Genomic DNA, 57,671 nt, shown 5'->3' with positions numbered 1-57,671 from the left:
CGGGCGAAATCTCGATATAGCCCTGCGGATACAGCCACAGCGTCTGGTCGTATTCGCGGCGTGGCACGATGGTTTTGCGCATCAGATTGTTCTGATGCCAGTAGTGCTGCGCCTTGCCGATCATCAGTGCGAACGGAAATTGCGGGCTGGTGGGTGCTTCCCAGTATTCGATATTGATGGCGTTAAATTGCCGTTGCCGGCTGCTGGCAAAGCCTTTCGGATTCCAGTGCTGGCCAAAGCCTTTGCCTAATAACTCATGGCTCAGATCGGCGTAACCAGGGGTATGCTTGGCAACATCTTTAAAAACATGGGCTGCATCTTGATACCCCCAGTGGTGGCCCACGGCCGCCGCCAGACGTTGCCATAAGTTCCAGCCCGGCAAGATGCCCCGTTTGTTGTCCACATTCTGGCGCGTGATCTGCACGCGTTTATCCGCGGCGGTGTAGGTGCCGTCGGTTTCGTTGTAGGCCGGTAGCGGAAACACCACGTCGGCCAGTTCCATAAAGGCATTTTTATAAGCGCAGGCATACACCACGAAATCCAGTGCAGCGATGCGGGCTTTATCGCGGATAATGCCGTCGTCGTGGTCAATCACCAGCAAGGCTTTGATCGCCGAATCGGGGGTGGCCAATGCTTTGAACACGCTATTGCCCAGCTCGCCCGACATACCCATATCAAAGCTGCCTTGCAGATTGCTAATCCCGGCCACCGGTATCACCGCTGAATGCGGGTGATCCATCCTGTCGGTGAGAAGCGCCAGATTGGTAATGGCATCGATGGTGGGGCGATCCAGCCCGGAAATGCCGCTGGAAAATAAAATCACCACCGATTTGGCGTGCTCAAGGTATTTGGCTTCTTCCTCGATTTCTTCGTAGCGGATACCGCTGGCGCGCTCGAGCGCCACCGAGGAAATACTGCGCAGCGACGCCGCGTATTCGCTATAGCCCGGCAGTTTGTCGATATTGGCGCGCCGATCATGGTTGACGGTGCGGATCGCCATCAGCGATTTGCCCAGCGCATTGACCAGCAGCCCCAGCGTGCCCGGTTTTTCCTGAAAGTGTTTGGTCGAGAGCTTGGCGATCTGCGTGCGTGAGCTCGAGAGCGTGACCACCCGCGCGCCGCGCCGCTGGGCGGCATGGATATTGCCGCCGATGATCGGGTTTTGCCGGGTGATGTCGGTGCCAACGACCAGAATATAGTCGGCGTGATCAATCGCGGTGAGGCTGCCATGCGCGCCGGGGTAGCCAAAGGCGTGGCGCAGTGAATCCATACTCTTGCGGTGGCCGGCTTCGGCGCCAATGCCGCGCAGCTGGGTTTTCAGCACTTCGCGGCTCAAGCGCGCCAGCGTGTAGCCATCTTCGTTGGATGAGCGCGCCGACGCTAGCACGCCAATCTCGCCCGCTTCACCCTTGAATGTTTGCAGCGTGCTCATCACCTTGGCGATGGCTTCGTCGTAGCTGGCCGGGCGCAGCTCGCCGTGTTCGCGGATGAGCGGGGTGGTGATGCGCTCGTGGGTGTTGAGTAATTCATTGGCGTGCCAGCCGCGGATGCACAATTTGCCCTTGCTCACCGGGTGGGTGATCAGCGGCGCCACGCCGTATACCCGCTGCCCATCGGTGTTCAGAAACTGGCCACAGCCGGTACCGCACAGATTGCACACACACGGCTTGTAATGAGCGAGATTCATGGATTTACCAGCCTTTCAATTCACGCAACGACTTGCCGACAATAAAAAAGGCGCCGGTAATACCGGGCGCCTGCTTTTAGCACTAAATAGCTGCTGCATTTCTGCACTTACTCCCATCTGGCACGCTGTAATGCCTTGGGTGAGCGCATTGGGGTGGAAATGGCGAGCAATAAATTGGGTGGAAATAAAAGTGTTGCCAAATAAAGTCAATTTAATTGACGTATTAATCCGTGCGCGGCCCATTGCGAAAGTGAAACAGTGCGCACGGCAATCGTGGCGCCGTGCTGGGCGCGCGATAGTAGGCATGGCTCGACTCTACATCCCTTTATTTATCAAGTAGCTACTGCGCTTTAGCGTACCCGGCGATCCAAATGCATCACCCGTGGGGGTGAGGGTTTGGCTTAATTGAAATTAAATCTCAATTACAAATTACCGACTTTTTACTGCTGCTAAATCGCGCGGTGCTACTTCTGGCAATTACTTGGTTTTTTTATCCCGCTATGCGGGTGGTGAATTGCGTTTTCAATGCAGTTTAATCTTTCGTTTCTGCCGAACGTTGCGCCAAATCAAATGCCTTGTTCGAGCGAGCGAGAAGAATAAGCGCATCCCGATTCGCAATAGCGGAGATTAATTTCATGCATATTCCTAATGAAATGGTGCAGGGCGCGCTGTGCCCAGTAACGGCGCTGCTGGCGGTGGGCGGTGTCACGCTGGCTGCGCGGGCGGCCTATCGGGCGCGGCAACAACCGGGGCTGGGGCGCTTTGCCGCGGTGGCTGCGCTGATCTTTGCCGCGCAGATGTTGAATTTTCCGGTGCAGCTGGGCACCTCTGGGCATTTGCTCGGTGGCGTGCTGGCGGCGAGTTTATTGGGCACCCCTTGGGCAGTCTTGGCGCTGACGCTGGTGGTGAGTATTCAGGCGCTGGTGTTTGCCGATGGCGGGCTGCTGGTGCTGGGCGCCAATGTGCTGAATATGGCGCTGCTGGGCGCTGGGGTGGGTGGCTATTTGCTGCAGCGCTTGCGCGGGCGGGGCTGGCCACTGTGGCTGGCTGTGCCGCTGGCGGCGTGGCTTTCGCTGCAGCTCGCTGCCGTGGCTTGCGCGCTAGAGCTAGCCCTCAGCGGCACGTTGCCACTGGCACAGGTGCTACCGGCGATGTTGGGTGTGCATATGCTGATCGGCGTGGGCGAAGCCTTGCTCAGCGTGCTGCTGGTCGCGCTGTGTAGTGCAGAACTCCGCGCACGGCCGCGCGCGCCGGTGGCTTTGCCGGCCTTGGCTGCCGTGCTGATTGCCACTTTGCTCAGCCCCTATGCCAGTAGCTATCCGGATGGCTTGGAGTGGGTGCTGAGCCGGTATGGCGCTTTGCACGAAAGTGCGCCGCTGCTGGTGACGCCCTTCGCTGATTACAGTGTGGCGGGGCTGGCAGAAGGCGCATTGGCGACCGGGCTGGCGGGCTTGGCGGGGGTGTTGCTGGTGGCTGGGGTCGCGTTGGTGCTGGGGCGCCTTGCCCAATACTGGCGCCGCACGGCTACGGTTTTTTAATCGGGGTATAGCCCGCTAGGCAAGACTACGAAAGGTTTGCAGCAGGATAGGTGCCAGGGTATATCCCTGGCACTCTGCGTTGGGCTGTATCTAAGGTAAACGCTAAAACGGCAAAGCCAGCTGCGGGGTGGGTGGTTTGGGCAAGGGCCGCGCCTGCATGGCATCCGCGGGATACAGCTGCAACCATTGCCGCGCGCGCTGTGGCACTTGGCAATCGAGCCACGCGTCGTAGTGCGTGGCCGGGATAATCACCAAGCTGCGTTTTTCTTCGCCGGGCTGGTGCATGCGGCGCATCAGCGGGTGTTGGTCGGCGTTGATGGTGATTTGGGTGAAGGCGTATTCGGTGCTGCCGGCTGGCGTGCGCCAGCTGCGCCACAGGCCCGCCACCGCAAAAGGCGCGTCATCCAGTAGGCCGATTTGATAACGCTCGGCGCGGCCGGATTCATAGCAGGGCTCGTAAAACCCGCGCATCGGCACCAAGCACAGCTGGCATTGCTGCCAGGCTTGGCGATAGCTGATTAGCCGATCAATGGTTTCGGCGCGGGCATTGAGCGTGCTGTAGCGGGCGCCGGGCGCTTGCTGTTGGCGCGGCAAAAAGCCGTAATTGGCTAACACCGCCTGCCGGGCCTGATCGCCGGGCAAAATAATCGGCGCCAGATCGTCCTGCCAGACTTCGGCCGCCCACTGATCGGGCGGTGGCTCTGCCTGAAAATGCCCGGCCAGCTCGGCCCGCGGCAAGGGCACAAAACTTACGCACATGCTGTGGCAGTGCCGAGCGCAAACGGCAGCAGTTGCGCGCATTCTGCGGGCGACAGCGCCACGCCAAATTCGCGCCGCAATAATGTATCGAGCTCGCTGGCGCTGCTAAACGCGGTATTGCGCTGGCCAGCCGGGCTGCGGTGGCTGAGTTGCCCTTTATGCAATACCAGCCGGCCATCGGCGCACAGGCGGGTGAGCATCAGCTCGCGCACAAAGCGCGATTGCGGGTGCGTGGCAACAAAATGGTTGCTCACTTCGGTATCGGCTGGGTAGCTGGGGGTGAGATCAAACCAGTACATTTGCCGCCACTGGCCATCCAGCTCGCGCTGCAGATACCAGCCGCTGGCCTCTTCATCGGCCTGTAGGCGATAGCGGTCTTGCCCCTGATCGAAGGTTTCATCCACCCGCAGCGGAATCGGCTCGCACAGCCCGCCACCGCCAAAGCCCACATCCAGCAACCAGCGCTCGCCATTGAGCAGCAGGGTGATGATCAGATGCGAGCGCGGTTTTTCCTGTCGCGGGGTTTGTTCCAGCAGAACGCGCGCGAGGTGAGTGGTGGGCTGCAAGCCTTGCCGCTGTAGATAATCTGCCAACAGGGTGTTTAATTCATAGCAATAGGCTGGGCGGCGCTCTTGCAATACTTTGCGCTCCAACGCAGTGGGGCTTAGCTCGGGCCGCCGGCCCAAGAGTAGATCAAGATTACCAAAGGGCAGGGCCGTAACATGGGCGCGATGCAGGTGGGCTAGGCTGGCCTGATCCAGTGGGCCGGCCGGGGTATAGCCCAACGCGGCGTGATAACGAGCGATCCAATCCATACTGGCCTCTTGCGCAATGGTGAGGCTTGATTTTACTGTGAAGCGGCCCGCTTGTACCGCCGGATGAACCGCAGGCCGTGGCGCAGGTCAGAACAGAAACAGGAGAAAACGATGCGGCAATGGCGAATCTGGCTTGTGGCCAGCCTGATCATGCTGGGGCTGAGCTTAAGCGGCTGCGGCGGGCCCAAGCTGCCAGCTGTGCCGGCCGGCGCGGTGGTGCTGGCATTTGGCGATAGCCTCACTTACGGCACGGGCGCGACGGCCGACACCAGCTATCCGGCGCGGCTGGCCGCACAAACCGGCTGGCAGATCGTGAATGCCGGGGTGCCCGGGGAAACTGCCGCACAGGGCGCTGCCCGGCTGGCGGCAACGCTGGATGAGGTGCAGCCCAAATTAGTGCTGGTGTGTTTGGGCGGCAATGATTTTCTGCAGCGCCTGCCTGTGGCGCAAACCCAGTCGGCCTTGCGTGAGATGTTGGCGCTGCTGCAGGCGCGGCAGATTCCGGTTTTGCTGATTGGCGTGCCCAAGCTGGGTTTGGGTCTAGATACCCACCCCTTGTATGCTGAGCTAGCCAAGGAATATCAAGTGCCGCTGAACGATACCCTGCTGGAAGATCTGCTGGCGCAAGCCAGCCTCAAGAGCGATACCGTGCACCCGAATGCCGCCGGCTATCAGCGCATGGCCGATGAGTTGGCGCGCCAGCTACAGCAACTGGGCGCGCGCTAAGTCTCGCGGGCCGACTTAATGCTGGGCCGTACGCGGCCACAGTAGCATCGGCGCCGCTACGCCAAAGGCCAGTGCGATCACGATCATGGCCGCCGTTACGCCGCTCACCCCAGCGCTGACCAGCAATTGCGTGCCATCGGCGCCATGCGGCAGGGTGGCGATGCCGAGCAAACCCTGCACCGCTTTATACATATAGGTGCCCGGCACCATCGGAATCGCCGCGCTAACCGCAAAAATCGCCCCGGGCTGATCCTGGCGGCTACCCCACCATTCGGCCACGATACCGATCAGCAAGCCGGCGCACAGCGTACCCAAGACAATATCGCCGCCCAGCACCATCACCAGCTTGCGACAGGCATGGCCGGCAATCGCCAGGCTGCCGCACACCCACAGTGTGCGCGGCGGCACATTAAACAGCATCGCAAAACCCAGCGCAGCCGGGGCCGCCCATAATTCGAGTAACCAGCTGGCCATGTTTTTACCCCAAAATCCGCAGCGCGATACTCACGCCCACTGCAATGCCGAAAATAATCACCGCACTCATGGCAAAACGCACCATGCCATTGAGGTAATTGCCGTTCAGTAAATCCGATGCGCCATTAATCAGCGGCACCCCCGGAATCAAAAACAGCACCGAAGCGGCCCGCGCCGCATCGGGGGTTTGGCTAAACCAATGCGCCAGTACGCCGGTACACAGCAGGCCAACAAAGCTGGCCGCCGTAGCAAAAATTGATGGTTTGAAATGCCGCAATACCAGCGCAAAGCGCACCGCCATGCCACAGGCGGCCCCAATCGTGGTGGCCAATATGGCGGGTATGTCGCCACCAAACAATGCTGCAAAGGCTCCGCAAGAGATACCCACCATGGCGGTAATCGCCCAGCGCGGATAATGCGTGGGCCGGCGGGCGATCTCGGCCAATTGCAATTTGGCGCTCTGACTATCGAGCTCGCCCTGCTCAAGTTGATGCAACCAGCGGCGCACCGCCGACAGCGCGGCAAAATTCGCGCCCATATGCGGTGCTTTGCGAAAGGCGGTGAGGGTTTCGTGGCTGGCGGTTTCGGCCCGTTCGACGGAGACGCCGATATTGGTCGATGAAATCATCACCTCCACTCGCGCCGCCCCCAGCGCTTTGGCAATCCGCTGCATCGCCGCCGAAGTACGGTGCGTGCCCGCACCCGATTGATGCATCAGTAAGCCCGCTTCCAGCGTGAGATTCAGGATGTCATCCAGCGGTAAAACCGGAGCAGTTGCAATGGTTTGCATGGGTAGCCTACCGGGGGAGAAGATGCGCCAGATTGTAGGTGAAAACCGCCGCCGCGATCTTGCCAAGCATCAAAACGGCCCGCCGGCAGCAACAGAGCTGCTGTGAAAATCACCAATATCGGCTGGAAACAGCAAATAAATTTGACAGCCCGCGGCTTGAGCTATATAGTTCACCCCTCTGTCGCGGGATGGAGCAGTTGGAAGCTCGTCGGGCTCATAACCCGAAGGTCGCAGGTTCGAGTCCTGCTCCCGCAACCAAATTCTACGATTTGGTTGTTACAACCAGATTGTCCAGTAAACATCCTGACGCGGGATGGAGCAGTTGGAAGCTCGTCGGGCTCATAACCCGAAGGTCACAGGTTCGAGTCCTGTTCCCGCAACCAATCGAAAGCCCTTGATTCTATTGAATAAATAGATCGAGGGCTTTTTCGTTTTCGACCCGGATTTTGTCACAATAGAGCTTATGTGCCACTGGTGTGCCACAAACTGTGACGGAATGGTTGCGTCAATCTAAGTCTTTTGACCTTCGGGCATCATTAAGAACAGCACCTTTTAGTGGGCTTTCTTCCAACTCAGCTTACATACAAATCAGGTCATGATTTGACCTTAAAGTAGCTAAATCGACGCGGCTTTCCCTTGTGACAGTTGCCAACTGTCACAAGGGAAATGTGATTAGTTATTGTTTTGGAATCTCTTTTTCTGATTTTCCTATTTCTTCCAAGTCGGGAATGTAAGTGATCAAGTCAGATATTTGGCAATCGAAATACTTACAAAGTCTATCTAAGTTGTCGGTCACTGTGCTGTAGCCTCGCTGCCCTGCAATCTTGGACAGTGTCATGCGATTTATGCCGCATGCTTCAGCTACCTCCGCCAAAGTAATCCGCCTGTTTTCCCTGAATTCCTTCTCTGCCATCAGCTCCTTTACGCGGAATCTGATCATAAATGCCACCAAATGATTAAAAAAATTATCAAAAGATGATTGATATCATCTGACGAGTGTGCTAGATTGCTTCTGGGTGCTTAAAAAAATAAGCATTAGATCAATTTTAACATCAAAGGATCGAATCATGTCGCATACCTATCTTACTACTGAACAACTCTCCGAGCGACTACATTACGATGCAAGAACAATTCGAAACCAGCTTGTCGACTCGTGTCTGTTGGAAGGGAGGCACTATCTTCGACCATTCGGAAGAAGGAAGATGTTATTCATTTGGGAAAATATTGAAGCTGACATGCTTCAAGCCGTAAGTGACTCTGTCGCAATGCCTCACTTTGATGCGGGGGTGTGACATGGGGCAGATCCGAGTAAGGAAAGAGACGGGGACTTTGTATTTTGACTTCCATTTCCAAGGAGTTCGTTGCCGGGAGCAAACTGCTCTGAGTCCGACGACGACCAATAAGCGGAAATTGGAAAAGCTCCTCGCTAATATCGAGCTTGATATCAAACTGGGTCGTTTTGAATATGCAAAATATTTCCCTGAAAGTCGCTTCGTCGACAGGTTTAATATTGCATCACCGGGTGCGGAAGCAAAACCTAAGCCCGGAAAAAAGATAGGCCTACAGAATACTTCAGATCAACATGGTAATACGCCACTATTCGCAGACTTCATCCACGACTGGCTAGCCGAAAATAAGATTGCCTGGCGGCGATCTTATATCGTGACCATTCAGGGCTGTATAGATAAGTACTATCTGCCTGAGTTTGGAGCAGTAAGGGTCGGGGCTATCACTCGTGCAGATTTGCTCAAATTTCGGTCATCACTCGCCAAAGTATCCGGCCGAAATGGGAACGCATCTTTATCTGCCAACCGTATTAACAAGATTATGGACCCCTTGAGGAGAATCCTTGAGGAAGCCGCCGACCGTTATGACTTTACCACGCCCTATGTGCGAATCAAACCGCTGAAGGTGCCTAAGTCTGATGTGCAGCCGTTTAGCCTCCAAGAGGTCAAGCGGATCATCGATACGGTGCGACCAGATTTCCGGAACTATTACATCGTTCGTTTCTTTACAGGGATGCGGACCGGTGAGATCGATGGTTTGAAATGGTCCTATGTCGATTTCGAGCGTCGCCAGATTCTGATCCGGGAAACGATCGTATATGGCGAAGAGGACTACACCAAAACCGATTCATCACAGCGCGACATTGCGATGAGTGAGCCAGTTTATCTGGCGCTTCAGCAGCAATACAAAGCGACTGCCCATTTATCGCCCTACGTGTTTTGCAACCTGCAGGGGGCGCCCATTGATCACAACAATGTGACGAAGCGCGTTTGGTATCCCTTATTAGCCAGACTTGGGTTAGCCCGCCGCAGGCCTTACCAAACCCGCCACACCGCTGCGACTTTATGGCTTGCGGCAGGGGAGGCGCCCGAGTGGATAGCCCGGCAAATGGGGCATGCCACGACCGAAATGCTGTTCAAGGTTTACTCCCGTTATGTACCCAATCTCACACGACGAGATGGTTCTGCCTTTGAGCAGTTATTACTGGCCAATCAGGTGATCGATAAACAGGAAGGTGGCGTATGAGCTCATTTACTTATTTTGCAGCCCAAGGGCCTTTTGTTGAAAAGCCCGACTTCCTTGAACGCGCCAAAACTGCGTCTAACCATCTGCGAGAGCTCGTCGTGATGAATCCACCTCGTCCCCCACATCTCAAACGCTTGTTGTGGCTGGCCCACGGTCCTGAAGCCGAATTGATTGAAGAACAAATCTTGCGTGAACTGGATTTCCCGCCACCTGATGACTTATATGCGGACGAGCTCATGGATACCATGGATGCGCTGTTTCCAGGTCATGCATTTCTGCAAAAGCCACCCGGCTGGTTTATATCCTTGCAGGATATTTTTGGGGAAGGGTGGCCCACTCACCCACCTCGAGCCCGCCTGTTTCATTTGCCGGTGGAACCCGAATCGGAACAACTCTGTGCTTGCCGATTACTGGCTTCTCAATACGGGTATGACTTTATGGTCATCGATCGCTTGGAAGAGCTGAGCTTTTGGGAGTCGATTGATATCTCTACTGGTGGCCAAGTGACCCATCATCGCGCTTTAGTTTATGTACGTCACTTGGACCTGACATCGATCTCAGTACAGCAGCTGCTGCGTGATTCCAATATGGATTTAATCGTTCCACGCGAGATCCTTCCCGAGGGCTGGTCCGCACATGTTTTGACGCTTGGATACCGATTGCCACCGGTCTTGCACGAAGAAGGTATTCATCTTGTGGATCCAATTCGGCTGCAGCGACAAATCGATACACTCAAAGATCAACAGGCATCAATGCTGGCGCCCCTTATTCTGCCCAAGCCTCTGCAAGCGGCCACGCTAGACGTTTGCCAAAACATGCAGGATTGGTGCGAGCAACTGGGTGAGGAGAGTCATCTGCGCGCTGTGCTGGAGACCATTTGTGCTCAAACCAAAGTGCGCACTCTTGGCGGCAAACCGCTGGGCTTTCGGCCGATCCTGCTAACCGGTGAGCCTGGTAATTCTAAAAGCTGGGTTTGCGGACAAATCGCCGAAGTACTTGGCTTACCTCGCTTCAAAATCGATATGGCCGGCAATGGCGATCAAATGCTGCTGGTGGGCTCTTCCCCGAATTGGCAAAACGCTTGCCCTGGTCGCATTGCCCAATTCCTCGCTGAATCGGAAGTGGCGAATCCAATCATCGTGATCGAAGAAGTCGATAAGGTGCTCAAAGATCGGGATAACGGTTTGCAGGATGTGCTTTTGATGCTGCTTGAACCAGAGAACAGCCAAGCCTTTCAGGATAACTTCATTGTTCCGCCGCTGAATTTGTCTCACGTGAGCTTTATCCTCACCAGTAATACCACGGATGGCTTGGGGGCGCCTCTACTTAGCCGAGTCGAGCCAATTGAGATTAGACGGCCCAACCCTGAGCAGTTAGTGGCCATGGCTCGGCAGCTCTATCGCCGGATCGTGAAAGAGATGGGGGTTCAGGCGTATTTCACCGCGGAGCTACCCGACAGCTTGGCCCTTCAGTTGGCTACCCGCTCTCGGAGTATCCGTACGCTGCAACTGAATATTCAAAGCGCGGTTGAAGCTGCTGTGCAGGGATATAGTTTGCCTGAACTGTTAGCACATCAACATAATCTGCAGCCTTGCTTGCCACCTCAGATGAGCATTCAGCCCGCCAAGCAGGCAATCGGTTTTCTGCCATAAACCGATATTGAAGTACTCAGTAAACAAAACCCAGCGGATGCTGGGTTTTGTTTTGAATTGGCAGTGGGCTGATCACGACCACGCTTGGGTCCAGCCTAAACACTTGTCCTGCCATTCTTTGGAAAGCCGGTTGTACTCATCGCGATACCACTGATTTGAATCGACACGCTGCATGGAACGAAGGTTTTCCCGGCGCTGCTCAAGGCTTTGGCAATATTGAGCACGCTGGGCCTCGTTCTGTTTCTTCACTCGCTTATTGTGCTCCTGCACCGCATCAAATTCCGCTTTAGACACAACTCGACCATCAACCTTATAAACAGTATTGGCTTCTTTGCGCGCCTCGGCGTCTTTATAGCTATAGGTCTGAGCGTTAGAGACGGCACCAATTCCCATATCGGTTTTACGAAGGCCTGTCGCAGAGCAGGGTTGGGCTTGATAAACCACGCGATTGGACGCATCCAGGCATTTGACCGCCTGCCCGGTTGGGACCTCATTACTGCCTGAGTGATATTGATCGGATTCCTCTGGCGCGCTTTGCTGAGGATTTTCGGGTTGCGTTTGGCTTTGTATCTGCTGCTCAGCCATGCGTTGATTGTGCTGAAGAGCCGCGTTGTATTCCTCTTCGGAAACTTCGACCCCATTGACCTTATAGATCTGCCGATTTGCGTCTTCGATTTTCTTTTGTTCTGCCAGATACGCAGGATCATCCCGAACAAAAGTCACTGTATTGCCCTCGACGACCAGGGTGTAGTGGGGGAGTAAACCTTGGGTGTAAGCCAGATACAGGACGATAAGCGATATCAAGCTAAAGATAATAATAAGCTTGGCTTGCGAGAAGTCACTTTTGCGTTCGTAAGGCTCAAAATGGTAATCGTGCTGCATTGGCTAGACCTATTGTCGCAGTTTTGCCCCTATGACCCGCTTGAGGTCTGGTTTTGACGGTGCGAGTTGCCTGTTGCTTACCGGGGCGATGAAGCTATTTTTCACGATCTGACAGCAGGTGTCACCAACTCGGGTCGTTCAAGTGCAAAAGCATGGGTAAGATAGGCATCGGAAGGAATGTCTGGCCAAATGGGTTACTCCTAGGGGCTGGTATTCGGCCAAAGCGGCCTGTCGAGAACAGTAGAGTAATAGACTGTTACCGGCAACAAAGCTGACATTCAAGAACAAGGGCGTGCTCTGGTGAGTGGCAAATAATGAACTCAAAGGGTATCCAAGGGGCTGCTCACGCCACGGCCACCTTTATTCAGCACATGCGTGTAGATCATCGTGGTACTGACATCCGCATGCCCCAGTAACTCCTGCACAGTGCGAATGTCGTAACCGGATTCAAGCAGATGGGTGGCAAAGCTATGGCGCAGTGTATGTGGCGTGGCCGGCTTGGCAATCCCGGCGGCAGCCACGGCCCGCTTCATCGCGCGCTGCAGCAGTTTCTCATCTTGATGATGTCGCCGTTGAGCACCAGAACGTGGGTCACGCACGTAGCCAGTAGTGACAAACACATATTGCCAGCCCCATTCTTGCCCTGCATTGGGGTATTTCCGTGCCAACGCATCAGGCAAGTACACATCAGCCATGCCAGCCTGCAAGTCTGCCTGGTGGATGGTGTGCCGCCGCTGCAAATGAGCCTGTAGTGGTGCGGCCAGACTCTGCGGCAACATGGTCACTCTGTCTTTGGCACCCTTGCCATCGCGCACCAGAATTTCACCGCGCCCGAAGTCGACATCTTTCACCCGCAGGCGCATGCATTCCATCAGTCGCATGCCGGTGCCGTACAGCAAACGCAGTTGCAGCGCGTACAGCCCATCGGCTTGCGCCAGCAATGCGGCGACCTCCTGTCGTGTAAGAACGACGGGTAGATGCTTGGACGGTTTGGCTCGAACCACTTCATCCAGCCAGGGCAAGCTTAGCTGTAGCACTTCACGATAAAGGAACAGTAGTGCAGACAAGGCCTGATTTTGCGTCGATGCAGACACCTGCCCATCTACGGCTAGATGGGTAAGAAAACCGCTCACCTCTGCTGCGCCCATTTCGCGGGGATGTCGATGATGGTGAAAGCGCAAAAAGCGCCGTACCCAATTCACATATTGCTGTTCGGTACGCAAGCTGTAGTCCCGCACCCGCAACGTCTCGCGCAGCACATCCAGCAAGCGTGGTGCGGTAGTCCCATCTGGCTGTGTACTCTCAGGCATCTGAAACCCCACATGCTTGAAAAACAATGAAAAATGCGTGTAGCATGCTGAGTTATACACACAGATAAACCAAATATACACCTGCACAGGTGTATATTTCACGTTATGTTTAGGACCAGCAAATGGCCAAGGTACTAATTGATAACGCCACAATATCCAGTGTTCAAAGAGCGTTGGGAAAGGCTCCGCTCAAAGAACCTGCATTGTTAGATATTGAGCACGTTGCTTTAGCTCGATTTTGCGAGGCTGTCCTTCTCAATGACAGCATAGTTGTTCCAGACAACTACAAAGCCGACCTAACGGCAAAGCGCAAAGAGTTGATTTCTGGTGACGCTTTTAGCTTTCAGGCATTAGCAGAGGGTGAGGACGACTCAATTCGTGAAGTCAGTTCTTCTCTTGCACCGGCGTGGAAAGAGGCGTTTCGTGCTGGCTCAGATCGTTCGCTTTTCTCTGAGTATTTTTCTCAGATAGACGCTTATAGCAACTTTATATGGGAGCACGCCAGTTCAGAATTTTTCCTAGTCTTCCGGGCTCACGGAATACAAAAAGACAGCCCATTGATTGAGGCCGTGCTTGCCAGCACTGCCGATGAAACCCTTGGCAAAGAGCTTGAGATTATAGGTACAGACGGCAAGCCGGTTGCTTGGGAAAAGCTTTCAAGGCACGTACAACGAATGCTTTCTGTAATGGGGTGGCTTGGTCATCAATATATTTGGCATCAAGTTTTTTCTGCCCAACATGACTGCGCGTACATGCCTCACCCACTGCGAGATTTCTTCGCGTACGACTTTCTTAACAGAGTCAGAACGGGATCGAAGAGCAGGGCGACATTTGCCGATGCCTTTGGTGATGGTTTAGGTAAATTTCAGGGCAAGTTTCGGGACTCGCTTGCAGCATTGGGAGCAGAGCAATCCTCTGCATGCGTAAGCCTTCCTGGCTTCTTGCCTCTTCTGGTCAAAGAGAGCGCAAATCAGGATGACTTCATGAAAGTTCTTCATCAGATGCGAAACGAAGCTGGTGTAGTTGAGCTTCGCCAGATGCTGGAGGAAATACAAAATGGTGTTGCCAATGGCAACTACAAGCCGCTTGCCCAACTAAAGCGCGACATGGAAGCAATAGGGAGGAATATTCTTATTGAGAGAGGACTGGAAGATCGATTTATTAAGATCACCCCACCAACCACTTTAGTTGGCATAAAAATGGAAGGTGACGACTCGTCAATAAAATTACGTATCCCATCGATTTTGTACAAACAGTTTTTTGTTGGCAGAACGTATCGAGCATTCGTAAAACGCGCTATGGAAGAGTTGGCTGTCCCCGCCCAATATGGTGCGATTAAAACAAAGTTGAATAGTTGGGCGTGGATAAAGGAAGATAAATTTCCAAAATTTTATTTGAAGGAGGACAAGCTTCCTTCGCTCTTCCACAAACCATTTCGCACATCGGTTTTATAGTGATATGCGCCAAAAACATAACATGGCGCTCAACCGGACCTGCGCTAAAAGCAGCGCAGTCCGGTTAGCTCTACGTTATGCGCCAGAGGAGCGTGCATGAACATCGAGACCAAGAACGAGCTCATAGAAGAGATTCTCGCTGCATGGAAAGACCGAATCGGGGATGACTACCTGGGTTACAAGGGGCATGTCTATCGAATGTTCAATTTCTGTTTGGCACTCCATTCCTGCACCGAAGAAGAAAAGACCAAGTTGGCGATTGCTGCCTGTTTTCACGATATAGGTCTTTGGTCGGCTCATCCCGTGGACTACATCCCGCCTTCAGTGTCAGAAGTAAAGAGGTACTTATCCGAAACAGGGGGACAGGAATGGTCTGAGGAAATTGGCCTAATGGTCGAAATGCACCACAAGGTTCGCACATACAAGACAGACCGCTATCCGTTGGTAGAACTATTCAGAAAGGGCGATTTGGTTGATTTCTCCCTTGGTTTCTTTAAGTTCGGCATTCCTCCTGCCTATGTGCGCGAGGTCAAAAAAGCCATCCCAAATAACGGATTTCACCGCTTTCTCATGAAAGGCGCGCGCGAGTGGTTTGCAAAACATCCGTTCAGTCCACCACCCTTCATGAAGTGGTAGCGCATAACAATTCAATCCACCGGACGGCCTGCGGCCGCCTGTGATTTCAAACGTTAGGCGATCTCACGCACGCCCGCCCATGCGATCTCAGAAAAATGAAAAGCCCTATTACCAAACATCGTGAAGCCACTTATGAATTAGCCAGATCGTTGGCCAAATCTGATATTCACCACTGGCTTATTGATCACGGCTATTTTCCCGAGAACTACGTCCTTCCACCTTGCTTCGCAGTTATTGAGCGCCCCAAAAAACCAACCGTTTATTACAAAAAGAAGAAGAAGGGTAAAGAGTTCAAGGTTGATCGTACAGAGTGCGTGAATGTACACTTTCCAAAGTCAGAATTCACCGATAGAACCTTTGGAATAATTCACCCCAAAATTTATAACGACATTTCTTATCACATCAGCCGAAACTGGCTCAAGATTGTTGATGCGATGATTCCTAAAGATAGTCAAGTAACATCGTATAGCTTCCCCATACCAATAGACTCTAGAACTCCCGGCCGCCTCGGCTATCTGCGTAGCGGCAGAATGATCTATGAATTCATATCCATGACTGATACCGATATTTCTTCGGTAGCATACAAATACGCCTACATGGTGAAAGCCGATATAAAAAATTTTTATCCGTCCATTTATACCCACAGTATTGCGTGGGCATTGCACGGGAAGTCATTCATAAGAAAGCCAGTCAATCTGCACAATTACAATCACTTAGGAAACCGGCTGGATAGGCTTTTTCAAAATGCCAACGACGGCTGCACCAATGGGATTCCTATTGGCCCAGTAGTTTCTGATGTAATTTCAGAGGTAATTGCATCCGCCGTTGACGTATTACTCACCAAGTTACTGAAGAGTGAATCTGTAGAGTACGAAGCCGTCAGATTTAAAGACGATTACCGAATTCTTGTCAAATCCGAGGCCGATGCAAAAATAGTTATCAAATCATTGCAAGCCGCACTTAAAGAGTTCAATCTCGAACTGAATGACGAGAAAACCAAAATCTCAGCATTGCCAGACGGTCTTTTCCGAGAATGGGTATCAAAATATCACGCCGCCTATCCAAAAAAACTAGAAAATTTAACCTGGAAACAATTCAGGGAGTTGTATTTATCAGTAATTGCGATTGATAAAATACACCCCGGAACGGGGGTTATTGACAGATTCCTCGCGGACATAACCGACAAAGAGGGGCAATTAAAAATTTGGATTGGCGATTACAATATTGAAAAAGTTATTAGCATGCTTCTAATGCTGGCCACTCTTCGAGTTAAGGCCTTTCCCAAAGTCATGGCCATACTGGAAGGTGTGCTAAACAGTTTGTTTGGTTCAACCCACAAAGAAAAAATCACCGAATATCTTGAAATGTATTTACTTCGCCTATCCAAAGAAGAAGAGCGACACAAGTATCTAATATCGTGGATCAGTTACTTTCTTGTGAGCAATGACTTGGTTAAACATTTATCATCCAAACCAAAATTCAAAGACCAAATAACTCGCTCCATATTCAACAATCGTGGCGCAATATTCAAAGACTGCAAGGAATACAAGCTATTCGTCGGCTGTAAGACAATTTCAAAAAAGATTTCTATGTATGAACACCTTGACGTGTTTGATCCACCGCAAATCGCCTAACCTTTCGGTCAACGTGACGGCCCAAAGCTCCGCTTTGGGTTCCCTCCATGCCTGCGGCATTCCGGCCGCACGTTACCTCCAACGTTAGGTTTCAAGTGATAAGTCTCCTCACGCTGGATCACTCTGGTTGGTGGACGCCGATGGGCATGGCCTTCAAGTACGCACTCATTTTGGCGGCAGTAGTTGTCGGCGTATCTTTCTTTCGATGGTCTAAGGCAGGCTACTTCGTATTTGGCTGGTCCTTGGTGGTGCCTTTGCCTCTTGTGCTGCTATCGTTCTGTGATGGCTTGTTTGGGCCGTTCATAAAACCTGCCCCTGAGAGCATCTTTATCTACATATGGATAGCCATTGCTCTTTTGGAGATCTTCTTGTTCTGGATACCAATGATCGGACTCTTCATGGGCTCGTCCAGCAATCTGAAGGAAGAGATCGGAGCAGTGGAACCGAAGAGCGACAAGGTTGGCAGTGAAACCTAACCCTGCGTTGGAGCCGACTCGCAACGGCTGGTCTCTACAGACCCCCATTGCATTCTGGTCCTTCCGCGCCCAGCCGTCGTTCGCGGCTCAACTTTGACGTCAGCGTCTGCAATGCAACTGCAAATAGACCTTGATGGCTCGAACATGAAAGTCCGCTAAGGCCGAAAAGCTGATCTGTGAGCTGCATTCACAGTGTCTAACTGTTTCTTTAGTTCAGCGCCTTCGCGATGACCTGTGCAATTCGTGTTATGGAAGTGACGCCCCCATTTGTCCAAACGGCGGGTAATGCGCGTACTCGCTGAGTACGGACCACTGGCAGCGCTTGCCATAATGCGCTGCGCTCCAGATCCGCTTGGCGATTAAAGGGCGCTATATGCAGCAATAGGCCTGTATCTAAACGAGCCAGTTCTGGCAGTTGGCGTAAATGCGTACCCCATGCGCTCCGTGGCTGTGGGCAGGCATTTTTAATGCCGAGCGCGGCCATTGCGGCTTCGGGCATCGAGTTGTCTCCATACGTCCAGTAGCGGGTTGGTGAAGCAAAGCGCACGATGCAAACAGCCGGTGGTTGCCCTTTGAAACGCTGGTTCACTGCGTGGCGTAATCGTGTCAATTCTGTCTTTTGTTGTTCCAGGAATGCCTCGTGAGCGGCGAGGCGATTGAGTTGAATGGCCAGTTGCCGTTGGAGTCGCTCGGCAGCATTTGCGTTGTCATGATCGACCCGAAAGGAATCGAGCAGCAGAGTAGGCGCAATTTTTTGCAGATTCGCCTGTATGCCGGCCAGCGCAGGATTAATGATGATCAGATCAGGTTTGAGCGCGTAAATGCGTTCCAGATTCGGTTCTAGTCTGCTGCCAGCATCCAATACTTGCTCGGGTAGGCGAGGCTCTACCACCCATTGTTGGTAGTCCTGGCGGTCTGCGACGGCCAATGGGGTGACGCCCAAGGCAAGTAAGTACTCGGTGGCTTCCCAACTCAGGGCGATGACTTTCTTCGGGGCAGCCTGAAGCACACTACTCAGCAACATACCAAGCAAAATCCAATATATCTTCATGCGAGCCTCCTACGTCGGCCGAGTAAACCAATGACCAGCAGACTCCCGCAGGTCAATGATGCCAGTGCACCGACCGGGATTTGGCTTGGGAAAAAAACTGTCCGACTGGCCAGATCCGCCAACCCGAGTAGAGCTGCGCCAATTAGGCTGGCGAGCCAAAGCTGATCTTTAATCGTGCGCGCGCCGAGCTGAATCGCCAGCTGGGGTAATACCAAGCCGATAAAGGCCAGCGGACCGAATTGACTGCTGATGGCAAGACTGAGCAGGCCTGCAAGCAGTAGCAGCAGTACGCGTGCTTGCGGCACTGCTAAACCGACCGCTTGGGCGAGTGTTTCGCCAAGGCCAAATAGCAATAACACGCGGGCAAACACTAAACTTATTCCACCCAAAATCAGCACGGTGCCCAGTAAAGCAATGGCTTGCGTGGGGGTGGTGTGATAGGTAGAGCCCGCGAGCCAATTCAATAATTGAAAGCTGTCTTGGTTACCCTGGGCCAGTACTAGCTGCAAAGCCGCTTCTAATAAAGAGGACAGGCCAATACCCAAGAGAATCAAGCGTGCGGGGCTTTGGCGGGGGGCGAGCCAGCATAATGCCAGGAGCACCACTACGGCGCCGCTACTGGAAAAGAGCCAGGGTGAGAGGCTGGTGCCAATCCCAAGGCCAATTAACATCCCGAGGCTGGCACCCGCAGAGATTCCCAGTAGATCTGGGCTGGCGAGAGGATTATTGAGTAAACGCTGCAAAATCAGTCCCGCAATAGCGAGGCCCATCCCTGCGGCGCAGGCCGCCATCATGCGTGGCCAGCGTAGTGCCCATAAGCCAGCATCGGGCCAACTGATCAACCAGTGGCCAGCCGCATCTTTGCCGCTGATGGCGCTCAGTAGCAAGATTAATGCGGCCAAGAGACACCACCCAATCAGCGCCGTTGGCTGACGGCGGAATGGGTGTCCGGTGGCATCGGGCAGGCTTGAGGCCAGTGGGAGTTTCAAACACAACCAGATTAAGATTGGTCCCCCGAGCAAACCGATTGCGGCACTCGTGGGCAGCAGATCAGCAAGGTGGTGGCTCAACCAGATCGCCACAATATCGGCCAGCAATAAAGTAATCGCGCCAAGTAGGGCGGCCATACCCAGATTGTCGGCCGGTTTATGCGCTCCGAGTAGCCGCGCTAATGCCGGGGCCAACAGGCTCACAAAACCGATAATCCCCACCGCCGCGATGGCTAGCCCATTCAGCCAGAGTGCTAGTAGTGAAGTGATGATCGCTAGACGCATGACATTTAAGCCGGCCGCGGCGGCGGCTTGGCTACCCAGTTGAAGTAAGTGCAATGGTTTGCAGAGTAAGGGAATGAGCAATAGTGCCGGAGCGAGGCGGGGCAGTAACCAGAGTACCCACGCCCAGTCGTTTTGAGCTAAATCACCAGTCCCCCACACCAAGAGTGTCCGGCTGTATTGATCATTGAGCATGACAGCAATTGCCGCGACGCTTCCCAGAAGCAAGTTCAATGCGGTACCCGCCAGTAGCGCATTCAGGCTGTGTAGCTGCCGCCAGCCGGCTAAAGCCCCAACCAGAGTTAAGGCAAATAGACTGCCACCTAAGGCTAGCCATTCGAGTGGTAATTGGAGTGTTGGAGCCAGCACGCCTGCGAGGACAATTGCGCACCATGCACCAGCCGAGGTGCCCAGGGTCATGGGCGAAGCTAGAGGGTTTTGCGTCAGTAATTGCAGTAAGCCGCCCGCCAGCGCCATGACCATACCCAAAATGACTGCGAGAGCTGTGCGTGGGAGATGAGTGTGCACGAAAATCAGCTGCTCCAGCGATTGCACTTCATGCAATGCTTGCCATTGTTGCGCCAGCGAGAGCGGGGTGCCGATTTGGATGTGCAGTGCCGCGAGTTGGGTGGTGACTAAAGCCAGTAGAGACCAAGCTGGGCGCTTCATGCGACAACCGCCACTGCATGTTTCCCAGGGCGAGCGAGGATATCGAGCTCAATGCCATACAAGTCATCTAACTGCGGGTGAGCCAGCAATTGAGCCGGCGAACCATCAAACCAGATTTGTCCTGCTTGCAAGGCGATGATGCGATCCGCATAGCGGAGCGCCAAATTCAAATCATGCAAGATGGCCACGACGGCACAGCTTTGCGTAGAGACCAAGCGCTGCAGCAAAGCCATTAACTGATATTGGTGAGCTAAATCAAGCGCCGAGCTGGGTTCATCCAAGAGCAACATCTGCGCATCTTGCGCGAGCAACATGGCTAGCCAGGCCCGTTGGCGCTCACCACCTGATATTTCGTCCAGCGCGTGTTCGGCTAGATGGCTGACATCGGCTTGCTGCATCGCGGCCGTGATGCGCTCTTTATCGTTTTCCTGCCAGCGTGCTAGCCAGCCACGCCAGGCGAAACGGCCTAATTCAACTAATTCACGCACTTGCATCAGGGCTGGCTGTGGGATTTGCTGCGGCATGAATGCAATTTGCTTGGCTAATTCCCGCGGTGCATAAGTTGCGATCGGGCGACCCTGCAGCAAAACCTGCCCTTCATCGCTGGGTAGCTGCCCCGCTAACACCTTAAGGAGCGTGGATTTACCAGAGCCATTGTGGCCAAGAATGACGGTGAGGCCATGTGGGGGCAGATTGAGCTGGTTGATCTGTAACAGTGTTCGCCCCTGCCGGGCGATTTTTAATTTTTGAAGCTGGAACATGGTGGGTATGTTTCTGTGGCTATTTTAGTAATTGATTCTTGCGGCTATACCCTAGGTGGGTTCTAGCTCGAGGCGGATTTTTTCAAGGCGGATTGGTATTGGCCAACGTGGGCAGGTGCTACAGGCTTCTTGGCCTGGGAGACGAAAATGCTGGCAACAACCCTGGCGATTCAACGCCGGCACGCAAGCACCTGACGGCAGCCGCACTTGCATCACACTGCCGTGTTGTTGCCACCCCAATGCATCTAGCCAACATGCAGTTTGCGCATCGAGCTGATGTGCAGACCACTTGAAATGTTGCGCCACTAGCAGCAGCGCTGAGAGCACGCAATCGACGGTCATGCAGGCTGCCTGCTTAGCTGAGTAGCGGCTGAGCTGAACGAGCTGCTTGTAGTGCGCGTGGTGATAGCGCAGCAGAGATTGCGCCGCCTGCGTTATCACGGGCGTGCTCGCCTCGCTGTTCGCCGCGTCGGCGGGCAAGGTCCACGAATGTGTGACGCCAGCGCACACCGTTTGCCAGAAGTGCTCCAAATCAAGCGCACGATGGGCGCAATGCACCGCCAGCACACAGGCGTACGCCGGTTGCCACATCAGCATGCCCCAGCTACGCGCACGCCAGTAATGCACCCCGGCCTCAGGTGTGCGGCTTTGCCAGTGTGCGTACAATTCGCCTATCAGCGAATGCTGTTCGCCACGCTCAGGTCCGGCCTGCCCGTGCAGATACGGGCAAACGCGGGCGATTTCAGTCAATACTGCCGGTAGCAATTACACCTCGCCAAGGCTGGCCGGATCGCGCCAACGCGCCAGCGGATTGATCAGCAGACCGGCCATTTGCAAGCCGCTGGCCGGGTCTTCCAGATTGAGCATGTGCTTGTTATTGGCCATTTGCAGACGATTCAGGCACGAATGCTCAAAGTCGGCGGCAAACAGATCGTAGCGGGCAAATTGCTTGGCCAGTTGCGGGTGCTCTGACTGATAGCGATGCGTGCAGCGCGCCACAGCATGCCAAAATTGTTCGACGGTATAAGCGCATTGATCGTGCAGGATGGCCGCGACATGACGCAGATAGCCGTCAAAAACGTCAATAAACAGGCAGAGCGTTTTCATTTCATCCGGAATATGGGTGGAAACGCGCAGCATGATTTCGGGCAACTCGACTGCCGGATTCAGGATGCCGACTTCTTCGGCAATGTCTTTCATCAGTACGCGCGCAACGCGGTGATTTTTTAAAATCATGATTAGGTTTTCGCCGTGCGGCATATAGATCAGATCATGCTGGTAGAAGCAGTGCAGCAACGGCGCAAAATAGGCGTCCAGATATTCGGCGACCCACTGATCGGTGCTGATGCCCGATGCCGAGATCAGCTCGGCAATCAGCGCGCGGCCATCGTTATCCAGATGTGCCAACGCCGTCATCGTCATCAGCTTTTCACCCTCCTGCAGATGCGTATTCGGGTTTTCACGCCAGAGTGCAGCTAGCATTTTCTTGAAGGCGTTGTTTTCCTTGATCGCTGCTTCGTAATACGGATTGCGATAGCCAATGGCCGCCACTTCGCGCAGGATATGAAAGCCTTTGCTTTGCAGATAGGCATCGCCCTCGACCAGCGCATACACCCAGTCGTTAATCGCTGGCGTGGCCAGCATGTAATACGGCGACAGGCCGCGCATAAAGCCCATATTCAGCACCGATAGCGCGGTTTTGACATAGCGTTTGCTGGTGTCGCTGACATTGAAAAAAGTCCGGATCGATTGCTGCGCCAGATATAAATCATCCCCCGTACCCAAAAACACAATCTGCTGCTGGGCAATTTCTGCGGCAAAGGCCATCGCTAGTTTGTTTTGCCATTGCCACGGGTGAGCGGGCATCAGCCAGTAGTCGCCATCGTTCAGGCCCAGTGCCTGTAAGCGCTGGCGGAATTGGGCAAGCTGGACCTCACCCAGCTCTTCGCGCATCATCTGCTCGTAATCCAGCGTGGCCGAAATTGACAAGGTAGCGCGTTGTTTATGTACCGCCAGCCAGACAATCTGGAATGGATTTGCCGCTTCCGGTGCGTAGCGGCGGTAATCGTTGGCGTCAAAACCCAGCCGGCCATTATTGGCCACAAAGCATGGGTGGCCTTCGCTCATCGCGGTTTCCACGCGCTGGAAATCGGCATGGATTAGCTCGGCTGCGCTGGGCGCTGCGCGGTCGTGTTTGTACGCGCTGCCATAGAGTGTGCTGCTGATTTCATCCAGATAGACCGGCAGCACATGTTCTTTGAGCAGCAATTGCTCGCGCAGCTCGAGCATAAACAAGAGTGCGTCCAGCTCCTGTGGCTGCTCGCCGTTGTACTTGCTGATCGAATCGGCGGGAATGCTCCAGTGATTCAGCGCCAGCAGCTCGGCACGAAAGCGATAGCTGATCTGGCCGTCATCGCTGTGAATCTGGTATTGCCCATCGGCTTGCTGCACCGGCGTGAGCAGGCCTTCGTGGGCAAATTCGCTAATGGCCTTTCGCACCAGCAAGCGGTTGACCTTGTGCCAGATGGCGGGGTTCAGGTGGGCGCATTCGGCCAGAGTGGGGGCGGGCAGGCGAGTGGTCATGCAGTGATCTCCAGTTCGGTAGCTTGCAGAAAAGAGGCGCGCTCGCAGATGGCAAACCAGGCGGTTTTGTACGAGAGCTTGATGGTGTGCTGGTAACAAAATCCGGCGTCGCGATTTATCGGGTGGATCTTCTGGTTGTTTACATCCGGCTCGACGACCACGCGCAGATAGCGGCTCTGGCTAAATAGAAAGGCCAGAATCGTTTGCATCACTGCGCGGGTAAAACCGTGCACGGCGGGGCCACTGGCGGGGGCGACCAGAAAATGCATGCCGATATCGCCAGCTTGCACGGCGTAATGCTGGCCGAGTTCGTCGTGTGCCGGATCGTAGGTTTCAAGCAGAAACGCAGGCTGGCCAGCGTAAAACGCCAGATACGGCGCGCAATGCACCGACTCGATTTGCTGGCGATAGCATTGCGCCACTTCATCGGGGCTGGCCTGCTGCATGCCCCAGAAGCTGGCACGCGGTGCTGTGACCCACTGGTGTAATAAGGCAAAGTCGGCGCTGGACAGTGGCCGCAATTGAAATTGCCCCACGCCGCTGACGGTGTGGCAAAAAACCATCTCGGGTGTGGCAGCGTTCTCGTTCAAATCACGGCAGGACATCGGCAGTTCTCCGGGTGGGCAGCGCGGGGGCGGCATTGATCAAGGGATACAGCAGCAAGCTCAGCAAGAGCCCGGCGGCAGCAAGCCAGAATGGCGTGCTCAAACCATGCAGGCTGACCAGCCAGCCCGCGCTGTAATATGACATCAGCACGCCAATGTTCTGAAAAAGGTTGATCTTGCTGTAATCGTGCGCATACGCAGCCGGGCTGCTTTTTTCGAAAATCAGCGCGTCAAGGCGCACGGTGAGTTGGAATGAAGCCCAGCCAAACAGCACGCGGCCAAAGAGCACCCACCCTGTTTCTCCCGAGCCTTGCAGCAGCAAACCGGCAATGCCCAGAATCAGGCAAAAGACCGCATGGTTGGCCAGGCTTTGCACCCCGACGCGCTGGTTGAACCACAGCGCCAGCAGACCCACCGCCGCCGGTATCGCGTACACCCACGCCGCCAGCTGCACGCCGTGTTCAGGCTCGATTTGCTGCCAGTACTGCACAAAAAACGGCACGATCTGGTATTCGCTGAAATAAAACACCAGCATCAGCACGCCCAGCGGATAAATCCCCCGCGAGGTGGTGATTGGCTGGGCTGTGTCTTCGGCCGGTGGTGCGGGCTGCTCCAGCCCGGCATAAATCAGATAGGCGCAGACGCCAATCTGCACAATATCGCCGACGGCCATTAGCAGAAAAGCATGCTCCAGCGGCCAGTGCGTCAGCGCAAAACCACCCAGCACGGCACCGGCAATATGCCCAAAGTGCACGACAATCGACAGGATGCCGATGGTATGGCCGTGATTAGCCTCGTCCTCGCCCGCCATCAGATAGGGGTAAATCAATAAATAGCTGGCCTTGAAGACAATCATCGCCAGCGACAAAACCCAGAACAGCCACAGGCTATCGGTAAAACTGCAGGCTATGCACAGCAGGGCCGCACCAACCTGAGTCCACAGCAGTAGCCTTAACGTACCGCCGTGGCGCACCATGCGCGCCCAGAAAGGCAGCGCCAGCATGGCCACGAGGCAAATTGCCGCCGTATACGTGCCGACGTGTTCGGGATTGCTCACGCCAAAGCGCTCGGCAAAATACTGCGGATAAAATGGCAGCAACATCGTGTCGGCGACCACGGCCACCGCGGTCATGGCAATCAGCCAAAATTTCAAGCCCATGCCATTTCCTGCTGTTCGGTGGCGCTGAGGCCAAATTGCTGGAAAGCTACGCGTTGCTCGATCGGGTAGGGCGAATACCCCAGCACTTCGCGCAGGATGACCGAATTGCGATGGCAGGCCATGGTCAGATCGGGCGCGGCCAGGCCATGCGTATGCAGCTCGGCGTTTTGCACAAAAATCTCGTTACCGTGCAGGTCAATGCTGTAGTTGCGGCGCACGGCTAGACGGCCTTGCGCATCGTGACGGATACGATGCTGCACGCCTTGCATAAATGCCGGTGCCTGATAGCCATAACCGCTGGCGATCACTACACCATCGTAGTCGGCGTGTTCACCTTGGCCGGTTTCATGGTGATGCAGCTTGAGTGTGTAGTTGCCGTTTTTCAGGGTAAGTGCCTGCATTTCCACATTGCTGAGCAAGCGGCTGGGCAGCTCTCCATCGAGCTTGAGGCGATACAGCTCGTCAAAAATAGCGTTGATCAGTGTGCGGTTAATCCCTTTGTACAGGCCTTTTTGCGATTCCAGCAGTGGCAAGCGGGTATGGTCGGGCAGCGCGTGGAAGTAGTCGATGTAATCGGGAGAGGTCATTTCCAGCGTGAGCTTGGTGTATTCCAGCGGGAAAAAACGTGGCGAGCGGGTGATCCAGTCGATCTGGTAGCCATAGCGGCGCGCATCCTGCAGCAGATCAAGGTAAATCTCGGCCGCACTTTGTCCGCTGCCCACCACGGCGAGGCATTTTTTCTGCTGCAGCTGGGTTTTGTACGTCAGATACTGGCCGCTGTGTATCACTGGCACACCCTCGCAGCAGGGTGGTAATTGCGGCTTGGTGCCGGTGCCTAGTATTAGCTTTTTTGCCAGATATTGGCTGCTCGCGCCCGTCCTCGTTGATGTGCAGGTTAATACATAGCAGGCCTGTTGTTCGTCGTAGCGCGCAAACTGCACAAATTGCCCAAAGCGCAGGTTGCTTAACTGGCCCGCCACCCACTGGCAATACTGGTTGTATTCCTGCCGCAGCAGAAAGAAATCTTCCTTGATGTAAAAGGCGTACAGACGGCCGCTTTGCTTGGCGAAATTCAGAAAGCTGTACGGGCTGGTCGGGTCGGCTAGTGTGACCAGATCGGCGATAAACGAAGTCTGCATCGTTGCCCTGTCTAGCAGCATGCCCGGGTGCCAGTTGAAATGATCGGCCATGTCAAAAAACAGCGTTTTCACTCCTTTGAGAGGCTCGCTGAGGGCGGCGAGGCCGAGATTGAATGGACCAATGCCAATCCCTATCAGATCGTAGATTCGATTTTCCATCCCTTCTCTCCAGTGTCTGTGTCGTTCAACTATGAGGCTGATACTTTAATGCAAGCAATAATCGTTATCAATTGAGTGTTGCAGTGATGAGGACGTAACCATTAAGTAAGCATGCTAAGTCGCCGTACGGCAGCACTTAAATATACATGACAATCATTATCATTATCGTTATTATTTTGTGGCGTTTTTTACAATTTCACTTCGTAGGTCGCCCAATGAGACAGCAAGCATTTAGCATCAGGCCATTAACCCTGGCATTAGCAGCCGCCGGTATCCTGCTGCACACACAGACGGAGGCCAGTGACGCCGCACTGCTGGATACCGTGAATGTAACGGCGACAAGCCAAGAGCCTGCCGCGGGGGATTGGTCTACTCAGGACAGTCGGGCGGCGACCAAAACCACTACACCGCTCAATGAACTGGCTCAGTCAGTGAGTGTCGTGTCACGTGAGCAGATCGAGGCATTGCGCCCAGTTACGGTAGCGCAGGCGCTTAACTATGCACCGGGTGCTTATGCTGGCTTGTTTGGTAGCGCAACGCGCTATGACTATGTTGCATTACGTGGGTTTGTGGATACCAGTATGGCCAATACGGTATTGGACGGAATGCGGTTGATGTCGGATGCCGGTGCCTTTAGTGCCTTCCAGATTGATCCGTACTTCATCGATCGGATTGATTTGGTGCGAGGTCCAATTTCCGTGCTTTATGGCAACGCTGCACCCGGTGGGATGGTGGCGCTGATGAGTAAACGTCCTCAGCAGCAAGCTGAACGAGAAATCCGGCTTGATGTGGGGGCGAACAACGAGCGAGGGTTTGCTTTCGACTTCACCGGTGGCTTAAGCGCGGAGTGGAGTTATCGTCTCACTGGTTTGACACGTGCTGCCGATAGTATGCAAAACCATGCGAAAGAAGAGCGACAGGCATTGATGCCTCAATTGATGTGGAAACCCAATGCGGATACCGCATTGCTCTTGCAAGCCTATCTGCAGCGTGACCCAGAGGGCGGTTTTCATAGCGGTACGCCATTTGAAGGCTCGGTAACTTCGCATGCAGGAAAGCAGATTGCGCGCGAGTTTTATGATGGCGAGCCGGGCAATGATCAATTTGACCGCCGCCAGAATATGTTTGGGTATCAGTTCGAGCACCGTTTTGCGCCAGCTTGGCAAGTACGGCAGAATTTGCGATATACCGATGGGCGCTCAAAACTCGAGCAGGTTTATCAATCCGGTTGGGCGAGTGATACCGAGCTTTCGCGCGGGTATTCCTTCTCCGAGGAGCATTTGAAAGGCTTAGCGGTAGATACCCGTGTACAAGGCTCGTTTGGTACAGGCATTTTGATTCACGATTTGATTGCCGGGATTGATTATCAGACGCGGGAAAACACAGGCTATTGGGGCTGGGGGAGTGCAACGAATATCGATGCCTTTAATCCAGTGTATGGGCAAGCGACGCTAAGCAAAGATGGCCAAACCAATTTTGTTCGCAAATTCAGTCAACTTGGATATTACCTGCAAGACCAAGTTTCGCTAGGCGGCTGGCGCTTTACCGGTGGTCTCCGTTACGACCGGGCCACAACCTCCTCGCATGATCCGGACACCAAGAGCACAACCGAGTGGGATGGCGGGGAGTGGAGTCGTCGTTTAGGTGCCTTGTATTTATTTGATAATGGCATTGCGCCGTATGTGAGTTATAGCGAGTCGTTCGATCCAACCAGTAATACCGACATTAACGGCAAGGTGCTGCAACCTACCCGAGGAACGCAGTATGAGGCTGGGCTTAAATACCAACCGCATCCGGGTTTGCTGCTCACCGCCGCAGTATATGATTTGGAGCAGAAGAACGTCGGTCGGATGGTGCCAGGCCAATCCTATTTCGAGCCGGTGGGCACGGTGCAATCGCGTGGTCTGGAGCTAGAAGCGCAGTGGTCAGTCACCAAAGCGCTGTATGTGCAGGCGGCCTATACCCGGAATCAGATGAAGATCAAAAATGGCGCGCCCGAGGCTGAAGGCAAGCGGCCTCGGCAATCGCCAGAGCAAATGGCTTCAGCGTGGGTGAATTACACCCCACTGGAAGGTGCGCGTTTGGGGCTCGGTATTCGCCACATCGGAAAGAACTATGCGGATATTGCGAATACCATGACGGTACCAAGTGCTACTTTGGTGGATCTTTCAGCCAGTGTGGAGCTTGGGCGTTGGAGCAGCGCGTTAAAGGGGGCAGCCTTGCAATTGAGTGCTAGCAATCTGTTCGATAAAGACTATGTGGCCGCTTGCTACGACGAAACGTATTGCTACTTTGGCAATGGCCGGACCGTTACTGGGACTTTGAAGTACAGCTGGTAACTGTTTCTAGTTCGATGATGTATTCAACCTGGCTTTAGTTCGAGCCCTGTTCTTAAAGTGTGCGATACATGTCTTATGCCCTTCCGGTAATTAGGGGAGGGCATTTGCAATTAATGTTGCATCTGGCCATATGGCAGGTTTGCATTCAGAACCGGCCATACACAGCGGAGCGGTGACCGACTGCTTAGACTGAGAAGCTGACCTGTGAGCTGCATTCACAGTGTCTAACTGTTTCTTTAGTTCAGCGACTTCAGGATAGCTGTAGTGGCACACTGAATCTGGCCACCTAATTAGAAGTGTTAGCCCCCACCAGATGAAACCATCTGGTAGTAGCTGAGATAAATTTGCCCCGTCTGGGCTGCATAGCGCTTCTTCCTGAGCAAGAGGCTTGTGAAATCAATTCGCTCTTCAAAGACTGCCATAAGATCGCCGCCGTCTACTAGCAGTATTGATGCTCCACCAGCTTGATGTGCCGCAACGCCATCTGCCGAAAAACCATTGATTGATAGAAAGATGCCAAGAGTATTTTCAAGTTTAGTTCTGACCTTGTCGCTGAACACCGCCAAGTCAGCTTTGTTGACCATTTCCTTTTGCCACTTTGCCTCAAACAAGTATTCCGTGCCTTCAAGAGAAAATGCCCCGTCAATCTGTTCCCCGAGATTCTTGAATGACGCCTTCGGGTCAAGGTCAAATAGCTCAAAGAGTTCATACATCACACGCTCAAGTTCGAAGCCTCTACTTTGAGCGTTGTCAGATCCGACCAAAGCCATGTATCGCGTTTTAATCGTTTCCAGCTTCTGACGGACGGCAGCGTTCTCCCTTAGTTTCTTTGCGGCAAGTTCCTGCCGCTGTTTTATGTCATCTTGCTCCTTCTTGAGCTCCTGATGAGGTTCAACGAGTTGCTTAAGTTGGTTAACGGCATTGCGTGCCCTCTCAACCTTTTGAGTTCCGTCATCCAAACGCTTGAGGTGCGAGAAGTCAGTAAGCTTGCAGAGTTCGTAGCAAATCTTGGTCAAGTCCCCAAGGTGAGCTTCCGGATTTGCAACGAGGTAATCAACAACATCGGATGCAATCTGACGTTTGTAATTTTCCCAGTTGAAATTGTTCAGAAGACCGGGCTTCGATAGGCAGAGTTGTAGGAAGCCGCGAAGTTCGGACTTATACCAGTAAACAGAACATAGAGCCTCTTTAACTGCCATGATTCCAGCGGGCGATAGCTGTTTTGACAAGTGATCCTCCATGAATAATGAGTTGCTAACATTAGAGGTAAGTGGCCACCGGAGCTGCACAGGCGTAGAAAGCACCAAAGCGTGACTTTGGGCTTTCCACTTGAGACTCCCGTCAGTTAGCAGTTCATTTTCGGCGGATATTGAAACTGACGCAAAAGTAAGATAGGTGTTGTACTCGTAAAAGAACACGGGTGGCTGCTTTGGCCGATGTGTCGATGCCGACGAGTGAAAAATGAAAGGCCGCAAACCATCAGGTTGCGGCCTTAGTTATTTGTAGTGAGTTCTTGTACTGCTCGGCCAAAGCAGACCATCCGTATAAACATATTGGCGGCCGAACTCAGTAAGACACTACAATCGCATTCATTTTTCAGAGGCTATCTTTCCGTATTGTTGGTGCTAGACGAGGCAGCATCTGGCTTGGGCCAGACAATTACGTTATCAATTAGGTACAACTGGCACGGCTGTTTAGCCGCTTTTTCGCAACGTTTCAGTGCATAAAAACTGGGATCATAACTATTTGCAGCCCAGCCACATCCACCCCCTTGACCGTTAGTTTTGACACTGACTGCAAACGCCCGTGGCGCAGCGTAGTCGTCGAGAAATTTCCGATATAAGTCCCGACAGCCCTCGTCTTCGGTTGGCAAAAGCGTGACATCTCGCAGGTTGTCGGCGTAGCCACTCGCTTTGGGTGCTGGTGGATCGACATACTGTTGGTTGATCACTTTGGTTGGAAGGTTGTGCGCTTTGAGAAAGGGTTCTGCCTTGGGCCACCAGATACTATCGAAACTTTGGCGTGTTTCTAAGAGACCATGCGTGGCATATTGAGGTGTATCGTAACGTATAAAAACAGCGCGGCCCCCCGCCGCTTGATAGCGTTCGTGCAGCTTGCTAAAAATGCCCGCGGGGTTGTAGGGGTCGTTTTCACCATGAAACCAGAGTGAATCAACCTTTGCGTTCAAACCCAGATTGGTATAGGTCTCGTCGCGTACAGCCTGCAAATCACAAATGTTATTGAATTCTTCTGGCCAGTAAATGCCTCCGGCGATGCTGATAATGGCTTTGACTCCTGCATCACTCCTTTCAGCCTGCGCCAAGCTAACAAAACCACCTAGCGACTGGCCAATAACTAGAATGCGTTGGCCATCTACATCCGTCCGAGCACGAAGCAGCTCGATCACCTTGGTAACATCATCCGCCGAATCACGGAGGTACTGAGTTATGCCGCAAGGATTGTCCATCGTGTAGCTACCCCCTGACTTTGAAAATCCACGCCGCATCGGAAGTGCGACGATATACCCACGTTTCAGAAATTCCTTAGCTAAGGCTGGAAAACGTGATCGGGATTGGAGGGATGTTTCACCTAGGTCTTTGCCATGGTTGATTACTAGCAGAGGGAATGGTCCGGGGCCGTTGGGCTTGTACAACGTAGTTTCTAGCTCAATCATTTGTGAACCGATTTTAATCGGTAGCATTAGCACCTGCTCATTCAATTCGGTGCGTAATGGTGCTTCATCGTCACCAGCAAAAGCTACTGAGCTAATCAGGACAAGCCAAATAAAGAAAAGAGGACGACTAAGCATAAGAATTGGGTTTCATGGTTGATAGCATATTGTCGGCCGATGTCTTAGCTGACGCAAAAGTAAGATGAATGATGTGGAAGCAAAAGCATATCAGTGGCAGCTTCGGCCGAGCAGCAGTCTCTTGGGCTTGAAGCATAGCCTCGGAATTGTTAAAACTGGCAAATTATTTTGGCACGCCAGCTGAGGTTATTCCAAATAAACCTGCCTGTGACAGTACATTGATTGTTAGGTGGAGGAAGGACTCAATGACGCCTGATTAGTCTGTTTCAACTATGGATCAAAGCTTGGTACGATTGCGAAAACAATCGAGATAGTAGACGCATGAGTTCGCCCCCCTCCAAGCCTTTTGTTCGATACATCGTTGGCCAATACGGAGAATGGTCATCAGCTGGCCCAATTCTAGGTGTAGAGTCACCAGGTTATCCTGTACATCGAGTTGCGCCTGATGCCCCAGAACTCAAGCATGCTGTTGCTTGGTTTGTGTATGAGCATCATGCGATCCAGTTCGCTAAAATTCTTAATAAGGCTGATAAGCTTGATTGGCGGTTTTTTTCAGAAATTTGCTGACTTTCCGTGCCGTTAAATTTTCGGCTTTGTAGCCTGATTTTCCTTTCTAGTTTTTCTGACTCACTGATTGAACGCCGCAGGGGGTGTGCTTTAACTGAGCCTCTCATGCGGCACTGATATCAGTAGGCTTGAGCGCTTTTTTATGCGATTTGAGCTCGTGCGCATCGCATCCGCACATCAGAGATCCCGAGGCGCTACCTGGTTGTTTGGTTATCAGGGAATCGATTCTTTTTCGTCATGTGAAGCATCAAGACTCCTACACTAACGCCTTTCTTTGCATTTATTGAGTAGAGGCTGTTGGCAGGCCTCCTGCCGCAGAGCAAAAGCTCACAATTTGCTGCCAATTCTGCAATAATATGCATTGAAAATGTTAGTTTAATGCGGGGCGGGCGAGATGCGCTTGAATGTCTTCACGGATTACTGTTTGCGTACACTGATTTATGTCTCTTTAAAAGATGGCGGAGTAGTTACTCGCAGTGAAATCGCTCAAGCGTATGGCGTTTCGGATAATCACTTAATGAAGGTCGTCAACTTCCTATCCCGGCATGGTTTTATTGAGACGATGCGTGGTAAAGGTGGTGGCATGGTTTTATCGCGACCACCTGCGGAGATAAACATTGGGGCTTTGGTAAGGCTTAGCGAGGAAGATAGCCCGGTCGTGGAGTGTTTTGATCGCGATCACAATACCTGCAATATCGCGAGTGTATGTCGGCTTAAATTTATATTGAATGAAGCTTTGCAGGGCCTCTATGCAGTACTTGATCGCTACACGCTGGCAGATCTGGTCAGCAATCCGGTTGAGTTGGGGGCCGTGTTTGCTATCCAGTTTCAGTCAACTGCCTCGCGTGTCTGAGTCGCGTCGTTTAAACGAATCACTAGACTTACCTTCGTCGCCCTCATTTGCCTAGGGTTGACGCGATACACCCTTTGTTCTGTGTGTTTTTTCCTTGCTGTGCGTGCACTGGATCGGACTTTTAGCTCTTAGGTTGTGCTTAATATGTATATAATTTGCATGTTTTTATAAGATGTATGTAATATGTAACTTCTAGAGCTTGATACATCATTTCACTCTCAGCGGAGAACTATCATGCAAAAAACGCGCACGCTTTGGCGCTGGCTTGCGATTGTGTTTTTCCTGTCTTTTGCCGCTTTAGGCTGGATAGGCAGGGAAATCTATCTCGACAAGCCACCCATTCCACAGCAAATCGTCAGCACTAGCGGTCAAGTGCTGTATACCGCCGAACAAATTCAGCGGGGTCAGGAAGCTTGGCTCTCTGCTGGTGGCCAGCAAATGGGGTCAGTCTGGGGGCATGGTAGCTATGTAGCGCCAGATTGGTCTGCCGACTGGCTGCATCGTGAAGTGCTGGCGCTGCGCAATATCTGGGCGCAGCAACAGTACAAAAAAGATTACGAGCAACTGAGCCGTGAAGAGCAGGCGCCGATTGATGTGCGCGTGGTGTCGGTGATGCGTACCAACACCTACGATGCGGCCAAAGATACGGTCACCATTCAGGCCGATCGCGCGCTGGCGATGCAACAAGTCGCGCAGCACTATGAAAGCCTGTTCGGTACTGATCCGGCGCAAGACAAGTTGCGCGAGCAATACGCGATGATCGCGGGCTCGATCAAAGACGCTGCTGATCTGAAAGCGCTGCCAGCGTTCTTTTTCTGGTCAGCATGGGCAGCCGCAACTAATCGCCAGGGTGAAAACCATGTGTCCTACACCAGCAACTGGCCGCATGAACCATTGGTGCAAAACACGCCGACAACAGGCACTAGCCTATGGTCAATCGCCAGCATTATTTTGCTTATTGGCGGCATTGCTGCGATGGTGTTGTTCCACAATATGCAACGGACCGAAGAGCCTGTTGTTTGTCCGGATAAAGATCCGCTGATTGCGCTACAGCTGACGCCGTCAATGAAGGCCACGTTCAAGTATTTCTATGTAGTGATCGGTCTGTTATTGGCTCAGGTGGGCATGGGCGTGATCTCGGCTCACTATCAAGTGGAGGGTGGCAGTTTTTTTGGTATTCCTCTGGCCCAAGCGCTGCCGTTTACCGTGAGCCGCACGATTCATACTCAGCTGGGCGTATTATGGATTGCGACGGCATGGCTGGCGACGGGCTTGTTCTTGGCCCCGGTCTTGGGCGGGAAAGAGCCCAAATTCCAGAAACTGGGCACCGATGCACTGTTTTATGCTTTGCTGTTGATCGTCGTCGGTTCGATTGCGACTGGCTGGATCGGCACAATGCAACGCTTGGGTAGCAATTACAGCTTCTGGCTCGGTAATCAGGGCCTGGAATACACCAGTATGGGCCGCGTGTGGCAGATCCTGCTGTTTATTGGTCTGCTGATCTGGGCCATCTTGCTCGGTCGTGGTCTGTGGCCTGCGCTACGCAAACCATCCGAGAGCCAAGGACTGATCGCGATGGTGTTTATTTCGGCGGTCTGTATCGGTCTGTTTTACGCTTCATCACTGGTTTGGGGGCAAAAGACCCATTACGCGATGATCGAATACTGGCGCTGGTGGCTGGTTCACCTGTGGGTTGAGGGCTTCTTTGAAGTATTTGCCACTGCTGTGATTGCCTTACTACTTAGCCGTCTGGGTTTGATTCGCACCGCTTCGGCAAACCGTGCGATTGTGCTGGAAACCATCGTCTTTCTGTTTGGCGGCATTCTGGGGACTTTGCATCACCTGTATTTCACCGGTTCACCGACTTCGGTGATTGCGGTTGGGGCGATGTTCTCGGCGCTCGAAGTTGTACCACTGGCACTGATTGCAGCTGAGGCGTATCACACTTATCGCCACACCCAAGCTGCGCCATGGGTTGAGAAATATCGCTGGTCGATCATGTGCTTTGTTGCGGTGGGATTCTGGAACACCGTCGGTGCTGGTTTGCTCGGTTTTGCAATTAATCCGCCGATTGCGCTGTACTACGTGCAAGGTCTGAATATGACCGCAGCCCATGGTCACGCTGCGCTGTTCGGGGTGTACGGCATGCTGGGGATTGGTCTGATGTTGTTCTGCCTGCGTGGCTTGGCTCCTGCGGCCAACTGGCACGAAAAACTGCTCAAGCCCGCATTCTGGAGCATGAATATTGGCCTCTTTATGATGGTGTTCATGTCCTTGCTGCCGGCTGGTATTTACCAGGCTGCAGCGAGTGTCGAGCATGGTCTGTGGTATGCGCGTTCAGCCGAGATTATCCATTCATCCGTGATGGAAACGCTGGTGTGGCTGCGCGTACCAGGTGACATTGTGTTTGCGGTAGGTGTGGTGTATCTGGCGATCTTTGCGCTGCGTTTGTTGGGTAAAGACAGCAGCAAATCAGTACCCGTCGTTGATGGTCAATTGGCCAGAAATCAAGCTTAAATTTAAATGGGTATAGGCCTGTATGCCTTATGTATCAATACATGCAGTTCTATACCCTTATAAGGGTAATATAATGTCTTCTTGTGCCAGCTCTCATGTAACTCTGGATGGCGTGTATGGTTTCGATGCCCGTGGTATCGCGAAGCGTTTTCGCCATGCGGCAATTTTTGGTGCGCTTGAGTCGCTCACTGAAGGCGAAACCATGCGTTTTGTGAACGATCACGATCCATTGCCCCTCTTGGCGCAGATCGATCAGCGTTATGGTCGCCAAGTGAAGGTCACTTATCAGCAGCGAAATGCCGAAGCCGTGGTCATCGATTTTGCCATCGTACCGCAGGCCGAAATGGCAGCGGCAGTGAGCGAAGGCTGCGGCAGCGGTGGTTGTGGTTGCAGTGGGCAGTAAGAGGGTTGATGTAAAGAAACATCAATGATTTCAAACTAAAACGGCGCGTTAAGCGCCGTTTTTATTGGGGTGTCGCGCAGTAGGGCCAGGGCTGAATAAGCTTAATGTGCATATTAAATACATATTGACTTAGATCAAGATTTAATATGCATATTAGTTACAACATAACATCACACAAGCGTGTTAACAGGAGAGGATGTGATGTCGAAATTACAGTTTCAACCCTGCTGCAATCGGGCCTTGCTGTCGAGTTTGCTGCTGGCAATCGGTAGTTTAGCTGCGATGAGTGCATGGGCTGATGCCACAGCCGATTTGCCAGTCGAAATCGCCGAACTGAACGCGCCGCCGCTCGTGCCTGCGCCAATTACACGCAAAACACCAGCCAAAGTGGTGGTGAATCTGACCACCGAAGAAGTGATTCGTGAAATCACCCCGGGTACCAAATACATGTTCTGGACGTTCGGTGGTACCGTGCCAGGCAGAATGATTCGGGTACGCCAAGGTGATACGGTGGAGCTGCATCTGAAAAATCTGCCAAGCAGCAAAGTGCCACATAACATCGATTTGCATGCTGTTTCAGGCCCAGGCGGTGGTGCACCACAAACGCTGATTGCGCCGGGTAAAGACGCCACGTTTACCTTCAAAGCACTGAACCCTGGCCTGTATGTGTATCACTGTGCGACCGCACCCGTAGCGATGCACATCGCCAACGGCATGTACGGCATGATTCTGGTTGAGCCCGAAGCAGGCATGGCACCGGTCGATAAAGAGTATTACGTGATGCAGGGCGATTTTTATACGCCGGGTGCATTTGGTGCGGGCGGGTTACAACCGTTTGATATGCAGCGCTCGATTGACGAAAACGCCAGCTACATCCTGTTTAACGGCGCGAGCAATTCGCTGACCGGCAAAAACGCGCTGACCGCTAATGTGGGCGACAAAGTGCGGCTGTATTTTGGCTCCGGCGGGCCAAACGTGGCATCCAATTTCCACGTGATTGGCGCGATTTTTGACAAGGTGTATACCGAGGGCGGTCTGAAATACCAAGAGCAAGTGCAAACCACGACAGTACCACCGGGTGGTTCAACGATTGTTGAGTTTGTACCCAAAGTACCGGGCAATCTAACGCTGGTTGATCACGCGCTTAGCCGTGCTTTCCATAAAGGCGCAATCGGCATTATGAGCGTCAGTGGCGAAGAGCACCCAGAGATTTACAGCAAAGCGGCGACAGCAAAGGCTGAACATTAATCATCGGGATATATGGCTGTGGCTGGCAAGATCAATTAGCTGTGGCCCTATACGCAATAAGGAGCATCAAAATGCGTTTCTCTATCTGTCTATTGCTATCGCTGATTGCCACTACGGCGTTTGCCAATGAACTTGAGGTGGGTAAAACCGTGTTTCAGCAAACCTGTGCATCGTGCCATATGGCAGATGGTGCAGGCTTGCCCGGTGCTTTTCCTCCGTTGAAACAATCGGATTACTTTAAAAAGGCAACGCCCGCGGCTTTGGTCAAAATCATGGATCACGGTTTGACTGGTGAAGTGACCGTCAACGGGCAGAAATTTAATTCCGCCATGCCAGCTCAAAATTTGAGCGATCAGGAAATGAGCGACGTACTCAATTACGTCAGCGTCGCGCTCAATGGTGGTAAAGCGGCGTTTAAACCCGAGCAAGTGAAAAAACTGCGGGCCGCAAAATGAAAACCGCTACCGCCTGTTTTGCGTTCGTACTAGGGTGCCTCCACGCTGCCGACTACGTTCCAATCGCTGGCGGCACACTGCGCACGGCCTTGCCTCTCGATGGTGAGACTGTGCCGGTGGCGGCATTTCAAATGCGCAGCAAACCCGTCACCAATGCAGAGTTTTTACTTTTTGTCCTCGCCAACAGTGAATGGCAGCGCAGGAACGCACCAACGCTGTACGCGACGAATGCTTATTTGAGCCAGTGGCGCAGTGCGACTGACTTTGCCCCACTGCCCCCCAATGCGCCGGTGACGAATGTGAGCTGGTTTGCTGCGAGCGCCTACTGCGCCAGTGAAGGTGCGGCACTGCCGAGCTGGACGCAATGGGAGTTTGCCGCCGCGGCCGATGCAGTGCGCACAGACGCACGCCATGATCCAGCATGGCGGGCGCAAATTCTGGGTTGGTACGAAAAACCTAGCGTCGAGAGTCTGCCCGATGTCGGGCTGCATCCGGCCAATATTTACGGCGTTCACGATCTGCACCAACTGATTTGGGAATGGGTCGATGACTTTAATGGGCTGTTTGTCACTGTTGATAGCCGTGCGCAGGGTGAGCAAAAAGTATTGGAAACCTGCGGCGCGGCCTCGTTGAGTTTGGGTGACAAGGAAAACTATGCGGTACTGATGCGCATTGCCTTGCTGGCGGCGTTAAATGGACAAGATAGTGTCGGCAGTCTGGGCTTTCGCTGCGTCAAACCGGCTCAATGATTCACAGAGGTTAAGCAAATGAAAGCGACACTTGCCATGCTTTTGCTCGGCGCCATCAGCGCCGTACCTGCGTGCGAAGAACATCAGCATGTTGCCAGCTCGGCAGCTGCCGTGAGTGGCGAATCCTTGTTTCAACTGGCTGTTCCTCTTACCGATCAAAGCAATCAGCCATTCAAGCTGGGGCAGGCGGGTAAGAAAGCGACTTTGATCACGATGTTTTATGGTGATTGCAACATTTCCTGCCCGATCGTGCTGGAAAACGTCAAACGGACCATCACGCAGTTACCCGCAGCGCAACGTGGCGCGGTGCAGGCTGTGCTGGTGAGCTTGAATCCTGGTGTCGATACCGCGAAAAGTCTGGCTGCCTTGGCCAAGGTCCATCAGATGGACGAGCGGGTGTATCGGCTGGTGGTCAGTGATAACGATTTACATACTCGCCAGTTGGCGGCGACCTTGGGGGTGAAATATCGCCGCGGCGCCAACGGCGAAATTAACCACAACACGCGTTTTGTCGTGCTCGATCAGCGAGGGCAAATACTGAGTGCCAGCGATATTTTGTCGGTTGAGCCGGATTTGCGTTTACTTGCGGATTTGCAAACACTGTTGGCGCATTGAGGGAAATATTAAGTAGATACAGGCTTCGCAGGTGGCGCACGACGCCCCACGTTTACTGCGTCGGGATATTGTGTGAATGAGTGCAGGACTGATTGTTCGAGTGAGTAGCGCGGTTGTACAGATGGAATGGAGAATCTCAATTGCAAAACCCCTTAAAAATATTAAGTAGTGCACCGCATCGATTGGGGTTTAGTCTGGGCGCGCTATTACTACTGGGCAGCTTGTTGTTATGGGGGCTGGAATTATTAAGCCGGCTTGCCGCGCAGCCGCTGGTAACTGTTATACCGGCCATGTTCTGGCATGGCTATGTGATGGTGTATGGCTTTTTCCCCTTGTTCATGCTGGGCTTTATTTATACTGCGGGCCCGCGTTGGTTGAGTGTAAATAGCCCACGCTTATTGCACTATGCTTTGGTATTGCTGTGCTTCGCTGTCGGTTCGCTATTTTGCTTGGCAGGGCGCTGGTGTGTGCTGTTAATGGGAGCTGGCATTGGCTTGCATGTATTGGCTTGGAGTTGTGCTGCATTGATTTGGTGGCAAGCGATTTATCACAGTAACGTGCTCGACAAAGCACACGCCCGTTGTATTGGTGTGGCATTTAGCTTGGGCGCATTGGGTATGCTGGCAGCCCTATATTGGTTGATTGGGCAGCAGAACAATGCTTGGGTGTGGGCGATTGAGATAGGGGTTTGGGGTTTACTGCTTCCGGTGTTTTTAACCGTAAGCCATCGCATGATTCCGTTTTTTAGCCAAAGTGTTCTTAGCGCTTATACGGCGTGGCGACCTTTATGGCTCTTGTATACCCTGCTTGGGTGTTGCTGGGTGGTCGCCATACTACGTTGCTTGCATATCAATACCTTTGTATTTAGTGTGGTATTGGCCGTTCTGCTGATGTACACCAGTTGGCGCTGGCAACTGGTGGCCGCTTGGTCGGTGAAGCTACTAGCTATGTTGCATCTGGCTTTTGCATGGGCAGGCGTCGGGATATTGTTGTGGGCGCTAAGCGATGGTATGCAATTGGTGGGGCAGGGGGGGCTGGGTTTTGCTCCTTTACATGCACTAACATTGGGCTTTTTTTGTACCATGCTGTTGGCCTTTGTGACCCGAGTAACCTTAGGCCATTCGGGGCGTCCCTTAGTGGCAGGTGGACTGGCTTGGATCACGTATTGGTTGATGCATGGCGTGGCCGCAGCGCGCGTGCTCGGTGAGCTAATTCCAGCTTGGCAAAATGGTTTGTATCTTGCTGCCGCTTTATTGGCTGTATTGGCTATCACCTTATGGGTGAAGGTGTATTTACCGATGTATTGGCAGGCCCGAGTGGATGGGAATCATGGGTAAACGTACTTAGATCTTGGTTCGCGTTTCTGCATGGGTATGTTGAGCGCGAATCGCCCATTGGAACAAAGCTGCGACCATATCAGATTGAGTTATGATGCCAACTAAGCCAGATTGATCAACAATCGGTAAATGGTGCAGTCCGCCATCAGAAAATAAAGGCACTAAATCAAGGATTGATTGCTCTGGTTGGGCCGTAGTTACAGCGGTGGTCATGAGTTCACTCACTAATCGTTGTGCCGTGCTTGCAGCCCGAGGCTGACCTGTAAGAGGGTCAATCATTAAATCATGCAAAGTAATGATGCCAAGCAAAGCAGATTGGGCGTCAATGACGGGTAAGGCTTTGATGCGATGGGTCGACAATTTTTCCCAAGCCACAGCGCCAGTGTCTTGTGCGGAAACGGTAATGACATCCTGCGACATAATGTCCCGACATCTTACTGTTTCAATCTGCTGCTTAAGCGCGTGTAGTTGCGCATCTCGTAACACTTTTTGCAGATCTTGCTGGCTGATATCAAGCAGATGGGGGTGTTGTGCGAGGGCAAAAGTTACATCGCTAGCGTCTAATTGTAGGCGCTGGCTAGGTTCTGGGTCACGAGTGCGGTGTGTTGATGTAGAAGCAGCAAAGTTTGGGTATCGTTTACCACTTAACTGACCATAACCGATAGCCAGTAATAATAAGACGATCGAATTAATTGCAACTGGCACCAGGACATACTCAAAACCTAGGCTGCTGATGGTTGGGCCTCCAATTACCGCGGTAAGTGCAACAGCGCCGCCGGGTGGATGCAAGCTGCGCGTGAGTAGCATCAGCGCGATTGCAATCGAAACAGCTAACGCTGATGCCAGCGCGATATTTCCAATTAGCTTCGCGCAGCACACCCCCACAAACGCAGACAGCAAATTACCAATTAGCATTGACCATGGTTGTGCTAGAGGGCTAGCTGGTGCAGCAAATAGCAAAACAGCAGAGGCACCCATTGGTGCAATTAACCAATGTGGACTAGTCCCCAGTAAATATTGGCACGCCCATTCGGTGACAAAAAGACCAAAAAATGCACCCAGTACACCAAGGGTGAAATCTTTCTTATTTGATGCTGCAACAGCAGGAAATAACGCTTTAATATGCATGCAGAATTATTCTTTGTATGAAAAATTTTTGATCATTAGCCAAGCTGGCTATTCAGTACAGGACATGCAATATTGTGTCTTAAAGAGGCATTGATTGCATATGTTTTGTTTGGTGCCCATGCTACCTCAGATGGAGTAGCATTTAATGCCTTGAATATATTGTCGGAATTGAATGTGATTTCGTAGTTCGATGTCCGCTGAGTCCGAAGATTTATCAGTGTGTTAAGCCTAGTTGGTCGCTGTTTGGCCCAAACCAACAGCCATTCAAAATTTCCCAGGAATCCAAGTTTGATATCCTGGCTACACCAGACTAAGGCGCTTAAGTGATTGCTATGAACATGGCTGAGCACATACTGTTGCGTGGCCCCTTCTGCTTTGGTTGCTCGATAAGCTGACGCCTCTTGTATGAGATCAATGCATGTCTTAAAACTATTTTCTACTCAATATTGGGGGAGGCTCGCGTAAGCACTGCGAATGCTTTTGGGCTAATATGAAAAGGAAGCTAGCCCCGTCTCAAGGGATTTCTAGGAGGTCTTATGCCAAGAGTAATCGCTCTACTCCGTAAGTACGATAACAATCCAGATGTAAGTGTTGAAATAAAGGCTAGGCTTCGCACTCTCTTTTTGCTTGCGGAGCAAAAGGCAGATTTCATCAAGATAATCTTGGACGAAAAGCACCGATCGGAATCTGTTCACTCAAATCTGGACTCGATTCCTGTGACCTCTGTGATTGGGTATCAGACTCTCATTTATGGGCTCTCTGAGGATGATCTTATTGAGGATATCGGCCAGATAATCGAATCTGCAAGGATGACTTATGGCGGTGTTACTGAAGGTGTTGTTGATTGGATTGATAGTCAGCTTGTTAGTCAGGTAAATTTATTCTTTGCGAGTCCTCTTGATATAGAACATGATTTACGGTTTGTTGCCGTGATGGGGCCTTCGGTTGTTAGATTTGATATTTGTTTTTATTGTATCCAAGAAAGAATCTCCGGTGTATGTGATAAGATTCTAATAGTTCATTTTTCAACGTCGCGTGTAAACTTGCTGAAGTTTGATTGTGATGATTTTACTAGGTTTATTAAATTGGTTTATGGGGCGGATTCAAATTTTATTGGTGAGGAGCTGAGAAAGGCGCAAGAGATATACCAGAGGATTCAGACTGCTCTTGAATAGTAGAGCTTTCGTTTTGCTTGGATTTTTTATGAGGAGCTAGCTATTTCGTTTTTTTTTTCTGTGCCTTCTGGTCTTAAAGTAAGAGCCAGTTAATTAAAATCCTTCCGGAGTTGTTTGATATCTACATGGCGAGTCCAGTCTTAAGTCAACACTGCTCTCGATGGCAACCCATACGGTCTTGTCAGTCTATGTAATTCGGTTCTTCTTAGAATTCGAATTAGGTTTTGAAGCGAGCAACCAACTCCTGCAGGTTACTAGAGAAATCGCGCAGTTTTCCTACGGAAGACATCACTTCTGTCATCGCTTGATCGTTACTGGAAGCCATATTACTAATTCGCTCGACGTGCTGAGCAATTTCGGTAATAGCCATTGCTTGTTCGCGTGCAGAACTGGCAATCATCTCGACCCTTGATACCAAGCCATCGTTTGCAGCAAACACTGAGTCTATGGATTGGCTAGCCTCTTCGGAAAGGGAGACGGAGCTCCGGATATTGCGATTGGTATTGCCCATTTCTCGAGCTGCAGAGCCTATTTCATTCTGGATTTGCGTGACGATGTTGCCAATTTCGACAGTCGCTTCAGCTGTCTTACTGGCCAGCTTCCTGACCTCATCGGCCACGACAGCAAATCCACGACCTTGTTCACCGGCTCGAGCGGCTTCAATGGCTGCATTCAGCGCCAGTAAATTTGTTTGGTCAGCAATATCCTTAATGACGCCAACAATGCGATCCACGTTACCCAGCTCAGCGGTAAGGCCTTCGATCGTTGAGCCAAGCACTTTAACGCTGCGGTCGACTGCTGCGACTTCCCCAGCCACTTGCCCTACTAACTGTTTGCCACCGTCAATCTGGGTATTGGCCGAATGTGCAAGTTCGTTTACATCCTCAGTGGTTGAAGCGACGTGCTGAATGCTTACCGTGACTTCTTCTACGCTTGAGGCAGTTGCACTGGCCGCCTCTGCTTGCTGCCGTGATGCCTGACTGACCGAGGCGGCGCTGCTCGATAGATCCTGGGCGGCCTGGCTGACGGCACCGCTTTGTTCTCGGACTTGAATAAACATGCTTCGTAAGCGTTCCATAAATTCGTTGAACGCGGCGCTGCTACGGCCAATTTCATCTTGAGAGTGTACTTCTAGGCGATGAGTCAAATCCCCTGTACCACTAGCAAGCGTTGTCATTGCCGTGGCGAGCGTATTCAAGGGTTTCAAAAGCCAAGAAAGCAGGATGGCAATCAATGTAACCAAGCCAACACCGGTTAGTCCGCCAATCAGAATGGCTTTGTGCTTGGCTGCAACCGCATCTGCCATGATGGTGGCGCGTGGGACATTCAGGCCAAGCGTCCAGTACTGGCCTGTATTGCCTATGCGCACAGGTATCCAGATTTGGAACTGATCATCGTGATCTTGTCGTGCCATTTCACGATTTTTGAGTTTTGCGGTGACGTCTGCGGGTAGTAGTTGCGTATCAACGGGCTTACCAAGCTGGGCGGTATCTTGGGTCACGACCTGTAAACCTGTTTCTGAAATCAAACTTAACGCGCCCGTACCGAACGGTTTAAATTGCCCCAGTGTTTTTTGCAGCTGCCCCAGCGGCATATCCATTGCCGCCAAGCCTGCAAATTTGCCCGCAGGGTCTTTCATCGCGACCGTCAACGACGACATCAGCACTTTTTCACCTTGCACCTCATAAACATAAGGCTCGGTGACCGTATCCCGGCCCCGTTGCTTTGGCACAAAATAGAAATCCCCCCACCCAGACTTCTCGTAGGCGGGCGTGTAGCCAGCAGGATTATTACGGAATGGCTCGGCGATCTTTTGTTGTTCTGCCCCTAGCATCGTATCTTGGGCAATCTTGTCGCCTGATCGAGTGATGTAGGGCATGTAACGCCCAGTAGGGTCGTGGATCGGCCAATCCTGCTGGTACTGACTGTCTTTGCCATCTAAGGCGTTAGGTTCCATGAGCATCCAGATACCTGATGCCGATGGATATTCATTCAGTAACTTGATCAGTACTTGATCGATGGCCTTCCGTTCAGGCATCTGCGTTTTATGGAAGCCATCAATGGTGGTTGCGAGCTGACGTGGTACCGAATAGGCGAGATCAAAGAACGCCTCAATTTCTTTAGCTTGGCCTTTGGCCTCACGCTCTAACAGAGCAAGCCCTGCTTTTTCTGTGCTGTGATAGATCGTGTTGCTGATGATCGTCACAAGGATGGAGAGGCCAATGACTAGGATGCCAGAGGCGGCTATAACCACCTTGTTGCGAATAGACAAAGCTTGCCATTGAGTACGCATTCTTGGCTCCTGCTAAAGGAAAATACCAGTATTCACTTTAGGTGCGCCAACGGCGAATGCAATCGCTGATCTCGAAATTGCTAACCGAATTCAAAGTTGAAGCCAGGAGTAATAAGAGATTTTGACCAGCCCCAAGTGTAATAGCCTGTCAGCAGACGGGAGTTGGCGTGGCTTGCTGAAAAAGTCAGTCTGAATCGCTCCGCTTCCGCACGATTAAAGTCATCGCGAATCTCTGGTGCATGGCTGCGTTCAACATGATCGAGCTGACGTTGCACAAAGGCGGTATAGCGCGAACGCATCAATGCTTCAGCTGTTAAAGCTGGTGATCCAGCAATAATTGGGGCGCAACAAGCTTAAAATTCGAGTTTCGAACCATATGGGCATACCGCCATAATGAACCTCTTTGTGTCGTTGCCAACTTAAGGCAAATTGATCCAGCCGTGATAGCCTACGTACAAGCCCACGAGCATGATTAATGCCCCTGAAAAATATGGCGCTTTACGAGCAAACTCACCGAAGCCATTCCAGCGGGTTGAAACGTGTTTTACACTCAAGGCCGCCAGAACACCCGATAGAACCATTGTTAATGCCAGACCAATACTGAAGCACAGCACCAAGGTTGCCCCTAAAGCAATTTCTTTCAGCTGCAGGCAGAGCAACAGTACGGTGATGGAGGCTGGGCATGGAATTAGTCCGCCAGTCAGACCAAAAATGACGATCTGACCGGTTGTGACTTCACGATTGGCAAAGCGACGACGAATGTCATTGGCGTGTGCTAATTCGTGCGGGTCTTGATAGCCAGGAGCAGAGATATCCAGTTCAGCATAATCAGTGATAGCGTGATGGTGATGGTCGTGCTCAACATATTCCACATCATAATCATGGCTATGATGGCCGTGCCCAAGGCTTAAACGAGCCACAAACTCATGCGGCTCCGGGATTTCTTGCTCAGATTCCAAAAAGCCGTCACGTTGTACGAACGTGAAGGATTGAATGCTGCCATCGGCGCGTTCGGTTTCGATTTTGACCTGATTTGCCGCCCATGTATGACCACTATCGGCGAATAATTGAAAGCGTGGCGGAACGCCATCTTCAAAGATTTCAAGTCGAACCACGCCATGTCCGGTATCAATTCGCTTCGTTTCATCATGACCATGATGATGGTCGTGGTCGTGGTCGTGGTCGTGAGAGTGCGAGGCGAATTGTTGATTGCGCCAAGTGCGCCAAACCATCCATAGTGCGGTAGCGATAATGATGACCGCTGAAGCCACCTGCAAATAAGGTTCGCTGGTCTCTGCACTCCAACGCTGGCCGAAGTACATACCGCCTAAAGCAATAATCCAGACTACCGCGGTGTGAGAGATCGTTGCTGAAACGCCAAGCAAAATGGCCTGCGTGATCGTTCCACGCACGGCAACAATAAAGGCCGCCATCATGGTTTTGGAATGACCTGGCTCCAAGCCATGCAAAGCACCTAATAAAATTGCACTTGGAATAAATAGCCAGGCATTCGCAGCACCTTGCTGTAATAGCGTAGAAAACTCTGTCATGCAACCACCTTATAGGTATTTGGTAATGGCTTTAAATTCACGGATAGCATCCGCGCTCTGATCTTGCACTGCGTGTTCAAGGCAATGATCGATGTGGTCATGCACCAAGGTCTTTTTGGCGCTGCTCACCGCACTTTCAACTGCCTGCAATTGCTGGGCAATTTCCAAACAACCGCGCTCGTTTTCGAGCATGGCGATGACGCTATTGAGGTGGCCTGCGGCGCGTTTTAAGCGCTTGATGATGTCGGGATGTGATGCGTGCGTACCCATAACTCTATATCCTATCCTAGGGGTTAGGATATTAGCCTAAGGTTGTGGCCTTGTCTGCAGGAATTGCTTAGTGTGTGTTAGGAAAATGGGATCCTGTTTTATGGAAAGGCCTTCCCGCCCCATGATTTGAAATGATCAAATTTGGGGCGGGAGTAGTGCGTTAACGCACTGCTTGCAAGCATCCTTACAGAGTCAAGGCTTTTATGAGCAAGCCAACAACCGCACTTGCGGCGATAACATGAATAACATTGCGTTTGTATTTGAACAAGGCGATGGCCGCGGCAATAGAAATCAGTACTGAGATCCAGTCTACTGAAGTCAAAATTCCACCAGCGAAGCCCTTTGGCCACCAAACGTGATAGCCAAAAAACAGTGCCAGATTCAAAATCACGCCGACTACAGCAGCTGTGATGGCAGTCAATGGTGCGGTGAATTTCAAATCATTGTGCGTGGTTTCAATCAATGGGCCACCAGCCAGAATAAAGATGAAGGATGGCAGAAAGGTAAACCACGTCACCAATGTGGCAGCAACTGCACCAGCCAGAAAAACTGATTCAGGGCCGAAGATGGCTTTGACATAACCACCAACAAAACCGACAAAAGCCACAACCATAATCAATGGGCCAGGCGTGGTTTCGCCAAGTGCCAAGCCGTCAATCATTTGGGTTGGCGTGAGCCAGTTGTAATGGCCGACTGCGCCTTGATACACATAGGGCAACACCGCATAGGCACCACCAAAAGTCAGTAAGGCCGCTTTGGTAAAGAACCACCCCATCTGTGTCAACGTGTGATCCCAGCCAAAATAGGCAGTCAGCAAGCCCATTGGAACGACCCACAGTAGTACGCCAATGACGATAATTTGCACCAGACGCGACCAGCGAAATAGCGCGTGTTCTGGTGTTGGCGTATGGTCATCAATCAGCGCCGCGCCGTAGGATTTATCCGCCTTGCCATGGCCTCCACCCGTTTTGAAGCGGTCAGGCGCAATGCGACCGCCGATATAACCGACTAATGCTGCAACGGCCACAATGATGGGGAATGGTACATTCAACGCAAAAATTGCAACAAATGACGCTGCAGCAATTGCCCACAGGACATTGTTTTTCAGAGCTCGCGAACCGATGCGGTGTGCGGCTTGGACGACAATGGCCGTAACTGCAGGTTTAATGCCATAGAACAACCCAGAAACCAGTGGCACATCGCCAAATGCAATGTAAACCCACGATAATGCAATGAGTATCGCCAGAGAGGGCAATACAAATAAGGCGCCTGCTGCAACACCCCCACGAGTTTTATGCATTAGCCAACCAATATAGGTTGCCAACTGCTGCGCTTCAGGGCCGGGCAAGACCATGCAATAGTTCAGCGCATGTAAAAACCGTTTCTCAGAAATCCAGCGACGACGCTCAACTAACTCTTCGTGCATGATTGAGATTTGACCTGCTGGCCCGCCAAAGCTGATAAAACCGAGCTTGAGCCAAAACAAAAATGCCTGCCAAAAGCTCACCGCCGGTGGCGGTAATGCGGTCTGTTCCACCTTGAGCAATTCGGGTTTATTCATGATGAGGAGTTTCCTTGTTCAAAACTGGTTAGCAGGCCATCAAACACTGCACTTGCAGAGAGTAAAAGTTGATCATCGTTGGTGATGGCGTCACGCAGGCCTGCGAGCACGGTTTCGATGCCGACCGATTCAGGCGGTTGAATACCACCGACATCGAGGTAATGCACCAAGGCACCGAGTCGTTTCAGCCCTGCTGCTTCTAGCCCAAAACTGTCCAGCAGGACTTCAAAGGTCACGCGATGCCCAACATGGCTAAAACGAGCGCCATCAAAATCAAATCCCAATGCATCTGTAGGGCAATCCGCTGGAGACTCCAGCCAAAGTAATTTGGCTTTAGGATCAATAAAACGGCGAATCAGCCAAGCGCTGGCCAAGCGATCCACCCATGGTCGCCGGCGCGTTGCCCATGTTCGACCTTGGTATTCGCTCAAAAACAGTCGCGCTACATCTCCCTCAGTGGGATAGGGCTCATCCGGCGCTAAGGCTCGTGCCGAAGCTAACTCCAGCTCTTTCAATGCGGCATCGGCCTGTTTTTGGGCTTCGTTCGGGAAGAAATCAATCTCGCACAGTGCTGCAAACGCTTTGCGCTGTTTACGCACTTGTTTGATCACTTCTCGAACCGTCTCAGCGCTCAGACTCGCTCGAACTTTTGTTATTTCGGCAAGCAGCGCCACATAATCTGCGGTACGGTCGAATAGATGGCTAAATTCATCAGCCTCAGGCTGCTCAATGTCGAGCACGTAAGCTGAACCACCAGCGGCCTGAACATCTGTTGCAATCGAGGCCAGTGTTTGCCTGCAAGCTTCAAGGGCAGGCATCAAGTACACACCATCGCGTACAACGGCTGCACCGGAAGATTTAAGCGTACGCCAGGCTCGCATCCGCACAGTGGCGGTCTCAGTTGGCAAAGTAAGGATAAGAGAAATTAGTTTCATTTGTAAAGTTTAAAACATCAAGGTTGTAAGCTCTACAAAAATATCAATTTGAAAGGTAAGTCGATACCTATGGTTTGGCGTCCGCTATGGCTGAGCAGCACAAGAATGCCGCACAACAAAAAAAGGCCGCAATCTGATAGCGGCCTTTCATTTTTACAGCTTCGTCATCGACACATCGGCCTTGGCGGACGTACAGTCTTGGTACACGCAAGCTGATTTTACGAAAATTGGCATACACAAGAACGCCCTAGGGAACTCCATATCTAGATATCGATCCGCACGCGATTAAGTTTCATGCTGGCGGGCTATGCCAAATCATTCGCGGAGAAATCAAGTATTGTGTCTGACGTGCTCTGAGGCTAATTGCTACTGAGAACGCGTGGCATCGCTAGATTAGGCTACGGGCTTAGCGTGATTGTCACCGTATCGCGATAGGTGCCTGCGGCCACTAACGGCTGACCACCAAACACTTTCACCCAAAACGAAAACCGCCCCTGATTTTGATCGGTAATCATAATGGTGCCGATTTGATTGCCGCTATTGCCAAAGATGGTGCTGCAAGCGCCATCTAAGCACAGCTGATAGCGCAACGTATCGCTGCGGCTATCGTGTTTCATGCGGCGATTTTCAATGCTGCCCGTGTTTTGCGATGGGCCTGCGCTTAGACTGGCGATGGCACCGCCGCTGGTACACGTGAGAAAAATGGCATATTGGCGCGTAATGTCGATATCGGGGAAGTAAACTCCCATATCCCCGATGGGTAAGGAGCTGATCGAGCAGCTCATCGCCCAGCTTGCACCGGGAAAGCCCAAGCAAGCAGCTAGCGCGAAGGCGGACCATTGTTTGCTCATTTATTGCTCCCCTTTGCGCAGGCAGTGTAGCGGGCCCAATTCAGTCACAATTTCATTCTGTGGGGTAATGCTGATGCGGGTAGTACAGTCTTTTGCTTCAAAGAGATACTCTCCGGGGGTAAGTTCTTCCGTGTAAAAACGGCCATCCAAGCTGGTGCTGATGGTGACGGTCTTGCCGTTTACTTGGCTACTTAGGACGACATTGCGTAATGGCTCGCCCAGCTCGTCAAGTAATTGTCCGCTAACGGCGTTGAGCTTTTGCAGTTGAAAGTGCACCGCGCGGCCATCGCGATTGCCGCTCAGTATTTCGTACTGCAGGTGATTGACGCTGTATTCAATCGGAATATCGTTTTGGTTTACGCCAATTTGCTGGTAATTAAAGCTCGCAATATCGGGCAACAATAAATACCCATCCGCATCTGTATTCCCCATAGCACTGCTATTGTGCGTGACGCCAATATTCGCCAGCCCCGTATCAACCCAAGCAAAACTATCATGGATATACCGCGTTGCCCCCCAGCGGCCTTGGCCGTAGGCGATGGCCCCTTGCCAATTGGCGCGCCAATTGGTGTTGCTGCCTTGTGCGCCAGCGGTTTGCATCACATTGAAACTGGCCTGACCGTAGCGCAAATTGCTTTCGAGCCAGCCTAAATAATCAGTCCCATTGTCTTGTTGCTGTGCGCTTACGCTATAACCCCAGCCTTCGCCGCTTGGAGCGCTTTTACTCAGGGTACTGGCGTAACGCATGTGCTCGTTTTGGTACTGAGCCCCGCTGTAGAGATTGTGTCCCGCACCAAAATACCACGATAGATTCAAGTACCCGCTCCAGTCGCTGCCTAATTGATGGTCGACTTTGCGAATTTGGCTACTCACAGACACATTCCGCCACGGTGAAATCGAATAGCCCAGTGTATAGCGATGCAAGTTTTGCAATGGGTCGTCACTGCTTTGCCGGCCATATTCCAGATTGATATGGCCCAAGCGCTGGTTGCCCCAGCTCGTGCCCACATTGACCGACCAGTCCGCTGGCGTAAGTGGAATAAGCTCGGAATGAGTGCGCCAATAGCCTGCGCTTTGTCGTTGACCATTGGCATACAGGCTAAAGTCGGCATTGCTATAGCGATACTGAAATTTCTGGGCATGGCCATTTTGCTGGGTATCATGTTCAGCCCAAGATGCTACAAGGCCTATCACGCCATACTGCCCTAATTTTACATTGCCAAATACACCATAACTGCGATCATCTGGGTTACCGCTAGCTTGCGCACCAACCGTTAACCAATCGCTTAGACCAAAGCGGTGAAAAGCCGAGTAGGCCAAGCCTTCATAATGATCGAAACTGCCGTTTTGCCGCGCCAAACCGAGGTTGTAGTTAAATTCACTTAAACCAGCTTTGAGTAGCGAGTCGTCAAAGTAGTAGGGGATGGCAATATTCTGCACGCCACCGTATTGATCTTTAATCACAATATCGACGTTTTGCAGCCCCGAAAAATATTGCAAATCGCCAAATTGGTACATGCCGGGTTGGAGATTTACGGTCTTGATCTTTTGGCCGTTTAAATACACTTCGGCAGTCGACGGCTGCGTGACCGCGGCCTGACTATGAAAACTGGGCGCGCTTTCAAAATCGGGCTGCATACTAAACACGCGCGAGATACCGATGCCCGCCATCGTTTGATTAAAGCCCAGCGCAGCTTGGCGCGGGCTTAAGTCGCCCAGCGTTGCGCGTAACATCAGTTCGGGTCGATCGTAGTCCAGCGTGGTATTGAGCCGTCGCCATTGCTGGTTTTCGCTTAGATAATCGTGTTCGCTACGAAAATTGAAATGTGCCGCGTTGAGATTCAGCGTTGGGCTGATTTGATACGAAAGACCGCCTTGCTGTCGGTGGAGCGCGGAGAGCCGATAGCTCACATAGCCCGAGAAAGGCGCTGCCGCAGGGTAAAGCTCGGTGTGAGTTTGCTGCAGTGAGACGGATTTTTCGCCAAATTCACTCGCTGGGGCGTCAAGGTACACGGTGAGCGTTGAAGTATCGATGCGGCTTTGAATCCCGTCTAGGGTGTCGGCCCGATAATAGCGTGTCTGATCGTGGCTAATTAGTTCGCCATGAAGGGTATTGATTCCGGCGCCTTTTAATGATTGCTCTGCAATCCAATACCCCTCTTGGTCGTAAATGGCTTCTACATCACCTTGCGCCACGCCGTTTACGACCAGATTGAGCAAAACTTGCTCCAGCGCGTGGGCGCTGGTGCTGCAACACAGCAGTAATAGCCAGCGAACTAGGGTCTGCATGCGGAGGCAGGTATTGAAATCGATTGGCTGAGGGTTTGTTGGTCGGTTTCAATCACAATCTGTTGTGCTTGATTATGCGAACACGCGCTAGCAGGCAAGGGCAATTGGTAGTTGCGGCGTACGCCTGGGTGCAAATACCATTGATCGAACTGATTGATCTCGTCGCCATCATGACCGATACGCACCCGCGTAAGGCGCTGGGTGGTGTTGCCGTTATTGTGTAGCTCAAACCGCAATTGCTGCTGACCGACCTCAATGACACTACTCTTGAGCTGCACCAGCCGCGGGCTGGGGCGCACAAAAACCGGCACGCCAAAACTCACGACCATCGCAACCTGACCTTGCGTTTCTTCGCTCGGCGTATTCGGTTGCTCGTTAATATATAAACGATAAGCGCGTTCTTGTGCCGTGGCGGCTAGTTTGCGCCCGAGCCGAATAATCTGCTTTTGCTGCGGGGCAATTTCAAATTGGCGCGGAAAAAAAATCAATTCATCAGGCGCGTCGGTATACGTTTCTTGGCCGTGCTCGTCTTGCGTCCAACGTTTGAGCTCTAGCGCAAAGCGCAGCGGCTTGTCGCCTTGGTTACTGACCATAATGGCCTGTGATTTATCGTGTGGGCTCAGCTCAACGCGAATGGGGGAAACGGCAAATTGCCCAGCCCAGCTCGATAAACAACATAATCCGATGAAGAAAGCAGAAACAAAGCGCATAGTGTGACCACTTGCGGATAAAGAGTGTGCTGATAGTTTAGCTGCCTGTCTCGCCAATGCAGGCCGTTTTAGGGCTTGCGGGCACCGAGTGGTGTACCCGAGCGACAGCGTAGCTCAATGTGCATTGGCGAGTGGCTCAATACGTGGATTAAGGCGTGAGCGTTAGTACGACGGTGTCGGTATAACCATTGGCCACCGCGGCGGCGTCTAGATCGCTGCCTTTGATTTTGGCGCTTAAATTGAGTGTTTCTGGGCTGGCGATGCCTGCCCCGGTGCCGCTTTCTTTGTCTAGTGCCAATTCATACGGCAGTTTATTCGCGCCGCTGATTAATTGATTACTGCCGTTTTCGGCATTCCGGCCAGAGTCGGCCGAAATCGTGTATGGCACGCCTGCACTGCACCAAAATTGCGTTGACGCGGGTTGGCTAACATCGCCTTGGCCTGCCCGTAAGTCGCCCATATTGATGGTGACGTCAGACGCATCGGTAAAGGCACACGTGCCGACGATATTGGCATTGATAATGACGTTTTTGCTCGCCGCTACCGCCGACGTGGCTAGAGTGGCTGCCGCAAGCGCTGCAAGTAGATGGGTCGCAATTTTATTCATGATGATGCCTCTTTTGAAAACAATGGGTTTAAAACGCATAAACCTAGTTCACAGTTTAATGAGGCAGGGAGTGCGCTTCATCGCAGTAGTCCACTGCGACGGCGTGTAATATTACATCGAAGCTTACGGGTTAACGCTCAGTACAACGGTGTCGGTGTAGGTGCCAATTGGGCGGGTGGCGTAGTCGGCTTCCAATACGGTGGCTTTGAGCTGTAAATCAATCACGCTGCCTTGGCTGATGCCCGAGCTAGGGCTCACCGTAATGGCGTAGGGTAGGCGCGCATTGCCATTTCTAGCCGCCATTTGCCGCTGTGTTCCCGATGGATATAAACCATCGCTGAGCCGAACGTAGAATTCGGTGCCGCTGGTGCAGGTGACAGGCACGCTGCTTTGCAGTGTGCGATCGCCATGGCCTAGCTCGCCAAAGTCCATCACTAAATCTTCGCCAGTCACAAAACTACAACTGCCCAGCACGGTAATTTGTAGCTGCAATTGGCTTGTCGCCGCCGCTTGCGTGAATGTGCTGAGGGCGCATAGCAAGAACGTGGCTAATAGTCGATAAATACGCGTTGCCATTGTTGTTCCTCCCTTTTGCTGATAGCGGCCCACTGTCGGCCTTGTTTACAGTCAACTGGGCCTTGCTGCGTGGTTGTGATGTCGAGCGGGGCGCTTGCAGGAGGCAATTTCGTGGCGCAAGTTGACACCACATTGGCGCTAATTCTCACTTCTTTAGCCCAAAGCGATGAAACAACTAGGCTGAGGAAAATTAGACCTAGAGTTCTCATAAAGTCAACTGAAGTTAAAACTTGGAAAAGGCTAAGCAGCATATTTTTTGCCAAAACGTAGCTTAAACGAAGAAGTTAATGCTTTGGGCATTTTTTGCGAACGCTGAATTGACCTACCTCTGGAGGGTGTCCTAATTTTGTGTAAATGGTTATTTGGCAGGAAACTGCCGTATTGTCCGGATAAGCTCCATATTTGCAGGGCTGCAATATCAGCAGCTTCACCACCTTCCCTAGTGCTCAACAGTTTTCAATTCTTGCTCAAAAATTGATACGATTGCGAAAACAGTCGAGATACTTTCTGCATGAGCTCAGCATCAAAACAACCTTTCACCCGTTACATCGTTGGCCAATATGGAGAGTGGTCATCTGCAGGCCCAATTCTGGGTGAGGAGTCCCCAGGCTATCCAGTTCATCGCGTTGCACCAGACGAGCCTCATGTTAAACATGCTGTAGCTTGGTTTGTCTATGAGCATCACGCCATTCAATTCGCGACGCTACTCAACGCTTCAGATCGGTAAGTTAGCGTACGTGTATGCATAGCCAGTCACTCTAAGTAGCTGTACATCCACTCAACGTGCTGCGTGGGGTGGAAATCGGGCCTAGCAGGCTAGGTCTTCGAGTGGATGACCTCCTCCCGAAGAATCGTTAGGCCATCATTGCATTGAATGAAGGCCAATCAGATTGCCTTCAGTATCGACCACCATCGCAATAAAACCGTGTTCACCAATAGACAGTTTAGGTTTAAAAACTTCTCCACCATTTGCCGCCGCCCGTGCAGCCTCAACTGAACAGTCCTCGCAAGAGAAATAGACCAATGTACTCCCTCCAGAAGGGCAGCCAGGGAGTTTTACCAGCGCTCCAGCTGCACCTGAATCTTCCATTGACATTGGAAATGCCCACATCTCCATCTCTGGGAAGCCGATTGGATCAGGATTTTTTAGCTCTTCTAATGTGCCATCAAAGACCGCTTCGTAAAATGCCCTAGCACGAGGCATGTCCTGAACGTAGATTTCAAACCAGCCAACAGGATTGCTTTTCATGGTGGGGCACCTTTTGAAGAAGTTTTGAATAGGGCTAATGTATAGCCGATTCAACATGTTATGCAGGTTCTCTATTTCTTCTCAATCGTTTCGTGTTAATGATCCATGAAAGCTAACAGTCGGTTGTGCCCATTGGCACGCTTGTGTTCCGGCACCAGCGTTTTAAATCAAGCCATCTGGTCCGTATGCTCCCTAGTCTGCGGATTCCCTTAACAGAGAAGTGTCGTGATAAGTCGTGGTCACTTTTTTATGACTACTGGGTTAATTGCAGTGGCCGGCGTAAAACTGAACGCGATATGTGGCAAGGTGTTCAGGTTAATCACCACCTCATGCACGGTGTTTGCTTCCAGCGGGTCCATCGGGAGCAAGAATGCTTGGGCCGCATCAAAGCTCGACTCACCCTGATAGCAGCCCGTTAGATCACCAGGAATTGGATTGGTACACCCATTTTGGATACGACGAACCGGCAAAAACTGGCCAGTGCGGGTGTTTTTGATCGTTGCTGAGATGATTGAAGGCGTGACCCCTTGTGGCACTTGAATCAGAAGCGGGGTACCCACTACACGAGCGCCAACATCCGGTGCGGGATTCGGGACTTCCTGATTAGGGCGGAATTCATTGGGGACTTTGGAGCCTTGGCAGGGATAGGTTCTGGCGCGATCTTGGCCTACTTTGCCTGCATCCACGAAGGTCAAATCTGTAGTGGCACACTGAATTTGGCCACCTGATTAGAGGTGTTATCCTGCACCTCATCAGTGATTAGATGACTTCATGAACATCAAAACCAGACCCACATTCACGCCTGAATTTCGCCTCGAATGTGCGCAGCTTGTGCTCAACAAAGGCTATTCCGTTCGAGAGGCCGCCCAGGCAATGAACGTAGGTAAGTCGACCATGGATAAATGGGTTCGGCAATTGCGCGAAGAACTCGCCGGCATGACGCCCAAAGCACCCCATTCCTGATGAATTGATCACAGACCTGCTGGCTAACTACCAAAAACCCGAAGACCTCATCGGTGAGCAGGGTCTGCTCAAGCACCAGACCCGTTGGACTGGCTTTGATGACAAAATCCTCTCGCTCTACGCACGTGGCATGACGGTGCGCGAGATTCAGGCTCATCTGGAAGAAATGTATGGCACCGAGGTGTCGCCCAGCCTGATTTCATCGGTTACCGATGCGGTCATCGACGAAGTCAAAGCTTGGCAATCGCGGCCGCTAGACGCGGTTTATCCGATTGCATATCTAGACTGCATTCACGTCAAAGTCCACGAAGGTAGCGTGCGTATCAAAGCGGTCTATTTGGCACTGGGCGTCACTATGGCGGGTGAGAAGGAGGTGCTAGGTATGTGGGTTGCTCAGACTGAAGGCGCCAAATTCTGGCTGCAGGTCGTCACCGAGCTGCGCAATCGCGGCGTGCAGGATATCTTCATTGCCTGCGTCGATGGACTCAAAGGCTTCCCCGAAGCGATTGAAGCGGTCTTCCCCAAGACAGCGGTGCAGCTGTGCATCGTGCATATGGTGCGTCACAGCCTGAATTATGTTTCGTGGAAACGGCGCAAAGCGGTTGCGGAAGATCTGAAGCGGATTTACCAGTCGGCGACGGTCGAAGAAGCCGAACAGCGGCTAGCTGAATTTGAAGCGAGCTGTGATGAAGAATACTTGCCGATCAGCCAATCCTGGCGGCGCAATTGGCCGCGGCTGACTCCCTTCTTTGACTTCCCACCGGAAATCCGCAAAGTGATTTACACGACCAACGCGATTGAGTCGATGAATATGAGCCTGCGCAAGCTGACCAAAAACCGGGGCTCATTCCCGAGCGATG

52 protein-coding genes, 2 tRNA genes and 1 pseudogene (2 of these 55 running past the window's edge) are annotated in these 57,671 nt (G+C 52.2%); 23 read left to right on the top strand and 32 right to left on the bottom strand.

Translation table 11 applies throughout. The features are described from left to right. Positions 1-1,687, bottom strand: partial view of a molybdopterin oxidoreductase family protein gene (locus G482_RS0111520; protein ID WP_034619527.1) — the 5' portion only. The gene continues 224 nt to the left of window position 1, outside the view; 1,687 of the gene's 1,911 nt are visible here — the first part of the coding sequence; its start codon is at positions 1,685-1,687; its stop codon lies beyond the left edge, outside the window. Here G482_RS0111520 and G482_RS20335 point away from each other — a divergent pair. Both G482_RS20335 and G482_RS0111505 read left to right on the top strand, forming a co-directional pair. Next, positions 1,686-2,027 carry a hypothetical protein gene (locus G482_RS20335; RefSeq protein WP_028450146.1) on the top strand — a complete coding sequence of 114 codons (342 nt, stop codon included), beginning with the start codon at positions 1,686-1,688 and terminating at the stop codon, positions 2,025-2,027. The genes G482_RS0111520 and G482_RS20335 overlap by 2 nt on opposite strands. Positions 2,028-2,322: 295 nt before the next feature. Further along, entirely contained in the window at positions 2,323-3,225 is a 903-nt protein-coding gene (locus G482_RS0111505) for an energy-coupling factor ABC transporter permease (protein ID WP_028450145.1), read from the top strand. Between the two features lie 102 nt (positions 3,226-3,327). On the opposite strand, the gene G482_RS0111500 is transcribed toward G482_RS0111505, so the two are convergent. Together G482_RS0111500 and G482_RS18445 are read right to left on the bottom strand one after the other, a co-directional pair. Then, positions 3,328-3,984, bottom strand: coding sequence for an SOS response-associated peptidase (locus G482_RS0111500; protein ID WP_034619526.1), 657 nt, complete (start codon positions 3,982-3,984; stop codon positions 3,328-3,330). Beyond that, positions 3,975-4,799, bottom strand: coding sequence for an arylamine N-acetyltransferase family protein (locus G482_RS18445; protein WP_051258962.1), 825 nt, complete (start codon positions 4,797-4,799; stop codon positions 3,975-3,977). Before G482_RS18445 ends, G482_RS0111500 begins: the two co-directional genes overlap by 10 nt. Before the next feature lie 111 nt (positions 4,800-4,910). On the opposite strand from G482_RS18445, the gene G482_RS0111490 reads away from it, so the two are divergent. Further along, entirely contained in the window at positions 4,911-5,525 is a 615-nt protein-coding gene (locus tag G482_RS0111490) for a GDSL-type esterase/lipase family protein (protein ID WP_028450143.1), read from the top strand. A gap of 15 nt (positions 5,526-5,540) precedes the next feature. Here the strand turns inward: G482_RS0111490 and G482_RS0111485 are convergent, their stop codons facing one another. Further along, on the bottom strand, positions 5,541-5,999 hold the full coding sequence (locus G482_RS0111485; RefSeq protein WP_028450142.1) for a threonine/serine exporter family protein: 459 nt from the start codon (positions 5,997-5,999) through the stop codon (positions 5,541-5,543). A gap of 4 nt (positions 6,000-6,003) precedes the next feature. Beyond that, positions 6,004-6,789, bottom strand: a complete 786-nt coding sequence (locus tag G482_RS0111480; protein ID WP_028450141.1) for a threonine/serine exporter family protein — start codon at positions 6,787-6,789, stop codon at positions 6,004-6,006. A gap of 182 nt (positions 6,790-6,971) precedes the next feature. Here G482_RS0111480 and G482_RS0111470 point away from each other — a divergent pair. Continuing rightward, positions 6,972-7,047, top strand: a tRNA-Met gene (locus G482_RS0111470). A 49-nt stretch (positions 7,048-7,096) separates the two neighbouring features. After that, positions 7,097-7,172 (top strand) — tRNA-Met (locus G482_RS0111465). A gap of 293 nt (positions 7,173-7,465) precedes the next feature. Here the strand turns inward: G482_RS0111465 and G482_RS0111460 are convergent. Beyond that, a complete protein-coding gene (locus G482_RS0111460; protein WP_028450140.1) occupies positions 7,466-7,729 on the bottom strand; it encodes a helix-turn-helix domain-containing protein in 264 nt (87 codons plus the stop codon). A gap of 353 nt (positions 7,730-8,082) precedes the next feature. On the opposite strand from G482_RS0111460, the gene G482_RS0111455 reads away from it, so the two are divergent. Next, positions 8,083-9,321, top strand: a complete 1,239-nt coding sequence (locus G482_RS0111455; RefSeq protein ID WP_028450139.1) for an Arm DNA-binding domain-containing protein — start codon at positions 8,083-8,085, stop codon at positions 9,319-9,321. Then, positions 9,318-10,973: an AAA family ATPase gene (locus G482_RS0111450; RefSeq protein ID WP_028450138.1), complete on the top strand. Its 1,656-nt coding sequence runs from the start codon at positions 9,318-9,320 to the stop codon at positions 10,971-10,973. The genes G482_RS0111455 and G482_RS0111450 overlap by 4 nt, the downstream gene beginning before the upstream one ends. Positions 10,974-11,045: 72 nt before the next feature. On the opposite strand, the gene G482_RS0111445 is transcribed toward G482_RS0111450, so the two are convergent. Both G482_RS0111445 and G482_RS0111440 read right to left on the bottom strand, forming a co-directional pair. After that, the gene (locus G482_RS0111445; RefSeq protein ID WP_028450137.1) at positions 11,046-11,855 is read right to left on the bottom strand and encodes a hypothetical protein; all 810 of its coding nucleotides are present in this window, start codon (positions 11,853-11,855) and stop codon (positions 11,046-11,048) included. Positions 11,856-12,175: 320 nt separating this feature from the next. After that, positions 12,176-13,165: an integron integrase gene (locus tag G482_RS0111440; protein WP_028450136.1), complete on the bottom strand. Its 990-nt coding sequence runs from the start codon at positions 13,163-13,165 to the stop codon at positions 12,176-12,178. A gap of 122 nt (positions 13,166-13,287) precedes the next feature. On the opposite strand from G482_RS0111440, the gene G482_RS0111435 reads away from it, so the two are divergent. From G482_RS0111435 to G482_RS18440, 4 genes are all read left to right on the top strand, one after another. Continuing rightward, a complete protein-coding gene (locus G482_RS0111435) occupies positions 13,288-14,619 on the top strand; it encodes a hypothetical protein (RefSeq protein ID WP_028450135.1) in 1,332 nt (443 codons plus the stop codon). A gap of 96 nt (positions 14,620-14,715) precedes the next feature. Next, positions 14,716-15,255, top strand: a complete 540-nt coding sequence (locus tag G482_RS0111430; RefSeq protein WP_028450134.1) for a hypothetical protein — start codon at positions 14,716-14,718, stop codon at positions 15,253-15,255. Positions 15,256-15,350: 95 nt separating this feature from the next. Further along, a complete protein-coding gene (locus tag G482_RS0111425; RefSeq protein ID WP_028450133.1) occupies positions 15,351-16,889 on the top strand; it encodes an RNA-directed DNA polymerase in 1,539 nt (512 codons plus the stop codon). A 140-nt stretch (positions 16,890-17,029) separates the two neighbouring features. Then, positions 17,030-17,365 carry a hypothetical protein gene (locus G482_RS18440; RefSeq protein WP_034619525.1) on the top strand — a complete coding sequence of 112 codons (336 nt, stop codon included), beginning with the start codon at positions 17,030-17,032 and terminating at the stop codon, positions 17,363-17,365. Positions 17,366-17,573: 208 nt separating this feature from the next. Here G482_RS18440 and G482_RS0111415 read toward each other — a convergent pair whose 3' ends face one another. Genes G482_RS0111415 through G482_RS0111380 form a run of 8 tightly spaced genes read right to left on the bottom strand, consistent with a single transcriptional unit; the run spans position 17,574 to position 26,762 of the window. Continuing rightward, positions 17,574-18,416, bottom strand: coding sequence for an ABC transporter substrate-binding protein (locus G482_RS0111415; protein WP_028450131.1), 843 nt, complete (start codon positions 18,414-18,416; stop codon positions 17,574-17,576). After that, positions 18,413-20,356, bottom strand: coding sequence for a Fe(3+)-hydroxamate ABC transporter permease FhuB (gene fhuB, locus G482_RS0111410; protein WP_028450130.1), 1,944 nt, complete (start codon positions 20,354-20,356; stop codon positions 18,413-18,415). Before fhuB ends, G482_RS0111415 begins: the two co-directional genes overlap by 4 nt. After that, positions 20,353-21,117, bottom strand: coding sequence for an ABC transporter ATP-binding protein (locus G482_RS0111405; protein ID WP_028450129.1), 765 nt, complete (start codon positions 21,115-21,117; stop codon positions 20,353-20,355). Before G482_RS0111405 ends, fhuB begins: the two co-directional genes overlap by 4 nt. Before the next feature lie 51 nt (positions 21,118-21,168). Then, a complete protein-coding gene (locus G482_RS18435; protein WP_051258961.1) occupies positions 21,169-21,882 on the bottom strand; it encodes a siderophore ferric iron reductase in 714 nt (237 codons plus the stop codon). Then, on the bottom strand, positions 21,883-23,700 hold the full coding sequence (locus G482_RS0111395) for an IucA/IucC family protein (protein ID WP_051258960.1): 1,818 nt from the start codon (positions 23,698-23,700) through the stop codon (positions 21,883-21,885). Then, the gene (locus G482_RS0111390; RefSeq protein WP_051258959.1) at positions 23,697-24,305 is read right to left on the bottom strand and encodes a GNAT family N-acetyltransferase; all 609 of its coding nucleotides are present in this window, start codon (positions 24,303-24,305) and stop codon (positions 23,697-23,699) included. Before G482_RS0111390 ends, G482_RS0111395 begins: the two co-directional genes overlap by 4 nt. Then, entirely contained in the window at positions 24,292-25,464 is a 1,173-nt protein-coding gene (locus G482_RS0111385; protein ID WP_028450126.1) for an MFS transporter, read from the bottom strand. Before G482_RS0111385 ends, G482_RS0111390 begins: the two co-directional genes overlap by 14 nt. After that, positions 25,455-26,762 carry a lysine N(6)-hydroxylase/L-ornithine N(5)-oxygenase family protein gene (locus tag G482_RS0111380; RefSeq protein ID WP_028450125.1) on the bottom strand — a complete coding sequence of 436 codons (1,308 nt, stop codon included), beginning with the start codon at positions 26,760-26,762 and terminating at the stop codon, positions 25,455-25,457. Before G482_RS0111380 ends, G482_RS0111385 begins: the two co-directional genes overlap by 10 nt. Before the next feature lie 215 nt (positions 26,763-26,977). Here G482_RS0111380 and G482_RS18430 point away from each other — a divergent pair, with 215 nt between their 5' ends. Further along, entirely contained in the window at positions 26,978-29,101 is a 2,124-nt protein-coding gene (locus tag G482_RS18430; protein WP_169721075.1) for a TonB-dependent siderophore receptor, read from the top strand. 299 nt (positions 29,102-29,400) lie between these two features. On the opposite strand, the gene G482_RS0111370 is transcribed toward G482_RS18430, so the two are convergent. Next, the gene (locus G482_RS0111370; RefSeq protein WP_028450124.1) at positions 29,401-30,330 is read right to left on the bottom strand and encodes a hypothetical protein; all 930 of its coding nucleotides are present in this window, start codon (positions 30,328-30,330) and stop codon (positions 29,401-29,403) included. A gap of 374 nt (positions 30,331-30,704) precedes the next feature. Beyond that, positions 30,705-31,910: an alpha/beta hydrolase family protein gene (locus G482_RS0111365; protein WP_028450123.1), complete on the bottom strand. Its 1,206-nt coding sequence runs from the start codon at positions 31,908-31,910 to the stop codon at positions 30,705-30,707. A gap of 961 nt (positions 31,911-32,871) precedes the next feature. On the opposite strand from G482_RS0111365, the gene G482_RS0111355 reads away from it, so the two are divergent. The 8 genes from G482_RS0111355 (at position 32,872) to G482_RS18405 (ending at position 40,654) form a co-directional block, all read left to right on the top strand. Next, positions 32,872-33,330, top strand: a complete 459-nt coding sequence (locus G482_RS0111355) for an RrF2 family transcriptional regulator (protein WP_028450122.1) — start codon at positions 32,872-32,874, stop codon at positions 33,328-33,330. Between the two features lie 234 nt (positions 33,331-33,564). After that, complete coding sequence (locus G482_RS18425) at positions 33,565-35,847, top strand: nitric-oxide reductase large subunit (RefSeq protein WP_051258957.1); 2,283 nt, start codon at positions 33,565-33,567, stop codon at positions 35,845-35,847. 73 nt (positions 35,848-35,920) lie between these two features. Then, on the top strand, positions 35,921-36,250 hold the full coding sequence (locus G482_RS0111345) for a DUF2249 domain-containing protein (RefSeq protein WP_028450121.1): 330 nt from the start codon (positions 35,921-35,923) through the stop codon (positions 36,248-36,250). A 201-nt stretch (positions 36,251-36,451) separates the two neighbouring features. Further along, complete coding sequence (gene nirK, locus G482_RS0111340; RefSeq protein WP_084414636.1) at positions 36,452-37,498, top strand: copper-containing nitrite reductase; 1,047 nt, start codon at positions 36,452-36,454, stop codon at positions 37,496-37,498. Between the two features lie 137 nt (positions 37,499-37,635). Beyond that, positions 37,636-37,953 carry a c-type cytochrome gene (locus G482_RS19670; RefSeq protein WP_169721074.1) on the top strand — a complete coding sequence of 106 codons (318 nt, stop codon included), beginning with the start codon at positions 37,636-37,638 and terminating at the stop codon, positions 37,951-37,953. Continuing rightward, on the top strand, positions 37,950-38,702 hold the full coding sequence (locus G482_RS18415) for a formylglycine-generating enzyme family protein (protein WP_034619524.1): 753 nt from the start codon (positions 37,950-37,952) through the stop codon (positions 38,700-38,702). The genes G482_RS19670 and G482_RS18415 overlap by 4 nt, the downstream gene beginning before the upstream one ends. A gap of 18 nt (positions 38,703-38,720) precedes the next feature. Then, on the top strand, positions 38,721-39,317 hold the full coding sequence (locus G482_RS18410; protein ID WP_051258955.1) for an SCO family protein: 597 nt from the start codon (positions 38,721-38,723) through the stop codon (positions 39,315-39,317). Positions 39,318-39,430: 113 nt separating this feature from the next. Continuing rightward, complete coding sequence (locus G482_RS18405; RefSeq protein WP_084414634.1) at positions 39,431-40,654, top strand: NnrS family protein; 1,224 nt, start codon at positions 39,431-39,433, stop codon at positions 40,652-40,654. A 6-nt stretch (positions 40,655-40,660) separates the two neighbouring features. On the opposite strand, the gene G482_RS0111315 is transcribed toward G482_RS18405, so the two are convergent. Beyond that, positions 40,661-41,782: an HPP family protein gene (locus G482_RS0111315; protein ID WP_028450119.1), complete on the bottom strand. Its 1,122-nt coding sequence runs from the start codon at positions 41,780-41,782 to the stop codon at positions 40,661-40,663. 536 nt (positions 41,783-42,318) lie between these two features. Between G482_RS0111315 and G482_RS0111310 the strand changes: the two genes are divergently transcribed. After that, a complete protein-coding gene (locus G482_RS0111310; protein WP_028450118.1) occupies positions 42,319-42,957 on the top strand; it encodes a hypothetical protein in 639 nt (212 codons plus the stop codon). A 217-nt stretch (positions 42,958-43,174) separates the two neighbouring features. Here G482_RS0111310 and G482_RS0111305 read toward each other — a convergent pair whose 3' ends face one another. The 13 genes from G482_RS0111305 to G482_RS0111240 all read right to left on the bottom strand — a co-directional run bounded on the left by G482_RS0111305 (position 43,175) and on the right by G482_RS0111240 (position 56,534). Beyond that, positions 43,175-45,250 carry a methyl-accepting chemotaxis protein gene (locus G482_RS0111305; RefSeq protein WP_028450117.1) on the bottom strand — a complete coding sequence of 692 codons (2,076 nt, stop codon included), beginning with the start codon at positions 45,248-45,250 and terminating at the stop codon, positions 43,175-43,177. Positions 45,251-45,330: 80 nt separating this feature from the next. After that, positions 45,331-45,552 (bottom strand): YchJ family metal-binding protein, encoded by a 222-nt coding sequence (locus G482_RS20330; protein WP_255350766.1) that lies wholly within the window; start codon positions 45,550-45,552, stop codon positions 45,331-45,333. Positions 45,553-45,669: 117 nt separating this feature from the next. After that, a complete protein-coding gene (locus G482_RS0111295) occupies positions 45,670-46,800 on the bottom strand; it encodes a nickel/cobalt efflux protein RcnA (protein ID WP_028450115.1) in 1,131 nt (376 codons plus the stop codon). Between the two features lie 9 nt (positions 46,801-46,809). After that, positions 46,810-47,070 (bottom strand): metal-sensing transcriptional repressor, encoded by a 261-nt coding sequence (locus tag G482_RS0111290; RefSeq protein ID WP_028450114.1) that lies wholly within the window; start codon positions 47,068-47,070, stop codon positions 46,810-46,812. Positions 47,071-47,254: 184 nt separating this feature from the next. Continuing rightward, positions 47,255-48,631 carry a chromate efflux transporter gene (gene chrA, locus G482_RS0111285; protein ID WP_156905393.1) on the bottom strand — a complete coding sequence of 459 codons (1,377 nt, stop codon included), beginning with the start codon at positions 48,629-48,631 and terminating at the stop codon, positions 47,255-47,257. Beyond that, on the bottom strand, positions 48,628-49,566 hold the full coding sequence (locus tag G482_RS0111280) for a chromate resistance protein ChrB domain-containing protein (RefSeq protein WP_028450112.1): 939 nt from the start codon (positions 49,564-49,566) through the stop codon (positions 48,628-48,630). Before G482_RS0111280 ends, chrA begins: the two co-directional genes overlap by 4 nt. A gap of 398 nt (positions 49,567-49,964) precedes the next feature. Next, complete coding sequence (locus G482_RS0111275) at positions 49,965-50,417, bottom strand: Csu type fimbrial protein (RefSeq protein ID WP_028450111.1); 453 nt, start codon at positions 50,415-50,417, stop codon at positions 49,965-49,967. Continuing rightward, positions 50,418-52,706: a fimbria/pilus outer membrane usher protein gene (locus G482_RS0111270; RefSeq protein WP_028450110.1), complete on the bottom strand. Its 2,289-nt coding sequence runs from the start codon at positions 52,704-52,706 to the stop codon at positions 50,418-50,420. Further along, positions 52,694-53,416 carry a fimbrial biogenesis chaperone gene (locus G482_RS0111265; protein ID WP_028450109.1) on the bottom strand — a complete coding sequence of 241 codons (723 nt, stop codon included), beginning with the start codon at positions 53,414-53,416 and terminating at the stop codon, positions 52,694-52,696. The genes G482_RS0111270 and G482_RS0111265 overlap by 13 nt, the downstream gene beginning before the upstream one ends. Before the next feature lie 148 nt (positions 53,417-53,564). Continuing rightward, complete coding sequence (locus G482_RS0111260) at positions 53,565-54,023, bottom strand: spore coat protein U domain-containing protein (protein ID WP_028450108.1); 459 nt, start codon at positions 54,021-54,023, stop codon at positions 53,565-53,567. A 123-nt stretch (positions 54,024-54,146) separates the two neighbouring features. Further along, a complete protein-coding gene (locus G482_RS0111255; protein WP_034619523.1) occupies positions 54,147-54,599 on the bottom strand; it encodes a spore coat protein U domain-containing protein in 453 nt (150 codons plus the stop codon). Positions 54,600-55,461: 862 nt separating this feature from the next. After that, positions 55,462-55,848: a VOC family protein gene (locus G482_RS0111245; protein ID WP_028450106.1), complete on the bottom strand. Its 387-nt coding sequence runs from the start codon at positions 55,846-55,848 to the stop codon at positions 55,462-55,464. 239 nt (positions 55,849-56,087) lie between these two features. Continuing rightward, a complete protein-coding gene (locus tag G482_RS0111240) occupies positions 56,088-56,534 on the bottom strand; it encodes a hypothetical protein (RefSeq protein WP_028450105.1) in 447 nt (148 codons plus the stop codon). Positions 56,535-56,619: 85 nt separating this feature from the next. On the opposite strand from G482_RS0111240, the pseudogene G482_RS18400 reads away from it, so the two are divergent. Beyond that, a pseudogene (locus G482_RS18400) lies at positions 56,620-56,799 on the top strand (transposase); the annotation flags it as partial. A gap of 28 nt (positions 56,800-56,827) precedes the next feature. Continuing rightward, positions 56,828-57,671, top strand: partial view of an IS256 family transposase gene (locus G482_RS0111230; protein ID WP_373277569.1) — the 5' portion only. 128 nt of this gene lie beyond the right edge of the window; 844 of the gene's 972 nt are visible here — the first part of the coding sequence; its start codon is at positions 56,828-56,830; the stop codon falls past the right edge of the window.

The sequence above is a fragment of the Chitinibacter tainanensis DSM 15459 genome, from assembly GCF_000429785.1.
In the GTDB taxonomy this organism is placed as follows: Bacteria; Pseudomonadota; Gammaproteobacteria; order Burkholderiales; family Chitinibacteraceae; genus Chitinibacter; species Chitinibacter tainanensis.
The sequence above is the reverse complement of the archived record's forward strand: the minus strand, read 5'-3'. Positions and strand labels throughout refer to the sequence as shown.

Excerpts from the sequence above, each read along its gene's own strand:
- G482_RS18425 (WP_051258957.1), top strand. The coding sequence starts at position 33,565 with ATGCAAAAAACGCGCACGCTTTGGCGCTGGCTTGCGATTGTGTTTTTC.
- G482_RS0111255 (WP_034619523.1), bottom strand. The coding sequence starts at position 54,599 with ATGGCAACGCGTATTTATCGACTATTAGCCACGTTCTTGCTATGCGCC.
- G482_RS0111245 (WP_028450106.1), bottom strand. The coding sequence starts at position 55,848 with ATGAAAAGCAATCCTGTTGGCTGGTTTGAAATCTACGTTCAGGACATG.
- G482_RS0111505 (WP_028450145.1), top strand. The coding sequence starts at position 2,323 with ATGCATATTCCTAATGAAATGGTGCAGGGCGCGCTGTGCCCAGTAACG.
- G482_RS0111405 (WP_028450129.1), bottom strand. The coding sequence starts at position 21,117 with ATGTTCCAGCTTCAAAAATTAAAAATCGCCCGGCAGGGGCGAACACTG.
- G482_RS0111385 (WP_028450126.1), bottom strand. The coding sequence starts at position 25,464 with ATGGGCTTGAAATTTTGGCTGATTGCCATGACCGCGGTGGCCGTGGTC.
- chrA (WP_156905393.1), bottom strand. The coding sequence starts at position 48,631 with ATGAATAAACCCGAATTGCTCAAGGTGGAACAGACCGCATTACCGCCA.
- G482_RS18410 (WP_051258955.1), top strand. The coding sequence starts at position 38,721 with ATGAAAGCGACACTTGCCATGCTTTTGCTCGGCGCCATCAGCGCCGTA.
- G482_RS0111315 (WP_028450119.1), bottom strand. The coding sequence starts at position 41,782 with ATGCATATTAAAGCGTTATTTCCTGCTGTTGCAGCATCAAATAAGAAA.
- G482_RS0111500 (WP_034619526.1), bottom strand. The coding sequence starts at position 3,984 with ATGTGCGTAAGTTTTGTGCCCTTGCCGCGGGCCGAGCTGGCCGGGCAT.
- G482_RS0111355 (WP_028450122.1), top strand. The coding sequence starts at position 32,872 with ATGCGCTTGAATGTCTTCACGGATTACTGTTTGCGTACACTGATTTAT.
- G482_RS0111270 (WP_028450110.1), bottom strand. The coding sequence starts at position 52,706 with ATGCAGACCCTAGTTCGCTGGCTATTACTGCTGTGTTGCAGCACCAGC.
- G482_RS0111480 (WP_028450141.1), bottom strand. The coding sequence starts at position 6,789 with ATGCAAACCATTGCAACTGCTCCGGTTTTACCGCTGGATGACATCCTG.
- G482_RS18445 (WP_051258962.1), bottom strand. The coding sequence starts at position 4,799 with ATGGATTGGATCGCTCGTTATCACGCCGCGTTGGGCTATACCCCGGCC.
- G482_RS0111445 (WP_028450137.1), bottom strand. The coding sequence starts at position 11,855 with ATGCAGCACGATTACCATTTTGAGCCTTACGAACGCAAAAGTGACTTC.
- G482_RS0111260 (WP_028450108.1), bottom strand. The coding sequence starts at position 54,023 with ATGAATAAAATTGCGACCCATCTACTTGCAGCGCTTGCGGCAGCCACT.
- G482_RS18430 (WP_169721075.1), top strand. The coding sequence starts at position 26,978 with ATGAGACAGCAAGCATTTAGCATCAGGCCATTAACCCTGGCATTAGCA.
- G482_RS0111485 (WP_028450142.1), bottom strand. The coding sequence starts at position 5,999 with ATGGCCAGCTGGTTACTCGAATTATGGGCGGCCCCGGCTGCGCTGGGT.
- G482_RS0111455 (WP_028450139.1), top strand. The coding sequence starts at position 8,083 with ATGGGGCAGATCCGAGTAAGGAAAGAGACGGGGACTTTGTATTTTGAC.
- G482_RS0111305 (WP_028450117.1), bottom strand. The coding sequence starts at position 45,250 with ATGCGTACTCAATGGCAAGCTTTGTCTATTCGCAACAAGGTGGTTATA.
- G482_RS0111435 (WP_028450135.1), top strand. The coding sequence starts at position 13,288 with ATGGCCAAGGTACTAATTGATAACGCCACAATATCCAGTGTTCAAAGA.
- G482_RS0111440 (WP_028450136.1), bottom strand. The coding sequence starts at position 13,165 with ATGCCTGAGAGTACACAGCCAGATGGGACTACCGCACCACGCTTGCTG.
- G482_RS0111345 (WP_028450121.1), top strand. The coding sequence starts at position 35,921 with ATGTCTTCTTGTGCCAGCTCTCATGTAACTCTGGATGGCGTGTATGGT.
- G482_RS0111395 (WP_051258960.1), bottom strand. The coding sequence starts at position 23,700 with ATGACCACTCGCCTGCCCGCCCCCACTCTGGCCGAATGCGCCCACCTG.
- G482_RS0111460 (WP_028450140.1), bottom strand. The coding sequence starts at position 7,729 with ATGATCAGATTCCGCGTAAAGGAGCTGATGGCAGAGAAGGAATTCAGG.
- G482_RS0111415 (WP_028450131.1), bottom strand. The coding sequence starts at position 18,416 with ATGAAGATATATTGGATTTTGCTTGGTATGTTGCTGAGTAGTGTGCTT.
- fhuB (WP_028450130.1), bottom strand. The coding sequence starts at position 20,356 with ATGAAGCGCCCAGCTTGGTCTCTACTGGCTTTAGTCACCACCCAACTC.
- G482_RS18440 (WP_034619525.1), top strand. The coding sequence starts at position 17,030 with ATGGGCATGGCCTTCAAGTACGCACTCATTTTGGCGGCAGTAGTTGTC.
- G482_RS0111450 (WP_028450138.1), top strand. The coding sequence starts at position 9,318 with ATGAGCTCATTTACTTATTTTGCAGCCCAAGGGCCTTTTGTTGAAAAG.
- G482_RS0111275 (WP_028450111.1), bottom strand. The coding sequence starts at position 50,417 with ATGAGCAAACAATGGTCCGCCTTCGCGCTAGCTGCTTGCTTGGGCTTT.
- G482_RS0111490 (WP_028450143.1), top strand. The coding sequence starts at position 4,911 with ATGCGGCAATGGCGAATCTGGCTTGTGGCCAGCCTGATCATGCTGGGG.
- nirK (WP_084414636.1), top strand. The coding sequence starts at position 36,452 with ATGTCGAAATTACAGTTTCAACCCTGCTGCAATCGGGCCTTGCTGTCG.
- G482_RS0111365 (WP_028450123.1), bottom strand. The coding sequence starts at position 31,910 with ATGCTTAGTCGTCCTCTTTTCTTTATTTGGCTTGTCCTGATTAGCTCA.
- G482_RS0111310 (WP_028450118.1), top strand. The coding sequence starts at position 42,319 with ATGCCAAGAGTAATCGCTCTACTCCGTAAGTACGATAACAATCCAGAT.
- G482_RS0111390 (WP_051258959.1), bottom strand. The coding sequence starts at position 24,305 with ATGTCCTGCCGTGATTTGAACGAGAACGCTGCCACACCCGAGATGGTT.
- G482_RS20335 (WP_028450146.1), top strand. The coding sequence starts at position 1,686 with ATGGATTTACCAGCCTTTCAATTCACGCAACGACTTGCCGACAATAAA.
- G482_RS0111425 (WP_028450133.1), top strand. The coding sequence starts at position 15,351 with ATGAAAAGCCCTATTACCAAACATCGTGAAGCCACTTATGAATTAGCC.
- G482_RS0111430 (WP_028450134.1), top strand. The coding sequence starts at position 14,716 with ATGAACATCGAGACCAAGAACGAGCTCATAGAAGAGATTCTCGCTGCA.
- G482_RS0111290 (WP_028450114.1), bottom strand. The coding sequence starts at position 47,070 with ATGGGTACGCACGCATCACATCCCGACATCATCAAGCGCTTAAAACGC.
- G482_RS0111380 (WP_028450125.1), bottom strand. The coding sequence starts at position 26,762 with ATGGAAAATCGAATCTACGATCTGATAGGGATTGGCATTGGTCCATTC.
- G482_RS0111265 (WP_028450109.1), bottom strand. The coding sequence starts at position 53,416 with ATGCGCTTTGTTTCTGCTTTCTTCATCGGATTATGTTGTTTATCGAGC.
- G482_RS0111280 (WP_028450112.1), bottom strand. The coding sequence starts at position 49,566 with ATGAAACTAATTTCTCTTATCCTTACTTTGCCAACTGAGACCGCCACT.
- G482_RS0111295 (WP_028450115.1), bottom strand. The coding sequence starts at position 46,800 with ATGACAGAGTTTTCTACGCTATTACAGCAAGGTGCTGCGAATGCCTGG.
- G482_RS18415 (WP_034619524.1), top strand. The coding sequence starts at position 37,950 with ATGAAAACCGCTACCGCCTGTTTTGCGTTCGTACTAGGGTGCCTCCAC.